Annotated in this window: 45 protein-coding genes, 1 tRNA gene and 1 pseudogene; 29 read left to right on the top strand and 18 right to left on the bottom strand. The window is 67.7% G+C overall.

Features of this window, described 5'->3' with window-relative positions:
* Positions 1–519: phage holin family protein (locus VFW69_RS00840; protein ID WP_526497170.1), on the bottom strand; the 519-nt coding region annotated here is incomplete at its 3' end.
* 64 nt (positions 520–583) lie between these two features.
* Between VFW69_RS00840 and VFW69_RS00835 the strand changes: the two genes are divergently transcribed.
* Positions 584–1282, top strand: a complete 699-nt coding sequence (locus VFW69_RS00835; protein ID WP_526497168.1) for a chymotrypsin family serine protease — start codon at positions 584–586, stop codon at positions 1280–1282.
* 10 nt (positions 1283–1292) lie between these two features.
* On the opposite strand, the gene acs is transcribed toward VFW69_RS00835, so the two are convergent.
* Complete coding sequence (acs, locus tag VFW69_RS00830; RefSeq protein ID WP_526497166.1) at positions 1293–3245, bottom strand: acetate--CoA ligase; 1953 nt, start codon at positions 3243–3245, stop codon at positions 1293–1295.
* Between the two features lie 533 nt (positions 3246–3778).
* Here acs and VFW69_RS00825 point away from each other — a divergent pair.
* The 5 genes from VFW69_RS00825 to VFW69_RS00805 all read left to right on the top strand — a co-directional run bounded on the left by VFW69_RS00825 (position 3779) and on the right by VFW69_RS00805 (position 9655).
* Positions 3779–5416, top strand: coding sequence for a peptide ABC transporter substrate-binding protein (locus tag VFW69_RS00825; protein ID WP_526497164.1), 1638 nt, complete (start codon positions 3779–3781; stop codon positions 5414–5416).
* Between the two features lie 3 nt (positions 5417–5419).
* On the top strand, positions 5420–6346 hold the full coding sequence (locus VFW69_RS00820; RefSeq protein ID WP_526497162.1) for an ABC transporter permease: 927 nt from the start codon (positions 5420–5422) through the stop codon (positions 6344–6346).
* On the top strand, positions 6339–7202 hold the full coding sequence (locus tag VFW69_RS00815) for an ABC transporter permease (protein WP_526497160.1): 864 nt from the start codon (positions 6339–6341) through the stop codon (positions 7200–7202). Before VFW69_RS00820 ends, VFW69_RS00815 begins: the two co-directional genes overlap by 8 nt.
* A gap of 73 nt (positions 7203–7275) precedes the next feature.
* Positions 7276–8892: a dipeptide ABC transporter ATP-binding protein gene (locus tag VFW69_RS00810; RefSeq protein ID WP_526497158.1), complete on the top strand. Its 1617-nt coding sequence runs from the start codon at positions 7276–7278 to the stop codon at positions 8890–8892.
* 4 nt (positions 8893–8896) lie between these two features.
* Positions 8897–9655, top strand: coding sequence for an oxidoreductase (locus VFW69_RS00805; protein ID WP_526497156.1), 759 nt, complete (start codon positions 8897–8899; stop codon positions 9653–9655).
* Between the two features lie 460 nt (positions 9656–10115).
* Here the strand turns inward: VFW69_RS00805 and VFW69_RS00800 are convergent, their stop codons facing one another.
* Positions 10116–10973 (bottom strand): HAD-IB family hydrolase, encoded by an 858-nt coding sequence (locus VFW69_RS00800; protein WP_526497154.1) that lies wholly within the window; start codon positions 10971–10973, stop codon positions 10116–10118.
* A 479-nt stretch (positions 10974–11452) separates the two neighbouring features.
* Between VFW69_RS00800 and ssd the strand changes: the two genes are divergently transcribed.
* The 7 genes from ssd to VFW69_RS00765 are packed head-to-tail and all read left to right on the top strand — an operon-like array spanning position 11453 to position 16000.
* Positions 11453–12526 (top strand): septum site-determining protein Ssd, encoded by a 1074-nt coding sequence (ssd, locus tag VFW69_RS00795; RefSeq protein ID WP_526497180.1) that lies wholly within the window; start codon positions 11453–11455, stop codon positions 12524–12526.
* Positions 12523–13686, top strand: coding sequence for a TadA family conjugal transfer-associated ATPase (locus tag VFW69_RS00790; protein ID WP_526497152.1), 1164 nt, complete (start codon positions 12523–12525; stop codon positions 13684–13686). Before ssd ends, VFW69_RS00790 begins: the two co-directional genes overlap by 4 nt.
* Positions 13683–14480, top strand: a complete 798-nt coding sequence (locus VFW69_RS00785; protein ID WP_526497150.1) for a type II secretion system F family protein — start codon at positions 13683–13685, stop codon at positions 14478–14480. The genes VFW69_RS00790 and VFW69_RS00785 overlap by 4 nt, the downstream gene beginning before the upstream one ends.
* Before the next feature lie 47 nt (positions 14481–14527).
* Positions 14528–15121 carry a type II secretion system F family protein gene (locus VFW69_RS00780; RefSeq protein WP_526497178.1) on the top strand — a complete coding sequence of 198 codons (594 nt, stop codon included), beginning with the start codon at positions 14528–14530 and terminating at the stop codon, positions 15119–15121.
* Between the two features lie 18 nt (positions 15122–15139).
* The gene (locus VFW69_RS00775; RefSeq protein ID WP_526497148.1) at positions 15140–15340 is read left to right on the top strand and encodes a DUF4244 domain-containing protein; all 201 of its coding nucleotides are present in this window, start codon (positions 15140–15142) and stop codon (positions 15338–15340) included.
* Positions 15341–15375: 35 nt separating this feature from the next.
* Positions 15376–15666: a TadE family type IV pilus minor pilin gene (locus tag VFW69_RS00770; RefSeq protein ID WP_526497176.1), complete on the top strand. Its 291-nt coding sequence runs from the start codon at positions 15376–15378 to the stop codon at positions 15664–15666.
* Between the two features lie 31 nt (positions 15667–15697).
* Positions 15698–16000, top strand: a complete 303-nt coding sequence (locus VFW69_RS00765; RefSeq protein WP_526497174.1) for an Rv3654c family TadE-like protein — start codon at positions 15698–15700, stop codon at positions 15998–16000.
* Here VFW69_RS00765 and VFW69_RS00760 read toward each other — a convergent pair.
* On the bottom strand, positions 15997–17031 hold the full coding sequence (locus tag VFW69_RS00760) for a PAS domain-containing protein (RefSeq protein ID WP_526497146.1): 1035 nt from the start codon (positions 17029–17031) through the stop codon (positions 15997–15999). The genes VFW69_RS00765 and VFW69_RS00760 overlap by 4 nt on opposite strands.
* Positions 17032–17276: 245 nt before the next feature.
* Positions 17277–19658, bottom strand: a complete 2382-nt coding sequence (gene sftH, locus VFW69_RS00755; RefSeq protein WP_526497144.1) for a DNA 3'-5' helicase SftH — start codon at positions 19656–19658, stop codon at positions 17277–17279.
* 296 nt (positions 19659–19954) lie between these two features.
* Between sftH and cspA the strand changes: the two genes are divergently transcribed.
* From cspA to topA, 3 genes are all read left to right on the top strand, one after another.
* Complete coding sequence (gene cspA / locus VFW69_RS00750; protein ID WP_007166602.1) at positions 19955–20158, top strand: cold shock protein CspA; 204 nt, start codon at positions 19955–19957, stop codon at positions 20156–20158.
* Positions 20159–20324: 166 nt separating this feature from the next.
* Complete coding sequence (locus VFW69_RS00745; RefSeq protein WP_526497138.1) at positions 20325–20924, top strand: hypothetical protein; 600 nt, start codon at positions 20325–20327, stop codon at positions 20922–20924.
* 212 nt (positions 20925–21136) lie between these two features.
* Positions 21137–23950 (top strand): type I DNA topoisomerase, encoded by a 2814-nt coding sequence (gene topA / locus VFW69_RS00740; protein ID WP_526497136.1) that lies wholly within the window; start codon positions 21137–21139, stop codon positions 23948–23950.
* Positions 23951–23956: 6 nt separating this feature from the next.
* Here the strand turns inward: topA and VFW69_RS00735 are convergent, their stop codons facing one another.
* Positions 23957–25585 (bottom strand): adenylate/guanylate cyclase domain-containing protein, encoded by a 1629-nt coding sequence (locus VFW69_RS00735; RefSeq protein ID WP_526497134.1) that lies wholly within the window; start codon positions 25583–25585, stop codon positions 23957–23959.
* Positions 25586–25738: 153 nt separating this feature from the next.
* Here VFW69_RS00735 and VFW69_RS00730 point away from each other — a divergent pair, with 153 nt between their 5' ends.
* Both VFW69_RS00730 and VFW69_RS00725 read left to right on the top strand, forming a co-directional pair.
* Entirely contained in the window at positions 25739–26962 is a 1224-nt protein-coding gene (locus tag VFW69_RS00730; RefSeq protein WP_526497132.1) for a DNA polymerase III subunit delta', read from the top strand.
* A gap of 54 nt (positions 26963–27016) precedes the next feature.
* Positions 27017–27092, top strand: a tRNA-Thr gene (locus tag VFW69_RS00725).
* 4 nt (positions 27093–27096) lie between these two features.
* On the opposite strand, the gene VFW69_RS00720 is transcribed toward VFW69_RS00725, so the two are convergent.
* Positions 27097–28914, bottom strand: coding sequence for a hypothetical protein (locus VFW69_RS00720; protein WP_526497130.1), 1818 nt, complete (start codon positions 28912–28914; stop codon positions 27097–27099).
* Here VFW69_RS00720 and VFW69_RS00715 point away from each other — a divergent pair.
* On the top strand, positions 28880–29824 hold the full coding sequence (locus tag VFW69_RS00715) for an NAD-dependent epimerase/dehydratase family protein (protein ID WP_526497128.1): 945 nt from the start codon (positions 28880–28882) through the stop codon (positions 29822–29824). The genes VFW69_RS00720 and VFW69_RS00715 overlap by 35 nt on opposite strands.
* Here VFW69_RS00715 and VFW69_RS00710 read toward each other — a convergent pair.
* The 3 genes from VFW69_RS00710 to VFW69_RS00700 are packed head-to-tail and all read right to left on the bottom strand — an operon-like array spanning position 29821 to position 32175.
* Positions 29821–30162, bottom strand: coding sequence for a DUF2304 domain-containing protein (locus VFW69_RS00710; protein WP_526497126.1), 342 nt, complete (start codon positions 30160–30162; stop codon positions 29821–29823). The genes VFW69_RS00715 and VFW69_RS00710 overlap by 4 nt on opposite strands.
* Before the next feature lie 13 nt (positions 30163–30175).
* Positions 30176–30871 (bottom strand): polyprenyl-phospho-N-acetylgalactosaminyl synthase PpgS, encoded by a 696-nt coding sequence (ppgS, locus tag VFW69_RS00705; protein WP_526497124.1) that lies wholly within the window; start codon positions 30869–30871, stop codon positions 30176–30178.
* A gap of 35 nt (positions 30872–30906) precedes the next feature.
* Positions 30907–32175, bottom strand: a complete 1269-nt coding sequence (locus VFW69_RS00700; protein ID WP_526497122.1) for a hypothetical protein — start codon at positions 32173–32175, stop codon at positions 30907–30909.
* A 127-nt stretch (positions 32176–32302) separates the two neighbouring features.
* Here VFW69_RS00700 and VFW69_RS00695 point away from each other — a divergent pair, with 127 nt between their 5' ends.
* Positions 32303–33379: a DUF475 domain-containing protein gene (locus VFW69_RS00695; RefSeq protein ID WP_526497120.1), complete on the top strand. Its 1077-nt coding sequence runs from the start codon at positions 32303–32305 to the stop codon at positions 33377–33379.
* Here the strand turns inward: VFW69_RS00695 and VFW69_RS00690 are convergent.
* Both VFW69_RS00690 and VFW69_RS00685 read right to left on the bottom strand, forming a co-directional pair.
* Positions 33376–34068 carry a hypothetical protein gene (locus VFW69_RS00690; RefSeq protein WP_526497118.1) on the bottom strand — a complete coding sequence of 231 codons (693 nt, stop codon included), beginning with the start codon at positions 34066–34068 and terminating at the stop codon, positions 33376–33378. The two genes, VFW69_RS00695 and VFW69_RS00690, sit on opposite strands and share 4 nt — an antisense overlap.
* 76 nt (positions 34069–34144) lie before the next feature.
* The gene (locus VFW69_RS00685) at positions 34145–34633 is read right to left on the bottom strand and encodes an inorganic diphosphatase (protein WP_526497116.1); all 489 of its coding nucleotides are present in this window, start codon (positions 34631–34633) and stop codon (positions 34145–34147) included.
* A 106-nt stretch (positions 34634–34739) separates the two neighbouring features.
* On the opposite strand from VFW69_RS00685, the gene dacB reads away from it, so the two are divergent.
* From dacB to hpt, 4 genes are read left to right on the top strand one after another with little or no spacing between them, the layout of a single operon-like run.
* Positions 34740–36125, top strand: coding sequence for a D-alanyl-D-alanine carboxypeptidase/D-alanyl-D-alanine endopeptidase (gene dacB, locus VFW69_RS00680; RefSeq protein WP_526497172.1), 1386 nt, complete (start codon positions 34740–34742; stop codon positions 36123–36125).
* Positions 36122–37183 (top strand): Rv3626c family coenzyme F420 biosynthesis-associated protein, encoded by a 1062-nt coding sequence (locus tag VFW69_RS00675; RefSeq protein ID WP_526497114.1) that lies wholly within the window; start codon positions 36122–36124, stop codon positions 37181–37183. Before dacB ends, VFW69_RS00675 begins: the two co-directional genes overlap by 4 nt.
* On the top strand, positions 37162–38154 hold the full coding sequence (tilS, locus tag VFW69_RS00670; protein ID WP_526497112.1) for a tRNA lysidine(34) synthetase TilS: 993 nt from the start codon (positions 37162–37164) through the stop codon (positions 38152–38154). The genes VFW69_RS00675 and tilS overlap by 22 nt, the downstream gene beginning before the upstream one ends.
* Before the next feature lie 44 nt (positions 38155–38198).
* Positions 38199–38810, top strand: a complete 612-nt coding sequence (gene hpt / locus VFW69_RS00665; protein WP_526497110.1) for a hypoxanthine phosphoribosyltransferase — start codon at positions 38199–38201, stop codon at positions 38808–38810.
* Between the two features lie 77 nt (positions 38811–38887).
* Here the strand turns inward: hpt and VFW69_RS00660 are convergent, their stop codons facing one another.
* Together VFW69_RS00660 and VFW69_RS00655 are read right to left on the bottom strand one after the other, a co-directional pair.
* Complete coding sequence (locus VFW69_RS00660; protein ID WP_526497108.1) at positions 38888–39625, bottom strand: SIMPL domain-containing protein; 738 nt, start codon at positions 39623–39625, stop codon at positions 38888–38890.
* Positions 39626–39775: 150 nt separating this feature from the next.
* Complete coding sequence (locus tag VFW69_RS00655) at positions 39776–39937, bottom strand: hypothetical protein (RefSeq protein WP_526497106.1); 162 nt, start codon at positions 39935–39937, stop codon at positions 39776–39778.
* Between the two features lie 371 nt (positions 39938–40308).
* On the opposite strand from VFW69_RS00655, the gene VFW69_RS00650 reads away from it, so the two are divergent.
* Positions 40309–40608, top strand: coding sequence for a PE domain-containing protein (locus VFW69_RS00650; protein ID WP_526497104.1), 300 nt, complete (start codon positions 40309–40311; stop codon positions 40606–40608).
* An 11-nt stretch (positions 40609–40619) separates the two neighbouring features.
* Positions 40620–41861, top strand: coding sequence for a PPE family protein (locus VFW69_RS00645; RefSeq protein ID WP_526497102.1), 1242 nt, complete (start codon positions 40620–40622; stop codon positions 41859–41861).
* A 33-nt stretch (positions 41862–41894) separates the two neighbouring features.
* Here VFW69_RS00645 and VFW69_RS00640 read toward each other — a convergent pair.
* Positions 41895–42314, bottom strand: a pseudogene (locus VFW69_RS00640) (HNH endonuclease signature motif containing protein); the annotation flags it as partial.
* 60 nt (positions 42315–42374) lie between these two features.
* On the opposite strand from VFW69_RS00640, the gene VFW69_RS00635 reads away from it, so the two are divergent.
* Positions 42375–43691 carry an adenylate/guanylate cyclase domain-containing protein gene (locus VFW69_RS00635; RefSeq protein ID WP_526497100.1) on the top strand — a complete coding sequence of 439 codons (1317 nt, stop codon included), beginning with the start codon at positions 42375–42377 and terminating at the stop codon, positions 43689–43691.
* Positions 43692–43910: 219 nt separating this feature from the next.
* Here VFW69_RS00635 and VFW69_RS00630 read toward each other — a convergent pair whose 3' ends face one another.
* From VFW69_RS00630 to VFW69_RS00620, 3 genes are read right to left on the bottom strand one after another with little or no spacing between them, the layout of a single operon-like run.
* The gene (locus VFW69_RS00630; RefSeq protein WP_526497098.1) at positions 43911–44924 is read right to left on the bottom strand and encodes a zinc-binding dehydrogenase; all 1014 of its coding nucleotides are present in this window, start codon (positions 44922–44924) and stop codon (positions 43911–43913) included.
* Positions 44924–46111, bottom strand: coding sequence for an LLM class flavin-dependent oxidoreductase (locus tag VFW69_RS00625; RefSeq protein WP_526497096.1), 1188 nt, complete (start codon positions 46109–46111; stop codon positions 44924–44926). The genes VFW69_RS00630 and VFW69_RS00625 overlap by 1 nt, the downstream gene beginning before the upstream one ends.
* Positions 46108–47073: an alpha/beta fold hydrolase gene (locus VFW69_RS00620; protein WP_526497094.1), complete on the bottom strand. Its 966-nt coding sequence runs from the start codon at positions 47071–47073 to the stop codon at positions 46108–46110. Before VFW69_RS00620 ends, VFW69_RS00625 begins: the two co-directional genes overlap by 4 nt.
* 112 nt (positions 47074–47185) lie before the next feature.
* Here VFW69_RS00620 and VFW69_RS00615 point away from each other — a divergent pair, with 112 nt between their 5' ends.
* Together VFW69_RS00615 and VFW69_RS00610 are read left to right on the top strand one after the other, a co-directional pair.
* The gene (locus VFW69_RS00615) at positions 47186–47599 is read left to right on the top strand and encodes a VOC family protein (RefSeq protein WP_526497092.1); all 414 of its coding nucleotides are present in this window, start codon (positions 47186–47188) and stop codon (positions 47597–47599) included.
* A gap of 150 nt (positions 47600–47749) precedes the next feature.
* A partial coding sequence (locus tag VFW69_RS00610) for an ATP-dependent metallopeptidase FtsH/Yme1/Tma family protein (RefSeq protein ID WP_526497090.1) occupies positions 47750–48558 on the top strand: 809 nt, incomplete at its 3' end.

Genomic DNA, 48558 nt, shown 5'->3' with positions numbered 1-48558 from the left:
GAACACGATCAGATACGCCGCCCAGCGCCACAGCCAGGTGTCGAGTAGCTCTGCGATGAAGAAGAAGAGAAAGAAGGTGGAGTAAAACAGCACCACCAGCGCGGCGATGAAGAAGACGCTTCCCGTGAGACCTTTTTTGACGTCCCTGGTAATTTCGGCGCGCGCCAGTTCGACCTCGGCGCGCACCAGCGTGGACACCTGGGCGGTCGCGTCTTTGATCAGATCACCGATCGACGGCTCGGCCGGTTTGGCATGCGGGTCAGTCAACGGAATCGTGGTCAGGGTGCTGGGCACACCGTTCTTGCCATCGGCTTTGCTCACAGACGGTCCTCTTTCGTCATCGCCCGGCTCGCTGTCGTCGCCGCTTATGTTGCCATGTGGCGCCTGGACAGGAGAAGCCAGACGAGGCCAGCCGAGCACTACACCGCAGGTTTGGGCGCCCGACGGCCAGTTCGCTTCGGCCAGAGGTCGGTCGGCGACGCCGCGGGGCCAACGCGGCTTCTTCAGAGCGAACATCACATCCCGGCCGATTACACTCGGCCAAGCCGGTCGTGATGTTCGGCCTACCGATGGGAGTGGGGCTGTGCGGAGGGCGCACCGATGCTTCTTAGTGGCAATGGTTGTCCTGCTCGTGGCCGCCGCGGGTTCGTTTGCCCGCGCCGCTGCCGCTGACGTCCGCATCCCGATGGGTGGCGGTGCGGGCATCGTCGTCAACGGCGACACCATGTGCACCCTGACGACCATCGGCGGCGATGCCGCCGGTGAGCTGATCGGCTTCACCTCCGCGCACTGTGGCGGCCCGGGAGCCCAGGTCACCGCCGAGGGCGCGGAGAACGCGGGCGTATTGGGCACCATGGTGGCGGGTAACGACAACCTCGACTACGCGGTGATCAAGTTCGACCCGGCCAAAGTGACGCCGGTGGCCAACTTCAACGGCTTCTTGATCAGTGGCATCGGCCCGGACCCCGCCTTCGGCGAGATCGCTTGCAAACAGGGCCGCACGACCGGCAATTCGTGCGGCGTCACCTGGGGCATGGGTCAGGCGCCGGGCACCATCGTCATGCAGGTCTGTGGTCAACCAGGCGACTCCGGCGCGCCGGTCACCGTCAACAATCAGTTGGTCGGGATGATCCACGGAGCGTTCAGCGACAACTTGCCGACCTGCGTCATCAAGTACATTCCGCTGCACACGCCGGCCGTGGTCCAATCGTTCAACGCGATCCTGGGCGACATCAACGCCAAACATCGGCCCGGTGCGGGGTTCAGCCCGCTGCCGGGCTGACCGGCAGCGACTACTTTGCCGCCCTGATCGCGTCGAACACGCCGGGATCCAGCAGCGTGGAGGTGTCGCCCAGTTCGCGGTTTTCGGCGATGTCCCGCAACAGCCTGCGCATGATCTTGCCGCTGCGGGTCTTGGGTAGCTCGGGTACCACGTGAACCTCGCGCGGGCGGGCGATGGGTGAGATCTCCCGGGCCACCTCGACGCGCAACTCGTCGACGATCCCGTCGTGCACCTGGTAATCGCCACGCAGGACGACGAACGCGCAGATGGCCTGGCCGGTCGTCTCATCGGTCGCCCCGACCACCGCGGCCTCGGCCACCGAAGCGTGGCCGACCAGCGCCGACTCCACCTCGGCGGTGGACAGCCGGTGCCCCGACACATTCATCACGTCGTCGATGCGGCCCACCACCCAGATGGCGCCGTCGCGGTCGTAATAGGCGCTGTCGCCGGCGAAGTACCAGCGCTGCTCGGCGAATCGGGACCAGTAGGTCTCGAGGTATCGCTCGGGATCGCCCCAGATGCCGCGCAGCATTGACGGCCACGGCTGATCCAACACCAGGTAGCCGGTGACGTGCTCGCCCTTGTGGATGCCCGGCACCAGTTGATCGCCGTGGTCGTCGACGATCTTCGCCGAGATGCCCGGCAGCGCCCTCATCGCCGAACCCGGTTTGGTCGCAGCGACTCCGGGCAACGGGGAGATCATGGTGGCGCCCGTCTCGGTCTGCCACCAGGTGTCGACGATGGGAAGGCGGTCGGAGCCGATCACCTTGCGGTACCAGCGCCACGCCTCGGGGTTGATCGGCTCGCCGACCGAACCCAGCAGCCTCAGGCTGGACAGGTCGTGCGCGTCGGGGATCTCGCGTCCCCACTTCATGAACGTGCGAATCAATGTTGGTGCGGTGTAATAGATTGTCGCGCCGTACTTTTCGATGATCTCGAAATGCCGGTGCTGGTTGGGTGAGTCGGGCGTGCCCTCGTAGAGGATCTCGGTGACCCCGTTGGCCAGTGGACCGTACACGCCGTAGGTGTGTCCGGTGACCCAGCCGATGTCGGCGGTGCACCAGAAGACGTCGGTTTCGGCCTTGATGTCGAAGACGTAGTACTGCGTGTAGGCGGCGTGGGTCAGATAGCCGCCGCTGGTATGCACGATGCCCTTGGGCTTGCCGGTGGTTCCCGAGGTGTACAGCAGGAACAGCGGCTGCTCGGCATCGAAGGGTTCCGGGGTGTGTTCGGCGGAGGCGGCGTCGACGACATCGTGCCACCACAGGTCACGGTCGTCGTTCCAGGACACGTCAATTCCGCTGCGCCGCACCACAAGTACGTGCTTGACGGGGCTGTCGGCGTCCTCGACGGCCTCGTCGGCCGCGTCCTTCAACGGCGCCGGCTTGCCGCGGCGGAACTGGCCGTCGCTGGTGATCAGCAGCTTGGCCTGCGCGTCGGCGATCCGGGCCGCCAGCGCCTTGGCGGTGAAGCCGGCGAACACCACGCTGTGCATGAGACCCAGCCGCGCGCAGGCCAGCATCGCGATCACCGCTTCGGGGATCAGCGGCAGGTAGATCGCGACCCGGTCACCGGCCACCAGACCGAGATCGGTCAGCGCGTTGGCGGCCTTGCAGACCTCGGAGTGCAGATCGGAGTAGGTCAGGCTGCGCTGATCGCCGACGGGCTCGCCCTCCCAATGGATGGCGACCCGATCCCCATGCCCGGCCTCCACGTGGCGGTCCACGCAGTTGTAGGCGACGTTGAGCTTGCCGTCGGCGAACCACTTGGCGAACGGCGCTTCGGACCAGTCCAGCACCTCGGTGAACGGCGTCGCCCACGACAGCCGATTGGCTTGCTCGGTCCAGAAGGCCAGCCGATCCTGCTCGGCTTCGCGGTACAGTTCCTCGCCCGCATTGGCCTGTTCAGCGAATTGCGCCGGCGGCGGATACGACGACGGGCCTGAGGTATTGGTGGCGGTCACTGGCTTCTCTCCTGTGTCGAGACTGTGCCGTTCGCGGCCTCGCGCTTTGGGCCGACTGCGAGCCTAGCCGGGCGCGGCGTAGCTGTGCGAGTGCTAGCCCTGCGCGCGAATCCAGGGCCAAAGTGTGTCTTGAAGCCGGACAATCACCCAGGTGCCGAGTCATGGGCGGGGCATCCGCCGGCTAATTTCTAGCTTTGCCGCGGCCGCAACGACTTACGCAGCCGCCACCATGCTGGGGTGGCCCGCATCGGCCATGCCTGCTGACAACGCCGACGCGCGGACGCGTTGCTGGTCGGATCAGATAGCGGTAACCGCATCGCGCGCCGAGGGCGCCGCGGGCCACCGCGCGCTGACCCTATACGGACTTGGTCATCAATCCGCCGGACACCGCCAACGTGGTGACCGTGTCGGCCACCATCGAGGCCTGTGCGCTGCAGGTGCACCCGATCACCGCGGCCTGAGCGGCGTCAGTCGGCTTTGAGCAGGGGTAGGTTCCGCAGCCGCCGCGATCGCAGGCCCTAGGGTCGGGTGTCATGCGTCGGATGCGGATCCCGGTGGCCTTGGTGGCTCCGATTGCCGCCGCGATGCTGGCGGCCGCGTCGCTGGCCGGATGCGGTGGCGGCGTCCTTAGTCCGGATCTGGTGGTGGTCAACGGCGGGGAACCGCCGAACCCCCTGATTCCCACCGGCACCAACGACAGCTTGGGCGGGCGGATCCTCGACCGGCTATTCGCCGGGCTGATGTCCTACGACGCCGCCGGCAATCCGTCACCGGAGGTGGCCCAGTCGGTCGATACCACCGACAACGTCAACTACCGGATCATCCTCAAACCCGGTTGGAAGTTCACCGACGGCTCGCCGGTGACGGCCCATTCCTTCGTCGACGCTTGGAACTACGGGGCGCTGAGCTCCAATGCCCAACTGCAGCAGAGCTTTTTTAGCCCTATCGACGGTTTCGACGCCGTCGCCGGGCTAACCGCCGACGGCAAATCAAGGGCCACCACCATGTCCGGCCTACAGGTGATCAACGACCAGGAGTTCACCGTCCGGCTGAAGGCACCCACCATCGACTTCAAGTTGCGGTTGGGGCATAGCGCGTTCTACCCCCTGCCGCAGGCGGCTTTTCGGGACATGAGCTCTTTCGGGCAGCACCCGATCGGTAATGGCCCGTACAAACTCGCCAACGGCCCCGACGGGCCCGCGTGGGAGCACAACGTCCGAATTGACCTGCGGCCCAACCTGAATTATCACGGCAACCGCCAACCCCGCAACAAGGGCCTGAGGTTCGAGTTCTACGCAAACCTGGACACCGCCTACGCCGACCTACTTTCGGGCAATCTCGATGTCCTGGATACGATTCCGTCCAGCGCGTTGACGATCTACCAGCGCGACCTGGGCGGCAACGCCGCCAGCGGACCTGTCGCCGTCAGCCAATCGCTCGACACGCCGCTGCGCCTTCCGCATTTCGGCGGCGAGGAAGGCCGACTGCGCCGGCTGGCGTTGTCCGCGTCGATCAATCGCCCCCAGATATGTCAGCAGATCTTCAACAACACCCGCAGCCCGGCCCGCGACTTCACCGCCAGCTCGTTGCCGGGATTCGACCCGAACATTCCGGGCAGTGAAGCGTTGGACTTCAACCCCGAACGGGCGCGCCAACTCTGGGCCCAAGCCAACGCGATCTCGCCGTGGAGCGGACGGTACGCCATCTCCTATAACGCCGACAGCGGCCATCAGGAGTGGGTGGACGCAGTGGCCAACAGCATCAAAAACGTGCTGGGCATCGACGCCGTCGGCGCGCCGCAGCCCACCTTCGCAGGGTTTCGCACCCAGATCACCAACCGCACGATCGACACCGCGTTCCGGGCCGGCTGGATCGGCGACTACCCGTCGATGATCGAGTTCCTCGCTCCGCTGTACGCCACCGGTGCGGGATCCAATGACGTCGGATACTCCAGCCGCGAATTCGACGCCGGCCTGGCTGCCGCCGAGGCGGCTCCCGACCTACGACAGGCCGACGTGCTCGTCAACGTCGCGCAACGAATCCTGTTGCACGACATGCCTGCCGTGCCGCTGTGGTATTACATCGCCGTGGTCGGGTGGTCGCCGGAAATCAGCGCGGTCAAGGTCACTTGGAACGGGCTGCCCGACTACGAGAATCTCGTCAAGGGTTAAGACATGGGCTGGTATATCGCACGCAGGATCGCCGTCATGGTGCCCGTCTTCCTGGGCGCCACCTTACTGATCTACGGCATGGTGTTCCTGCTGCCCGGCGACCCCCTGGCCGCCATCGCCGGGGACCGGCCGCTGACGCCGGCCGTGGCCGCCGCGCTTCGGGCGCGCTATCACCTCGACGATCCGTTCACCCTGCAATATTTGCGCTACCTGGGTGGCGTCCTGCACGGCGATCTGGGCCGCTCCTATTCCGGGTTGCCGGTCAGCGCCGTTCTGGCACATGCGTTTCCGGTCACGATCCGGCTCGCGTTGATCGCTTTGGCCGTAGAAGCGGTGCTGGGCATCGGGTTCGGCGTGATTTCCGGGCTGCGCCAGGGGGGACTCTTCGATGCCACGGTGCTGATCGCCGGGCTGGTCATCATCGCAATCCCGATCTTCGTGCTGGGCTTTCTGGCCCAGTTCCTGTTCGGGGTCAAGCTGGGCATCGCGCCGGTCACCGTCGGCGAACGGGCGACATTCGCGCGCTTGCTGCTGCCCGGAATCGTCTTGGGGTCAGTCTCATTCGCCTACGTCGTACGGTTGACCCGATCCGCTGTGGCCGCCAACGCGCACACCGACTATGTCCGCACCGCCACCGCCAAGGGGTTGTCGCGGCCGCGGGTTGTGACCGTGCACATTCTGCGCAACTCGCTGATCCCGGTCGTGACATTCCTGGGCGCCGACCTGGGTGCGCTGATGGGCGGAGCCATTGTGACCGAAGGCATTTTCAACATTCATGGTGTCGGCGGCGTGCTCTACCAGGCGGTCACCCGGCAGGAAGCGCCGACCGTGGTGTCGATCGTAACGGTGCTGGTCCTGATCTATCTGGTCACCAACCTGGTGGTGGATCTGCTCTATGCGGCCCTGGACCCGAGGATCCGCTATGGCTGAGCATTCTGGCTTTTGGGGCGAGACCTGGCGGAAGCTGCACCGCCGTCCGAAGTTCGTTGTCGCCGCCGTGCTGATCCTCCTCATCCTCCTTGTCGCGCTGTATCCCTCGCTGTTCGCCCACGCCGACCCCAGCTATGCCGATCCGAGCCAAAGCCTGCGCAGCCCTTCGGCGGCGCACTGGTTCGGCACCGACCTGCAGGGCCACGACATCTACACGCGCACCGTCTATGGGGCGCGAGCGTCGGTGACGGTCGGGTTGGGCGCGACTCTGCTGGTCTTCTTCGTCGGCGGGGCGCTGGGCGCGTTGGCCGGCTTTTACGGAGGCTGGCTCGACGCCGTCGTCTCCCGCGTCACCGACATCTTTTTCGGGCTGCCGCTGCTGCTGGCGGCGATCGTCCTCATGCAGGTTCTGCACCATCGCACGGTATGGACGGTGATCGCCATCCTGGCCTTGTTCGGTTGGCCGCAGATAGCCAGGATCGCTCGCGGCGCGGTGCTGGAGGTGCGCAGCAGCGAATATGTACTCGCGGCCAAAGCGTTGGGGCTGAGCAGGTTTCAAACGCTGCTGCGTCACGCACTGCCCAACGCGGTGGGGCCGGTGATCGCGATGTCCACGATTGCGTTGGGGGCCTTCATTGTCACCGAGGCCACGCTGTCCTACCTCGGGGTCGGGCTGCCCACCTCGGTTGTGTCCTGGGGTGGCGACATCAACCTCGCCCAGACACGGCTGCGGGCCGGTTCGCCCATCTTGTTCTATCCCGCCGGTGCACTGGCGACGACGGTACTGGCGTTCATGATAATGGGCGACGCCCTGCGCGACGCCCTGGATCCGGCCTCGCGTGCGAGGCGGGCATGACCCGCGCCCGCGACGATGCAGAGCGACGTGATGAGGTGGGGGCACCTCCCGCTTGCGGGGGAGAGTGGCGCCCATGACCACCGGTGAGCCACTGTTGACGGTTGAGGGCCTGGAAGTCAGGTTCGGCGACCACACCCCCGCGGTGGCCGGAGTGGATCTGAGCGTCCTGCGCGGCGAGACCGTCGCCGTGGTCGGCGAGTCGGGATCCGGGAAGTCCACCACTGCTGCCGCGATCCTCGGGCTGCTGCCCCCGGGAGGTCGAATCACTGCTGGCCGCATCACTTTTGACGGCCTCGACATCACCTCCGCCGATCGCCGGCTGCTGCGGTCGATCCGAGGGCGTCGCATCGGTTATGTGCCTCAAGACCCGATGACCAACCTCAACCCCGTCTGGAAGGTCGGCTTTCAGATCTCAGAAGCGTTGCGTGCCAACACCGATGGCCGCCGCGACAGGCGCCGGGCGGTGGAGCTGCTCGCCCAGGCCGGCATGCCGGATCCGGTGAAGCAGGCAGTCAAGTATCCGCACCAATTGTCTGGGGGCATGTGCCAGCGCGCGCTGATCGCCATCGGGCTGGCGGGCCGCCCGCAGCTGCTGATCGCCGACGAACCGACGTCGGCCCTCGATGTCACGGTGCAGCGGCAGGTGCTCGACCACCTCTCGCACCTCACCGACGAACTGGGCACCGCGCTGTTGCTGATCACTCACGATCTGGCGCTGGCCGCCGAACGGGCGGAGCGGGTCGTAGTCGTCCACCGCGGCGTCGTGGTGGAATCCGGTGCCGCACCGACCATTCTGCGAGACCCACAGCATGAGTACACCCAGCGGTTGGTGGCCGCGGCTCCGTCACTGGCGCGCAGGAGTCGGCCGGCGGCCACCCGGACCGACGACCTCCTCGTCGCGTCGGATCTCACCAAGGTCTACCGGGATTCGCACGGCGCACCGTGGCGGCGTGGCGAGTTTCGCGCCGTCGACTCGGTGTCGTTCCGGCTGCAGCGGGCCCGCACCCTGGCCATTGTCGGTGAATCCGGCTCCGGAAAGTCGACGGTGGCCCGCATGGCGCTGGGTCTGCTCCAACCCACCTCAGGCACAGTCGTTTTCGATGGCACGCGGATCTCCGACGTGATGGGCCGGGACGCGATGCTGGCTTTTCGCAGGCGCGTACAGCCGGTGTTCCAAAACCCCTACAGCAGCCTGGATCCGATGTACTCGGTGTTTCGCGCCATCGAGGAACCGCTGCGCATTCATCGAGTCGGAGACCGCAGGGACCGCGAAAAAGCCGTGCGCGAGCTCGTCGACCAGGTGGCGCTGCCGTCGTCGGTGCTGAGCAGGTTGCCACGCGAGCTGTCGGGCGGCCAACGCCAGCGGGTCGCGATCGCGCGGGCGCTGGCATTGCGTCCCGAGGTGCTGGTCTGCGACGAGGCGGTGTCGGCGCTCGACGTCTTGGTGCAGGCGCAAATACTCGACCTGCTGGCCGAGCTGCAGGCCGAACTCGGCTTGGCCTACCTGTTCATCAGCCACGACCTGGCGGTGATAGGGCAGATCGCCGACGACGTGCTGGTGATGCGGGCGGGCCGCGTGGTGGAACACGCGCCCACCGAGCGCCTGTTCACCGACCCCGAGCACGAATACACCCGGCAGTTGCTGGACGCCATCCCGCATGCACCGGAACCCGACGGGGATAGGTTGTGAACTTGTGACAGCTGACCCGCTGGCCCCCCTGATGGAACTGCCCGGCGTCGCCGAGGCCAGCGACCGTGCCCGCGACGCGTTGGGGCGTGCCCACCGCCACCGCGCCAACCTGCGAGGGTGGCCGGTGACCGCCGCCGAGGCGGCGCTGCGGGCGGCGCGCGCGTCGTCGGTGCTGGATGGTGGCCCCGTTCGGCTGGAGGATCTCGCCGATGCCGGGCAGATCAGTGATCCGGTGTTCGCGGGCGCGCTTCGGGTGGCCCAGGCGCTCGAGGGCGGTGAGGGCCCCGTCGTGGCCATCTGGCGACGCGCACCGCTGCAGGCGCTGGCCCGTCTGCATGTGCTGGCGGCGGCGGAACAGGTCGACGACGAGCGGTTGGGCCGCCCGCGTGCCGATGCCGGCGTGGGGCCGCGACTGGAGTTGTTGGCGGACTTGGTGAACGGACGCACCCGGGTGCCGGCGCCGGTGCTCGCCGCGGTCACCCACGGCGAACTGCTGACGCTCAAGCCATTCGGCAGCTCTGACGGTGTGGTGGCTCGCGCGGTGGCGAGATTGGTGACCATCGCCAGCGGCCTGGACCCACACGGGCTGGGTGTGCCGGAGGTCAGTTGGATGCGCCAACCCGCCGCGTATCGCGACGCCGCGCAGAAATTCGCCGCAGGCACGCCGGAGGGTGTGGGAGCCTGGCTGGTGCTGTGTTGCCGTGCGATGAAAGCCGGTGCGCAAGAAGCTGTGTCGATCGCCGACTCGATGTCGAGCCGATAGCTGAAGCGGTGGCCGACGCCCGGGAAGACGTCCCCGGAAACACGGCCGCAAAATGCAGAGCGGGCGACGTTCCGAATGATCGGTCCGCCGCCCGCTAGCACGGGACTCGGTTACCAAGCGTGCATCTCGGGGCTGCGTGGGTTGGCCTCGGCGATCTCACGACGCTTATGGTTGCAACCCCACCCAAAGGGCCGTCGACACCTTCCGCATTTCGCAATTTCGCAGGCCCGCAACGCTTCTGCCATTTTCGCGGCTATGACTCCGCGTGGGTGCCGAGCACCGTGCTGGGCGCCCGGGTCGGGAGAACGAACCTTCTCTTCCGGATCGATCTAGGCCTCACCGGGCTTCCGTGGTTCCTTTGTACTACTAGACCTCTAGCACAGCAAGGCCCAATTGCGAATAGCGCCGAATCCGTTTTGGATTGCGCGTTTAACGAGTTTGCTGTTGCGTGCCGCCGGGTTCAGAACGCGTAGCGGCGCAACAACGAATACGTGACCGCACCGGCGGCCAGCGCGCTGATGCCCACCGCGGCCGTCGTGGCGATCGCGGCTCCGGATGGCGCCGGGATGCGGTCGCGCAAGGACACCGGCCGGGAGAACGAAATGACGGGCCACCCGCGTTCCACGGCTTCCCTGCGCAGGCCGCGGTCGGGATTCACGACGCTGGGGTGGCCGACGGACTCGAGCATCGGGAGATCGGTGATCGAGTCCGAGTAGGCGTAGCAGTGTTCCAGCGGGTAGCCCTCGCGCGCGGCCAGCTCGCGGATCGCTTGCACCTTGCCCTCGCCGTAGCAGTAGAACGCGATCTCGCCGGTGTACCGACCGTCCTCGACGACCATCCGGGTTGCCATCGCGTGGGTGGCGCCCAGGGCCCGTGCGATCGGGGCGACGATTTCTTCCCCGGAAGCCGACACCACCACGACGTCACGCCCGCACAACTTGTGGGCCGCGATCAGGTCGGCGGCTTCGGCGAACACCAGCGGAGTCACGATCTCGTGCAGCGTCTCGTTGACGATCGACTTGACCTGTTCGACGTCCCAGCCGGTGCACATGTTGGTCATGTGGGCGCGCATCCGATCCATTTGGTCATGATCGGCACCGGAGAGCAGATAGATGAACTGGGCGTAGCTCGACTTGAGCACGGCGCGGCGGTTGAGCAGGCCCTGGTTGAAAAACGGTTTGCTGAACGCCAGGGTGCTGGACTTGGCGATGATCGTCTTGTCCAGGTCGAAGAAGGCCGCCGTGCAGGCGTGGGGGGCGGGGGTTGCCGTTGATTGCTCCGAGGCCGACTGCTCCGCGGTGGGGTCGAAGACGGTCACCGCCCCAGCATAGGTCGGCCGTCCCGCGAGGCGACGACCCCGCACCCGAAATGGCCGCTCAGGGTTCGGGGGGCCTGCGGAGCAGTGTTTACGCGGCTCAAGCTGTCTTTTCAGTAAATGAGCTCTTGCGTTACTACGGCTTGTCATGTGTATAGTAAGCATTACTCGGCCTGAGCCGAGGGTGTATCAGCCCGACCCCCCGGGGCTGATGCACGACGACCCTCGCCTCCTCCCCCCCTGGCGGGGGTCGTCCCATTTCTACGGTCAGCTGTTCTCGCTGCACGCCCCCAAGCCCGGCGCTCGGTGCGTTGCGGGAAAGTGTGCCCGTCGTCGCTGGCGGCGGCCCCTCGCTACGTGTTTGTGCACACTCGCGTCTCTATCCACAAATCCGCATTTGGGACTGTTGTGCCAAGGCCACGGCACCGCACAGTGGTCGGGTGACTAGCAGCTCCGGAGTCGACGCGGCGGGTTCGGCGGGTGTGTTGGCGGTTTTGGCGGAGCCCGACATGCGCGCCGAGCTGGACCGGGCGGCGGCCGCCGCCGGCGTCCGAGTGGTGCACACCAGTGACGTGTCTCCGGTCAGCCGCAAGAGTTGGGCGGCGGCCGCGGCAGTCGTGCTGGACGCGCGGTCGGCGGCGCGCTGCGGGCGATGGGCACTGCCGCGCCGTGATCAGGTGACCGTCCTGACGGTGGCCGAACCGGAGACGACGACGTGGGCGGCCGCCGTCGGGGTCGGCGCCGAGCACGTGTTGCGGCTGCCCGAGCAAGAAGCGGAGTTGGTCCGCGCGCTCGCCGAAGCCGCCGAATCGTCGCGCGACGACGGGTCGCGCGGCCACGCGGTCGCAGTCATCGGGGGCTGCGGCGGAGCGGGCGCCTCCCTGCTTGCGGTCGCCTTGGCTCAGGCCGCCGCGGACGCGCTGTTGGTGGACCTCGACCCGTGGGGTGGCGGCCTCGACTTGTTGCTGGGCGGCGAAACCGCGCCGGGGTTGCGCTGGCCGGATCTGGCGTTGCAGGGCGGGCGGCTCAACTGGTCGGCCGTCCGCGATGCGCTGCCACGGCACCGCGGAGTCAGCGTGCTGTCCGGCACGCGGCACGGTTACGAGTTGGACGCCGGGCCGGTGCACGCCGTCGTCGACGCCGGCCGGCGCGGCGCGGTCAGCGTCATCTGCGACCTTCCCCGTCGTCTCACCGACGCGACCCAAGCCGCGCTGAACGCGGCCGACCTGGTGGTCGTCGTCAGCCGCTGTGACGTGCGGGCATGCGCGGCGACCGGCGCGCTGGCTCCGGTCCTGGCGTCCATGAATCCCAATGTCGGTCTGGTGGTGCGCGGCCCGTCGCCCGCAGGATTGCGGTCGGCCGAGATCGCCGAGATCGCGGGCCTGCCGTTGCTGGCGGCGGTCAAAGCGCAGCCGCAACTCGCCGGGCAGGTCGACCGCGGCGCCCTGCGGCTAGGGCGACGCTCGGCGCTCGCGGTGGCGGCGCGCCAAGTGCTCGGCGTGCTCCCGCCCGCCGGTGCGCGGCGGCGGGCGGGACAGAACGGCAAGGCGGCGTGAGCGGTTCGCTGATCGAACGTGTCCGCGAGCGACTGGCCGGCGAGGCCGGACCGTTGGGGCCGGCCGTGGTGGCCGCCGCGATCCGCGCCGAGTCCGGTGGGATGCTCGGCGACACCGAGGTGCTGGCCAACCTCCGGGTACTGCAGACCGAGCTCACCGGTGCCGGCATCCTCGATCCGCTGCTCTGCTCGGACGGGACCACCGATGTCCTGGTCACCGCACCCGACGCCGTGTGGGTCGACGACGGCACCGGCCTGCGGCGCACCGAGATTCGTTTTTCGGACGAAGCGGCGGTGCGACGGCTGGCGCAGCGGTTGGCGCTGGCCGCCGGCCGCCGCCTTGACGACGCGCAGCCCTGGGTGGACGGCGAGCTGACCGGCATCGGCGCCGGCGGGTTCGCGGTGCGGCTGCACGCGGTGTTGCCGCCGGTGGCGGCCGCGGGCACCTGCATTTCGCTGCGTGTCCTGCGGCCCGCCAGTCAGGAGTTGGCGGCCCTGATTGCCGCCGGCGCGATCGAGCCCGCGGCCGCCGCATTGGTCACCGACATCATCGACGCGCGGCTGGCGTTCTTGGTCAGCGGAGGCACCGGGGCCGGCAAGACGACACTGCTCGCCGCGATGCTGGGCGCCGTGCCGCCGACGGAACGGATCGTCTGCGTCGAGGATGCCGCGGAGCTGGCGCCGCGGCACCCGCATCTGGTGAAGCTGGTTGCCCGGTGCGCCAACATCGAAGGCGTCGGCGAGGTTCCGGTACGCCAGCTGGTCCGGCAGGCGCTGCGGATGCGGCCCGACCGCATCGTGGTCGGCGAGGTCAGGGGCGCCGAAGTGGTGGACCTGCTGGCTGCGCTGAACACCGGCCACGACGGCGGCGCAGGCACCGTGCACGCCAACAACCCCGGAGAAGTTCCCGCCCGCCTCGAGGCATTGGGTGCGCTCGGCGGCCTCGATCGTGCCGCATTGCACAGCCAACTCGCCGCCGCCGTGCAGGTGCTGCTGCATGTCGAGCGCGACCGCGCCGGCCGGCGGCGCCTCAGCGAAGTCGCTGCGCTGCAACATGATCAAGGCCAGGTACGCGCGGTCACCGTGTGGCATGCGGATCGGGGCATGACGGATGCCGCCCCGTACCTGCAGCGCCTGCTGCGCAGCCGGATACCGGCGTGAACGGCCCACTGGCCGGCGCGCTGCTGGTGTCGCTCGCGCTCATCGTCGTTCGGCCCTCCCCGCGACGACGACTGTCGCCGTCACGACACCGGCGGCTCCCGACGGTCGGGCTTCGTGGGGCGTGCTGCGCCGCCGCGGGTATCGGCTGCACCGCCGTCATCGCGCTACCGCTGACGACCGTCCTGTGCGTCGCGGTCGTGGGCGCGACCGCGGGACTGCGGTATCGGCGACGACGGCGCCTCCGGCGCGCCACGGCTGAGGGTCACGCGCTTCAATCCGCGCTCGAGGTGCTAGTCGGTGAATTACGGGCCGGCTCGCATCCGGTGCGCGCTTTCTGCGTCGCCGCCGACGACACCGCCGGCACGGTTGCGGTATCGCTGCGTTCGGTGGCGGCGCGGGCCCGGCTGGGGGCCGACGTCGCGGCCGGACTGGCCGCCGCGGCCCGCTGCTCGGCGCTGCCCATGCATTGGGAGCGGCTCGCGCTGTGCTGGCGGCTGGCCAGCGACAACGGGCTGGGGATAGCCACCCTGATGCGCGCCGCCCAGCGCGATATCGCTGAGCGGCAACGGTTCTCGGCCCGCGTGTCCTCGAGCATGGCCGGTGCGCGGGCAACCGCGGCGATACTGGCCGCGCTGCCGGTGCTCGGCGTGCTGCTGGGGCAACTGATCGGGGCCCGGCCACTGGGCTTCTTGCTGGGCGGGCACGCGGGCGGGTGGCTGCTGGTCGTCGGGTCGGCGCTGGCCTGTGTCGGTCTGCTGTGGGCGGATCGCATTGCCGATGGGGTGGCGTCGTGAACCGCGCCGGCGACGATGTCGAGCGAAGCGATGAGGAGGAGCGGCGGATGAACCTCGCGGCGGTGCTGCTGGCCGCGGCGCTGTGGATCGGTCCTGGTCCCTCGCTGGTGCGCGGCCGCGCCGCGATACCGGTGCGTGGCGGTCGACCGCTGCGGGGCTCAACACCGGCGCACGGCCCGGATCCGCTGGCGGTCGCCTCCTGTCTGGACGTGCTCGCCGCGTGCCTGGGGGCGGGCATGGCCGTGTCGACGGCCGCGGCGGCCGCCGCCCCGTCCGCGCCGCCGAATCTGGCCAGGGTGCTGCGCCGTGCCGCCGACCTGCTCTCGCTTGGCGCCGATCCCGCTGTCGCATGGTCCATTCCGTCCAGCCAGCAGAACTCGACGGACCCGCAGATCGATGCGCTGCTGCGGTTGGCCCGGCGTTCGGCGTCCTCGGGGGCCGCGCTGGCCGGCGGCGTCACCGAGTTGGCCGAGGAGTCTCGCCACGACGCCGCACACTCGGCGAACGCCGCCGCCGAGCGGGCAGGCGTACTGATCGCCGGACCGTTGGGTCTGTGCTTCCTGCCGGCGTTCGTCTGTGTCGGCATCGTCCCGGTGGTGGCCGGCTTGGCCGGTGAGGTCCTGCAGTCGGGCCTGCTGTGAAACGAAAGGAAGACATTGATGATCAACATGATTCGCGAACTCGCTGCACGTGCCGTCGTCCTGGCGGCCGACGAGTCAGGCATGTCGACGGTCGAGTACGCCATCGGCACCATCGCGGCGGCCGCCTTCGGTGCGGTGCTCTACACGGTCGTCACCGGCGATTCGATCGTCTCGGCGCTGACGAACATCATCGGTCGTGCGCTCAACACCAAGGTGTAGCCGGCAGTGCGGGTGCCAGCACCGTCGAGGCGGCGCTGGGCATCGCCGCGCTCGTGGTGGTGCTGGTGCTGTGCCTGGCCGGTGTCACCGCGGTGTCGATGCAGGTGCGCTGCGTCGACGCGGCACGCGAAGCCGCCCGGCTGGCGGCCCGCGGCGACCAACGCTCAGCCGTGGCCGCCGCGCGCCGGCTCGCGCCCGGTGGTGCTCGAGTCGACCTGCGGCGCGACGGCGATTTTCTGGTGGCCACCGTCGTCGCGCATTCAAAGTTATTGCCCACCATTGACATTGCGGCCAACGCGGTCTCGGCGGCCGAGCCGTCGCGGTGAGCGGGGCTCGGCCACCCTGGTCGCGGCCTGGATGATCGTGGTGCTGCTGACGGCGACCGGCGCCGGCGCGTACCTGGGCTCGGCGGTAGTGGCACGGCACCGCGCCCAGACGGTGGCCGACCTGGCCGCTTTGGCGGCCGCGGCGCGGTTGAGCTCCGGAGCGGATACGGCCTGCGCCCGTGCTGCGCGCCTGGCCCGCCAGATGCGGGTCGACGACATCCGCTGTGCGGTCGACGGTCTCGATGTCGTTGTCACGGCGCAAGTGCCGGTCGCCTTCGGCGGCGCGGCGAGGGCGGCGGCGCGGGCGGGGCCGACGACCGCGGAATCCGACTAGGGGGCGGCGTCGGGGGTAGGCGACAATCCCGCGGTGGCCAGCTCGTCGTCGGTGGGCAGCCGCAGGGACACCAGTCCGGCGTATGCATCGGGTTCCAGTTCCACCCGGTTGACGGTGACGTGCACCGGCACCCAATCACCGTCGTGCCCGGGCAACCGCAACACCCGGCTGGCACCCCCGCTGAATTCCCTTGTCATGCTGGCCATCAAGTCGTGGTCGTCGGGGTGGACCCTGGGCTTGCCCGTCTCACTGCTGCGCCAGTCGTAGAAGGGGCAGGGCTCGTCGAGCCATTTCAGCAAGACCCAGGTGTTGAGGTCGATCAGTGCGCGGTGCACCCCGGCCTGGGCCAGGCCGCTGAGGATTCGTTGCGCGAGAACGTCGGTCGAAACCTCCGGGCCCTTCAGTTCGGACTGCCAGTTCATCGCCCGCGCCACCAAGTGCTCCCGGCCGTCGGGTCCCGGTTCCAAAATCGTGCGTGCGACGAAGCCTATCCGAATCGACTCGCCCCGCCAGTCGGTGAGATCCCAAGTGCTGCACAGTGTTTGGTCGGGTTTGGCCTTGACCGCCATGGCCAGCACCTTGGTTTCGTTCGGATTGAGTTCACGCGACGGAAGGTCCTCGGCGAAAGCCCTGCCGAACGTGACTTCGACCTCGGGATTCTTCCCGCTGTTGACCAGTGATTCGCGGGTGTCGGTGGCCACGCCGAGGGTCAGGTCCCACTTCAGCGGCCCCGGGATCGGCCGTTCGGGCGGCTCGACGTCGGCGGGGCCGGTCCAGACATGCACGCCATGGATGAAGCCGTCGGACATCACCACCGGCTCGGTGCGAATGATGCGGTCCCGCTTGGACGTGATGCTGGTCAGGGCCTGACTGGTCTGCACCGATTCGGCGATCGCCGTGCGAACCGCGGCAAGATAGGGGCTGCGGCGCAGGAATGTGGTGATCGGGACGAGATTTTTGAGTTGGCGGCCCTGCGCCACAACGGTGGGATCACCCCCGAGTGTCTCCACGAGCAACCAGTCGTGGGCCATGCGGGCGATTTTACCGGTGAGCGCACCGGTCTAGAGGAGTGCTGGCGGTTTCGCCGGCGCCGAAGGCCCTAGACGCCGACACTGGTCGGCCGACGTGAGCAGTGCTTGCGATGCCGTCGCGGCCTTGGTAGCTTTTCCTGCTGCGCACGCATCGTCGGGATTGCGGGCGCGCACACCTAATCGTTCTCATCAGTGCGACAGCACGCCGCCATTGAGCAGCAGGAAATGCGTTCTTGGCGTGGGCGTCACAAGACAAATCCAGTGGGTCGACCGTCGAGGGGTCGGTCGTCATCCGCGGGTTTGCTGCCCCGTGGACCCTGCGCTAACTCTGCGAGGACCAGCTTCAGCACCAGCACCGCGCCGGTCTTATCAAGCGGGTCGTTGCCGTTGCCGCACTTGGGTGACTGCACGCACGACGGGCACCCCCGGGGGCACTCGCATGCTTCGATGGCGGCTGCTGTCGCACCCAGCCAGGTGCGGGCCTGGCGAAAGCCGCGTTCGGCGAATCCCGCGCCGCCCGGATAGCCGTCGTAGACGAAGACGCTGGGCAAACCAAGGGGATCGGGCCCGACGGCGGTCGACAGACCGCCGATGTCCCCACGATCGCAACTGGCCACCAGCGGCAGCAGTCCGATTGCCGCATGCTCGGCGGCGTGCAACGCTCCGGGGATCCGCGTCTCCTCAATCCCATTGCGCTGCAGCATATCTCCGGTGATGGTGTACATCACCGCCATGGTGGACAAGGTGTGTTCCGGCATGTCCAATTCGATGAAATCGATCACCTCGCCGGAGAGCCTGCGACGCAGATAACCCACCACCTGATGGGTGACCTTGACGGGCACCAGACCCAGCGTGACCGGCCCGAACGTCAAGCGCTCGCCCGGACCGGTGACGGCTATATCGGTGATCTCGCGCGCGAACGTCGCGTAACCGGGATCCTCGGCGTGCACGAACGCGATGCCTTCCTCGGTGTCCAGGGAGTCCACCACATAGCTGTCACCTTGATGCAGATACACCGCGCCGGGGTGGACGGTGGCCGGCGCCTGCCCGGCGCCGGCGCTGCCCAGCAGCCTTCCGGTATCGGCCTCGACGATGACGATCTGGCCGCCCGCTGAGCCTCGGATGTCCACGGCGGCATGCGGTTCCAGGCCGGGCACCGGAAAATACTTGCCGCTGCGCCGTCGTAGGAGCCCGTCATCGACTAGGCCGTCGGCCACCTCGGTGGCGCCGAAAATGCGTACCTCCGCTTCGTCCAGCGGTAGTTCGGTTGCCGCGCACAGCAGCTGCGGACCCAGGATGTAGGGGTTGGCCGGGTCGATCACCACCCGCTCGACCGGCTTGTCCAGCAGTGCGGCCGGGTTGTGCACCAAATAGGTATCTAGCGGATCGTCCCGGGCGATCAGCACCACCAACGCGCCCTGCCCGCGCCGCCCGGACCGGCCGGCCTGCTGCCAGAACGAGGCGACCGTGCCGGGGAAACCGGCGAGAACCACCGCGTCCAGTCCGGCTATATCCACGCCCAGCTCCAGCGCGTTAGTGGTGGCCAGGCCCCGCAACCGACCCTCGGCCAGCGCGCGCTCCAGCGCGGTGCGGTCCTCGGCGAGGTAACCGGCCCGGTACGACGCCACGGTTGGGGACAGCTCCGGAGCGATGTCATCCAATCTCGCCTGGGCCCCCAGCGCGGTCAATTCCGCGGCGCGGCGCGATCGCACGAACGTGAGCGTCTGAGCGCCCTCGGCGATCAAGTGGGCCATAACCCGCGCGGCCTCGGCACCGGCGGAACGGCGCACCGGTGCGCCGTTCTCACCGGTCAGGTCGGCGCGCAGCGCGGGCTCCCACAACGCCACCGTCCGGGCGCCCTGGGGTGAACCGTCCTCGGTGACTTCCTCGACCGGCAGCCCGATGAGCTCGGCGGCCGTCGCACCCGGTGAATCCGTTGTCGCGCTGGCGAAGATCACTGTCGGCGAGGACGAATAGCGGGCGCACAACCGCAGCAGGCGGCGCAGCACCATCGCCACGTTGGAGCCGAAAACTCCGCGGTAGTAATGGCATTCGTCGACAATCACGAATCGCAGACCGCGCAACAGGATGGCCCAGCGGGCGTGGTTGCGCAAGATCGACAAATGGACCATGTCGGGGTTGGAGAACAACCACCGCGAACGTTCCCGCGCGAAGCGCCGGACGTCGCCTGCGCTGTCGCCGTCGTAGGCGGTGGGCGCGACGTCATGCAGCCGCGGAATGGCCGCGGTGAGCGCGTGCGCGGCCCGCAATTGGTCATGACCCAACGCTTTGGTCGGCGACAGGTAGAGCACCCGGGCGCGCGGATCGGTCGCCAACGCATTGAGGACCGGAAGCTGATAGGCCAGGGACTTGCCCGACGCGGTACCGGTGCTGAGCACCACGTGACGGCCCGCGTACGCCAGGTCCGCGGCCGCGAACTGATGCGACCAGGGTGATGTGATCCCGCGCTCGGCGAACGCGCTGACCACGTCGGACTCGGCCCAGGCCGGCCAATCGTGCGGCAGGCCGCTGCGCGGTGGCAGTTCGGTGACATGGCGCAGCGGATGCTCGTCTGACGCGGTTCCGGCGAGTGCTGCGGCAAGCAGGTCACTGCCGAAACTCGCCATCTCACTCCTTCGGTGAATCCATTGTGAAATCGGCCTTGCAATCAGCCTCGCAATCGGCCTTCGAATCGGCGGGAGACACAAGTCTGTCGCCAACGCGATGAACATGGTTGACTAATTGCGGTCGCAGCTTCTGTGTTCGTGTCAAACTTTCGCAGGATCGACGTTGCGGCCGCGGTTCCTGCGAGGTTAATAGGTCGGGTGAAGTTCCGGCGACTCAGCGAGGTATGGCGGTCGTACCAGGCCCGGGGCATCGAAAGGCGATGCCCCGCACCCAGAAGAAAAGGAAAGATCGAGAGATGCCACAGGGAACTGTGAAGTGGTTCAACGCGGAGAAGGGCTTCGGGTTCATTGCCCCCGAAGACGGTTCCGCTGATGTGTTTGTCCACTACACGGAGATCCAGGGTTCGGGCTTCCGCACCCTCGAAGAAAACCAGAAGGTCGAGTTCGAGATCGGCCACAGCCCTAAGGGCCCCCAGGCCACCGGAGTCCGCTCCGTCTAAGACAGAGCAGACCTGAACGGATACCCCCCGTGCAGACCCGCCCAGCGGGTCCAGCCGGGGGGTTTCCTCTTTTACTGCCGCGACCAGGACCGCATCACTGCTGACCCCCGACGCCGCGCCGGTTGCCTCAAGACGCGGACGGGCCCCCTGGCCTACTGTCGGTGGCGTGAGCCAGCTTTCCTTCTTTACAGCGGAGTCGGTGCCGCCCGCGGTCGCCGATCTTTCCGGGGTGCTGGCGGCGTCCGGACAGATCGTCACCGTGGGTGTCACCGGTGAGAATCCCGTCGCGGGTGCCCGGCTGTCGGTGGTCGTGGATCAGTCCTGGCGGGCCTCGGCGCTGGCCGAGATGATCCGGGAGGCCGGCCTGGTGGCCGAGATCAGCCGAACCGACGAGGACACTCCGTTGGTGCGCACGGCGGTGAACCCCTCATTGAGCACGCTGGCCACCGAATGGACGCGCGGTGCGGTCAAGACGGTGCCGCCGCGCTGGCTGCCCGGGCCGCGCGAGCTGCGGGCGTGGACGCTGGCGGCCGGAAACCCCGAGGGCGAGCATTACCTGCTGGCATTGGATCCCCACGCGCCGGACACGCACTCGCCGCTGGCGTCGGCTTTGATGCGCGTCGGGATCGCGCCCACCCTGATCGGCACCCGCGGCGGTCGGCCGGCGCTGCGGATCAGCGGGCGCCGCAGGCTATCGCGCCTGGTAGAGAATGTGGGGGAGCCGCCCGACGGCGCCGAGGCGTTATCGCGGTGGCCGCGAGTCTAGCCAGGAGATAACGCCCGAAATCGCGTCGGCTTTCCGTCGTTTTCACGAATGTCAGTTTGCGCAGGCCCGCCCAAGGGTGCGAAATTGTCAGATGCCGCAGGGCGAAGGAACGGTCGCGTACCTGAATTTCACCGGAATTTTCGATGCCGACCTGTCATTCTTCCTGCAGTGGTCTCGCGGGGGGACCAATCAGGGATGGAGCGTAAGGGCAGTTGGCTGACCCGAAACTGAAGGACACCGGCAGCGGCCGGCGGCGGCTCGTCATTGTCGAGTCGCCCACCAAGGCGCGCAAATTGGCCAGCTACCTGGGCTCCAGGTACATCGTTGAATCGTCGCGCGGCCACATCCGCGACCTCCCCCGGGCCGCCGCGGACGTGCCGGCGAAATTCAAGTCGGAGCCGTGGGCCCGCCTCGGGGTCAACGTCGACGCGGACTTCGAACCGCTGTACATCATCAGCCCGGAGAAGAAGAGCACGGTCACCGAGCTCAAGGGCCTGCTCAAGGACGTCGACGAGCTCTATCTGGCCACGGATGGTGACCGCGAGGGCGAAGCCATCGCCTGGCACCTGCTGGAAACCCTCAAGCCGAACATTCCGGTGAAGCGGATGGTGTTCCACGAGATCACCGAGCCGGCGATCCTCGAGGCCGCCGAAAATCCGCGAGACCTGGACATCGACCTGGTCGACGCGCAGGAAACCCGGCGCATCCTGGACCGCCTGTACGGCTACGAGGTCAGCCCCGTGCTGTGGAAGAAGGTCGCGCCCAAGCTGTCGGCGGGCCGGGTCCAGTCGGTGGCCACCCGGATCATCGTGCAGCGCGAACGCGACCGCATGGCGTTTCGCAGCGCGTCCTACTGGGACATCGTGGCCCAGCTCGATGCGAGCGTGTCCGACCCGCAGGCGTCGCCGCCCACCTTCACCGCCCGCCTGACCGGTGTCGACGGCCTGCGCGTGGCCGCCGGCCGCGACTTCGACTCGCTGGGGCAGCTGCGCAAGGCCAACGAGGTGACCATTCTCGACGAGGCGAGCGCGACGCAGCTGGCCGCTGGACTGCGCGGCGCGCAGCTCAACGTCGCGTCGGTGGAGGAAAAGCCCTACACCCGGCGCCCCTACGCGCCGTTCATGACCTCGACGCTGCAGCAGGAAGCCGGCCGCAAGTTGCGGTTCTCCTCCGAGCGCACGATGAGCATCGCCCAGCGGCTCTACGAGAACGGCTACATCACCTATATGCGTACCGACTCCACGACGCTGTCGGAGTCGGCGATCAACGCCGCGCGCACCCAGGCCCGCCAGCTCTACGGCGCCGAATACGTGTCCCCGTCGCCGCGCCAGTACACGCGCAAGGTCAAGAACGCCCAGGAGGCCCACGAGGCGATCCGCCCCGCGGGTGAGACGTTCGCGACTCCGGACGCGGTGCGCCGCGAACTCGACGGCGACGAATTCCGCATCTACGAGCTGATCTGGCAACGCACGGTGGCCTCGCAGATGGCCGACGCGCGCGGCACCACACTGAGCCTGCGGATCAACGGCCAATCACGGGGGGCGCAGACCGTAAGAGAGGTGGTGTTCTCGGCCAGCGGTCGCACCATCACCTTCGCGGGCTTTTTGAAGGCTTACGTGGAGACGGTGGACGAATTGGCCGGCGGCGAGGCCGACGACGCCGAGAGCCGGCTGCCGCAGTTGACCCAGGGCCAGCGGCTGGACGCCATCGAACTCACCCCCGACGGCCACGCCACCAACCCCCCGGCGCGCTACACCGAGGCGTCACTGGTCAAGGCTCTCGAGGAGCTGGGCATCGGCCGCCCGTCGACGTACTCGTCGATCATCAAGACCATCCAGGACCGCGGCTACGTGCACAAGAAGGGCAGCGCGCTGGTGCCCTCATGGGTGGCGTTCGCCGTAACCGGTTTGCTGGAACAGCATTTCGGCCGCCTGGTCGACTACGACTTCACCGCCGCGATGGAAGACGAGCTCGACGCGATCGCCTCGGGACAGGAACGACGCACCGACTGGCTCAACAACTTCTACTTCGGCGGCGAGCACGGGGTGGCCGACTCGGTGGCCCGCTCCGGCGGCCTGAAGAAACTCGTCGGCGTCAACCTGGAAGGCATCGACGCTCGAGAAGTCAACTCCATCAGGCTCTTTGACGACGAGCAGGCCCGGCCGGTGTATGTACGGGTGGGCAAGAACGGGCCGTATCTGGAACGCATGGTGACCGGCGACGACGGCGAGCCCAAGCCGCAGCGGGCCAACCTCAACGACTCGCTGACCCCCGATGAGCTGACGCTGGAGGTGGCCGAGCAACTGTTCGCCACGCCGCAAGAGGGTCGCGTGCTCGGGGTCGACCCGGCAACCGGTCACGAGATCGTTGCCAAGGACGGGCGATACGGGCCATACGTTTCCGAGGTCCTGCCCGAGCCGCCGCCCGACGACGACGACGGCAGCGCCGCGCCCGCGAAGAAGGGCAAGAAGCCCACCGGTCCCAAGCCTCGCACCGGTTCGCTGCTGCGCACCATGGACTTGCAGACGGTCACGCTCGAGGATGCGCTGCGGCTTCTTTCGCTGCCCCGGGTGGTCGGCGTCGATCCCGCCTCCGGCGAGGAGATCACCGCGCAGAACGGCCGCTACGGCCCATACTTGAAGCGCGGCACGGATTCTCGCTCGCTGGCGACCGAGGAGCAGATGTTCGACATCACCCTCCAGGAAGCGCTGAAGATCTACGCCGAACCCAAACGCCGTGGTAGGCAAGGCGCCGCCACGCCGCCGTTGCGTGAGCTGGGCGCCGATCCGGCGACGGGCAAGCCGATGGTGATCAAAGACGGCCGGTTCGGGCCGTACGTCACCGACGGTGAGACGAACGCCAGCCTGCGTAAGGGCGACGACGTCGCCTCGATCACCGACGAGCGCGCCGCGGAACTGCTGGCCGATCGCCGGGCGCGTGGTCCGGCGAAGCGTCCCGCCAAGAAGACCAGCCGCAAGGCGCCGGCCAAGAAGGGCGCGGCCAAAAAGGCCGCCAAGCGCAGTTAGTCCGGCTCAGTAGCCCGGGCCGATGGTCTCACCGGACATCTCTTCGGCCCGAACCTGCCTGGGCGCGGAGTCGGCAGTTTCGGCCAAGTGCACGGGGCGCGCCAGCTGGGTGGGGGCCCGGCGGCCGCGCAGCTCGACGACCTCGCCGACATCCCAGCACAGGGCTTCGGCGTCCAGCGCCCCGCTGACCGCGATCGCCGACGCGAGCACGTGCCCGGGCTCCAGCTTGGCCAGCTCGGTCAGCCGGGCGGCCTCGTTGACCGGGTCGCCGATCACCGTGTATTCGAAGCGGGCCTGCGCGCCGATGTGACCGGCGATGGCCCGCCCGGATGACACTCCGATGCCGAATTCCGCCGAACCGATCACCGGCAGCAGGGCGTCGTGCAATTCCCGGGCCGCGGCCAGCGCTCCACCGGGTGAGTCGGGGTGTTCGATCGGAGCGCCGAAGATGGCCAGCGCGGCGTCACCCTGGAACTTGTTGACGAAACCACCATGCTTACCAACGGTTTCCACGACCACCCGGAAGAACTCGTTGAGCAAGTGGACGACCTCGGCGGGCGGGCGCGTCGCTGCCAGCTGGGTGGAGCCGACCAGGTCCACGAACAGCACCGCGACATCGCGCTCCTGGCCGCCCAGCTCGGTGCCGCGCTCCAGCGCCCGCCGGGCCACGTCCTCACCGACGTAGCGGCCGAACAGGTCGCGCAGTCGCTGCCGCTCGGACAGGTCGCGCACCATGTCGTTGAAGCCCGCCTGCAGCAAGCCCAGCTCGCTGGCGTCGTAGATCTGCATGTGCGCGTTGTAGTTTCCGCGCTGCACCTCCGAGAGCGCCCAACGCAGCTGGCGCAGCGGGTCGGCGATCGACATGGCCACCAGCAGCGTGCTGACCAACCCGATGCCCAGCGCAGCTACCGCCAGCAACAGGATCGGGGTGAACAACTTCTCCGGCGTGGCGTGCAGCAGCGAGACCTTATCGGCAACCACCGCCAGCACGATCGCCAGCACCGGCACGGCGGTAGACAGCATCCAGGTCAGGATCTGACGCAGGATGACGCCGGGCGCCTTGACGTTTTCGGGTACCCCGCTGCGCAGGGCGGCCACCGCCACCGGCCGCAGCACCCGCTCGGACTGCAGGTAGCCGATGATCGAGGTGGCCGCGGCGCCGAGCCCGGTGGCCACTGCCACCACGGGCGCGGCGAATCGGGCGACCGACCAGCTGGCGATGATGAACACCACGCTGCCGATGGCCCAGGCCACGATGCTGATAAGGGTGCGGTAGAACGGCATTCGCAGCGCTCGGCTGCGGGCCACTTCGGTGGCGGCGGGGTCCGCCTCGGCCAGCATGTTGTCGCGGCGCTGCCACCGGAATACCGGCATCAGCAGCCGCAGGGTCAGGGCCAAACCGGTGAGGAAGACGACGACCAGCGCGGCGGCGAAAATCGCTACGTTCAAGACCGGGAGATCCTGTAACTGGATGCGATCCTCGGGCGGCAGCGCGTAGCGCAGGAAGCCGAGCACGAACAGGGCGCCGATGATGTCGGCCTGCAGCATGCTGAGCGAGAACAGCGGCCACGGCGTACGCATCACCCAGCGGACGAACGCGCTGATCCGCCCCGGTAGTGCCGCCGCCGTTGTCACCAACCCACCGTATCGGTCACCGGTGACCCTTCGGAAACTTAATTCCGATCTCGGCAGGTCGCCCGGGCGCCGCGTGAAGGCCGAAGATAACGGAATGGTCGCGGTACGGTGGCCGTTCGGTATCTGTCGTCAGCGCCATTACTGTTACCGGTGATGTCCGGGGTGTTCACGCGGCTGGTAGGCCAGGATGCGGTGACGGCCGAGTTGCTGGCCGCCGCCCACGCCGCTCGTGGTGACTCAGCCCACAGCGCGACGGGCGCCGGGACTATGACACATGCGTGGCTGATTACCGGTCCGCCGGGTTCTGGGCGCTCGGTGGCGGCGTTGTGCTTCGCGGCCGCGCTGCAGTGCACCTCCGACGGGGAGCCGGGCTGCGGGCATTGCCACGCGTGCACGACGACCATGGCCGGCACCCACGCCGACGTGCGGCGGGTGATTCCCGAAGGTCTGTCCATCGGGGTCGACGAGATGCGTTCGATCGTGCAGATCGCGTCGCGGCGCCCGGCCACCGGACACTGGCAGATCGTGGTGATCGAGGATGCCGATCGGCTGACCGAAGGCGCCGCCAACGCCCTGCTGAAGGTCGTTGAGGAACCGCCGCCGTCGACGGTGTTCCTGCTCTGCGCGCCGTCGGTGGATCCGGAGGACATCGCCATCACGTTGCGCTCCCGGTGCCGGCATGTGGCGCTGGTGACGCCGTCGACCGAGGCGATCGCGCACGTGCTGGTGGACAGCGACGGCCTGACGCCCGAAACCGCGGACTGGGCGGCGTCGGTCAGCGGCGGCCATGTGGGCCGGGCGCGCCGGCTGGCCACCGACCCCGAGGCCCGGCAGCGCCGGGAGCGGGCGCTGGGACTGGTGCGCGACGCCGCGACCCCGTCGCGGGCCTACGCCGCCGCCGAAGAGCTGGTGGCCGCGGCCGAAGCCGAGGCGGTGGTGCTGACCGCGGACCGCGCCGAGGCCGAGACCGAGGAGCTGCGCACGGCGCTTGGGGCCGGCGGCACCGGCAAGGGCACCGCGGGCGCGATGCGCGGCGCGGCCGGGGCGATGAAGGACCTTGAGCGACGGCAGAAGTCGCGTCAGACTCGGGCCTCGCGCGATGCCCTGGACCGCGCACTGATCGACCTCGCGACCTATTTCCGGGACGCGCTGATGACCTCCGCCAACGCCGGCGCGATGCGGGCCAACCATCCCGATATGGCCGAGCGGGTCGCGGCGCTGGCCGCCCACGCCCCGCCCGCGCGGCTGCTGCGCTGCATCGAAGCGGTGCTCGACTGCCGCGAGGCGCTGGCGATCAACGTGAAGCCCAAGTTCGCCGTCGATGCCATGGTCGCCACCATCGGCCAGGAACTGCGCAGCCAGGAACCGCGCGACTGATTTCGTGGTGTCCGTCCGCCTGCCGTAGACTCGTGCCGCCCGGCGTGCGGGTATGCCGCCTTAGCTCAGTCGGTAGAGCGATTCACTCGTAATGAATAGGTCGGGGGTTCGATTCCCCCAGGCGGCTCCAGGTTTCAAGCGGGCGCGACGAACCCCACCGGACCCGATGCGAGGCACAACGCCAGCGCGGTCGTGTTGGCGCGCACGGTGATCGCATCCCCGGCGCCCGGCAACCGGGCGAAGACCCGGTTGAGTCCGGGATGCACCGGCACCTTGACCTCGGGGCCGTGCGTCATCGACAACGTCATCGAGCCGTCACTGTTGGCCAGGTAGTTCAGTTCGACGGTCCAGTCGGCGGGTAGCAGCGGGCCGTCGAGGACCATGCGCGCCGGTTTGTCCGGTTGGGCGAAGTAGCCGCACTGCGGGATCGGCCCGGGCGCGATGGTCCGAACCCAGGTGACCCGCGCCTTGATCAGCCTGCCCGTGCTGTCGATCATGCGCAATTGAGTTGTCGCAGAAGCGAATTCAGGCCTATCCCGCAGCAGGGCGAAGACGTGGCTGGCCAGATTCTCCGGCGCGGCGACCCGTTGCAGCACCAACGGGTCGACCTCCTGATCGAGCAGCGGCGCGTCCGAGGACGCATGCGCGGCGGCCAGCGAAGCCCGGGCGTTCTGCAGGTAGGGCTGAGCGGGGTTGTCGCGCCAGCTGGTCAAGAACGTCGACGTCGAGTACAGGCTGCTGGCCGCGAACAACACCGTCAAAACCGCGGCCGTCGCGGTGCGTTTCGGCGAAGCGTCGAGCCAGCGCGGTCCGGCCTGCCGGTTGGGGGCGCTCAATGCCACCGCGGCCAACAGTGCCAGCACCACGACCAGATCCGGCAGGTAGCGCAGTGTCTGTGCGAGTTCCAGCGCGGTCTGCTTCGACGACCTCATCAGGTAGATCGGCACCTGGCAGGCCACGGCGTAGCCGACGGCGATCAGCCACACCGGCCCGATGCGTTCCTTGCGAACCAGCGACACCGCCAGGGTTCCGGTCAGCACCAGCCAGCCCAGCGCCATCACCGACGGCGGGGGCGTGGCCCAGGGCGAGGCCGGCGCCCACCGGTCCCAGTGCCACGGCCCGCCGGCCAGTCCCGGCACGATGCCGTGCGTGATCGAGCGCATCAGCAGCTGCCACGTCATCGACAGGTCGGAACTCCACCGCTGCTGATTGACCACGGCCAGATACAGCGCGATCCAGGCTGCGGTGAGGGCCAGGGCGGCGGTCCACAATCGCCGGCCGGCCAGCCATACCGTCGCCAGCGCCGACCTCAGGTTCCGATCACCGGTCACATGGCACAGCAGCACGGCGACCGCGAACGCGACGAACGGGATCACCGCGGCTTTCTCGAAGAACAGCAGCCCGCCGAAGTAGACCAGCACCCCGGTCACGGCGTAACGCTGTTTGCCGGTGCGCACCAGCAGAATGGCATCGGCGCACACCCAGGCCAGCGCGGCCAGCATCGGCAGCGAATTCAGCGCCGCCGCCCACCACGCGAATCCGGGCACGGCCAACGGCGTGAACAACGCGAACGTTAACGGGATCAGCAGCGCCGGCCGCCAGCCCAGGATGACGTGCAGCGCGCGCAACAACACCAGCGACGCCAGCAGTTGCAGCACCAGCAGGCTGACCGCCGGCCAGGTCCAGTTCAGCGGCGCCAGCCGGATGATGGTGCCCGCGACCAGAAATGCCGCGGGCATGACATGCCCGTCGTGGTCGTCGAACAGAAACGACGGCGCGAGCAGGTTGTGGGTGCCGGCCTTGCCGATGAGGATCAGGTCGTCCCAGTAGAAGTAGCCACCGAACGCCAGGACCGCGCGCACCGCCAGCTGCACCGCGATGAGCGCGGCGGCCGAGGCGGCTATGTATGGTGGGCCGGTGCGTGCACTGGTTACCGGGGCAGCCGGATTCATCGGCTCGACGCTAGTCGACCGCCTGTTAGCCGACGGTCACGCGGTAGTGGGGCTGGACAACTTCGCCTCCGGCCGCGCGACCAACCTCGAGCATCTGACCGACAATCCGGCATACGCCTTCGTCGAGGCGGACATCGTGACCGCCGACCTGGAGGCCATCCTCGACGAGCACCGCCCGGAGGTGGTGTTTCACCTGGCAGCCCAGATCGACGTGCGGCACTCGGTGGCCGACCCGCAATTCGACGCTTCGGTCAACGTGATCGGCACGGTGCGCCTGGCCGAGGCCGCGCGCCGGGCGCAGGTACGCAAGATCGTGCACACCTCGTCGGGCGGGTCCATCTACGGAACCCCACCGCGGTACCCCACTGCAGAGACCGTGCCGACCGATCCCGCGTCGCCGTATGCCGCGGGCAAGGTGGCGGGCGAGATCTACCTGAACACCTTCCGCCACCTGTACGGCCTGGACTGCTCGCACATTGCCCCGGCGAATGTCTATGGCCCCCGTCAGGATCCGCACGGTGAGGCCGGCGTGGTGGCGATCTTCGCCCAGGCGCTGCTCTCGGGTAAGCCCACCAAGGTTTTCGGCGACGGCAGCAACACCCGCGACTACGTTTTCGTCGACGACGTCGTGGACGCCTTCGTCAAGGCATCCGGGGACGCCGGCGGCGGGCAGCGCTTCAACGTCGGCACCGGCATCGAAACCTCGGACCGCCAACTGCATTCGGCGGTGGCGGCCGCTGTCGGGGGGGCAGACGATCCGGAGTTCGCGCCGCCGCGGCTTGGCGACCTCAAGCGGTCCTGTCTCGACATCGGTTCGGCCGCAGAGGTATTGGGCTGGAAGCCGAAGGTCGAGCTATCCGACGGGGTGGCCCGCACGGTGGAATTCTTCAGGCGGGCGCAGGCCGGCTAGCCCGCTTCGGGTGCCTGCGCGGAATCCATCGCCACCGCTCGGGCCAGCCGCGCGTAGCGCAGCTCGAGGTCCTTGAACCGCATGTAGGTGCTGAGCGTGGTGAAGCAGAACGCCATGACCAGCGCGTAGAGCATCAGGTCGGTGCCGCGGCGCACGCCGAACCATTGCGCCACCACCGTCGTGTCATCCGGCCGCAGCACCGCATAGATGCCGGCCAGCACGAACACCACGTAGCCCACCTTGACCCAGGCCCGGGAGCGCGCGTTGCGGCGCGAGCGCAGCAGATAGAACAGCAGCGCGACGATCGATCCGATCAGCAGCACCTGAATCCAGTTCATTTAGCAACTCTTTTCATCTCGGAAGCCTGCCTCGCAGGAACCCGTCGAAAATGATGTTGACGCCGTTGAGCAGGGGCTGCCCCTTCGACATCGAGTACGCGGTGTAGAGCACCTCGATCGGTTCTTCGGCGACGCGCCAATGGTTTTCGTCGATGAGCATGATGATTTCGTTGGCGTGGCTCATGCCGCTCATCGTGATGTCCAAGCCGTCGGCGACCTTCTTGTTGAACACCCGAAGCCCATTGTTGGTGTCGGTCAGGCCAAGTCGGCGGCCGCGCCGGCTCAACCGGGCGGCGGTCCGCAACACGATCCGTTTCACGAACGGCGGCCGGGCGCCGTGCTGCGCGCCGAACCGGGTGCCGATGACGACGTCGACGTCGCCGGCGCGCAACCGGTCGACCATCGTCGCCAGGTCCTTGACGCGGTGCTGGCCGTCGGCGTCGAAAGTGGCGAAAATCTGGGCCCCCGGCTGCTTGCGGGCGTACTCGACACCGGTCTGGATGGCGGCGCCCTGCCCGAGGTTGATCGGATGCCGCACCAGATGAGCGCCGGCCCGCCGGGCGATCTCACCGGTGCCGTCGGCGCTGCCGTCGTCCACGCACACGACATGGTCGAACACCGAGCGCACATCGGCTACCACCTCGCCGATGACAGCTGCTTCGTTGAAGGCGGGAATGACGACCCAGACGACATCTGTTTCAGTACCCATTTAAGCCCACAAGGTACACGCTGGTGCAGGTCATATCAGCCGGTAGAGCGCGCGGCGCGCGACAGAGCCACCAAATGAACGCCGATCCCCACCACCGGACCGCACAGCAACCCGACCACGGTTCGGGTCTGCAGGGACAGCGGCAGCAACAGCAGCAATCCCGACGCGACCGTGGCGCTCACCCAACCCAGCGAGTAGGCCCGGTGCAGCGCGGCGGCCACCGCCGCCGCTCCGGTCAGAGTGAGCATGGCGATCGCCACCGCGGCCGCGGTCAGCCACGCCAGCAGCGCACTGCTGGCGTGGTACTGCGGCCCGAAGGCGACCCGCAACAGCCACGGACCCACCACGCCCGCGGCCAGCACCCCGACCGCACCGATCGCCCCGACGATCGCCGCCGGCGCGAGCAGGGCACGAATCCGGTCGCTGCGCTCGTCGACGAAATGAGCAATCAGGTTGCCCTGCATGGCCGTTAGCGGCACCAGCAGTGGCGCCCGGGTGAGTGTGACGGCCAGGATGATCACCCCGCCCTGCGCGCCGAGCTCCGCGCTGGTCAGCTTCAGCAGCACCGGAAACCCCATCACCAGGATGGCGCTGGCGCCGGCCGCCGTGATCGAATGCGCCGCGCCCCTGAGAAAGGTCGCGGTGCCGCCGGGGGTCAACAGGCGGGCGGTGGCCCTGGTCGCAGGCGAAGCGATCAGCAGGATCAGCCAGGCGACCGCCCCCGCCACCGTCGCCCACAAGAAACCGACCAGACGCCACCCGAGCGCCACGGTTGCCGCGGCGACCATCACGCGGATGATGGCGTCGGTCACCATCAGCGCGCCGTAGCGGGTCCACTGGTTGGTGCCGGCCAGCATGCCCAGCAAGGTGGCGTGCACACAGAACCCGGCCAGCCCGACGGACAGCAGTGCCACCGACAGCAGCCGCGCCTCGACGAACACCCGTCCGCTCCACAGCGGCGAGCTGCCGGCGATCAGGACGGCCGCGGCCATCCCGACCAGCATGGCGACCCGCATCGGGTGGGTCCGGGGCTCGCCGGGCACCCGGATGGCGGCCAGGTCGCTGACATAGGGCGTCGAGCGGACTTCCCGGGTGGTTTCCTGCAGCAGGCCGTTGGCCGCACCCGTAACCAGTCCGAAGGCGCCCCAGAACACCCCGAAAATCGAAAAGCCGCTCGGCGCGAGGTCACGGGCGGCCAGGTAGATGACCGCGTAACCGCACAGGGCCGTCACGGCGGTGGCCGTACCGACCCGGGCCATGCTGCCGCGCGCCACCGGCCCCTGTGAGGCGCTGATTTCGGTCATCGGGGCGGCGGCGCTTTCGGCTGACTGCCCCGATGGTTCGCCACAGTTTGAAAATTCTATGCGGCCCGCAGCGATCGCCCATCGCGCGATCCGTTTCGCTAATGTGGGCGGCTGTCGGAAAGGATCCATGTCCGCTTTGCGCACCTTCGGGATCTCGCTGGTGGTTACCGCGGTGGCCCTGGGCCTCGGATATGCCTACGGCGGCTTCAAGGGTCTCTATCTGCTGGTGGTGCTGGCCGTCCTCGAGGTGTCGTTGTCGTTCGACAACGCCATCATCAACGCCTCGATCCTGAAACGGATGAGCCGCTTCTGGCAGCGGATGTTCCTGACGATCGGGATCCTCGTGGCCGTGTTCGGCATGCGACTGCTGTTCCCGCTGCTCATCGTGTGGGCGACAGCGGGCCTCGGCCCGGTGCGCGCGATGGAGCTGGCCCTGCATCCGCCGCCGCACGGCGGGCTGGAGTTTCCGGACGGCTCACCCAGCTACGAAAAGCTCGTCATCGCGGCCCACCCACAGATCGCCGCGTTCGGTGGAATCTTCCTTTTGATGCTGTTCCTCGATTTCATTTTCTACGACCGAGAAATCAAGTGGCTCAAGTGGATTGAGATCCCGTTCGCGCGCCTCGGCCGGCTGGGACGGGTGTCGTTGGTGGTCACCGGTCTGGTGTTGGTGCTGGTCGGCACGCAGTTGACGCACTCGAGTGACGAGGCGGCGACGGTGCTGACCGCCGGGCTGCTGGGCATGGTGACCTATCTCGTGGTCAATGGATTGGGCCGGGCGTTTCGGCCATCCGACACCGAAGCCGGTGCGGCCGACGCGGCGACGGGCTGGGCAGGCCTGACCCTGTTCCTCTACCTCGAAGTGCTCGATGCCGCATTTTCATTCGACGGCGTCACCGGCGCGTTCGCCATCACCTCGGACCCCATCGTCATCGCGCTGGGGCTGGGACTGGTGGGCTCGATGTTCGTCCGGTCGATCACCATCTACCTGGTCCGCCAGGAGGCGTTGGGCCGGTACGCGTACCTGGAACATGGCGCGCACTGGGCCATAGGTGCGCTGGCGATCATCATGCTGGGCTCCATCGAGCCCTGGTTCGAGGTCCCCGAGGCGTTCACGGCCTCGGTCGGCGTGGTCTTCATCGCGGCGGCGCTGGGCTGGAGCATCCTGCGCAATCGCCGCGAGCGCCAGGGTGTGACGGTCTAGGCCTCGATCTGCCCGGCGATGCGCTGTTCGATGGCGGCCCTGGCGGTGGCGGGGAGCGCGATCAGACCGTCGAGCTCCCTGGTCGCCCGCGCGTAGGCGTTCTGGCGTTCCTCGCGCGTCGCCGCATCGTCGTTTGCCAGATGCAGCAGGTTCTGGGCGCGCGCCAGCCGCTGCTGGTCGTCGGCCGAGAAGTCACTGCGCCGCCGCCGGATCGCCTCGGCCTCGGCGATCTCGAACGCGCTGAGGTACTCGTGGACGGCATCGCGGTAGTCCAGCAGCGCATCCCGGTCACCCACCAGGGCGTCGGGCGGTTCCGGCCGCAGCAGGTCGGCGCGCCGCTTCGCCTTATGGAACGCGATGGTGAGCGGGTCGCGCATGTTGGTCATCAGCGGGAAGTCCAACAACTTCGCGATGTCGAGCTCATAATCGAACCACCGGGCCTCGGTACGGTCATGCGCGGCAACGAGCTTGGCGACTTCCCGGCGGTCGGCTTCCTCGTGGGCCCGCCCTCGCCCGGATGCCTCCGCCACCGCGATCTTGGCCTGCTGCTTCAACCGGTAGCGCTCCATGCGGCGCTCAGCTCGGCGCTCGTTGGCCGCGCCGATGGCCCGAAGCCCGCCGCCGATCACGCCGCCCAGCGGGAAAACCAGCCACCAGAAATTCGCGGCGAAATGCAGCACCGGAGTCACATCGCCAGGATGCCACCGAGAATCCCGCAGCGGCGCGGGCGCGATTACGCCGAAAGCATCAACGCCCCGGTGTGGTTCAGTGCCCTTCGGTCTTGAACCGCTCGATCGAGCGCTGGATCTCCGCCTCGGCTTCTTCGCGGCCAACCCAGTCCGCGGCCTTGACGAACTTGCCCGGTTCCAGGTCCTTGTAGTGCACGAAGAAGTGCTTGATCACGTCCAGCTCGAACTCCGGAACGTCCCCGATGTCCTGGACGTGGTCCCAGCGGTGGTCGCCGGCAGGCACGCACAGGACCTTGTCGTCGCCGCCCTTCTCGTCGGTCATCCGGAACATGCCGACCGGACGGGCCTCGACGAGCACGCCGGGAAACACCGACTGCGGCAACAGCACCATCGCGTCCAGGGGGTCGCCGTCCTCGCCGAGGGTGTCCTCGATGAAGCCGTAGTCGGTCGGGTAGGCCATCGCGGTGTACAGGTAGCGGTCCAGACGTAGCCGTCCAGTCTCGTGGTCGACCTCGTACTTGTTCCGCTGGCCCTTTTGGATCTCGATGGTCACGTCGAATTCCACCGCGTCGGCTCCTTGTCTGGTAGGCAGACCAATTTTGCTCTGTCACACCCTAGTCGAGCGCATCGGCGCCGATTCGGCAGAATGGGTCTAGACAGTCAGGAGAGTGATGGCCCGTACTCGCTGGCAAAAATCCACCCCAGTGCTCATCGGGTTGGCCGTGCTGGCGTTTGTCGCCGCGGTAGTGGTGGCGGCAACGTTTTTCACCACGGCCGGACACGGCGCCAACAGCGCGCATGCCCCGATACCGCCCCCGCACGCGCCGGCGGTAAAGCCGGGCATGACCCCGGTGAGCGACACCGCCGAACTACCCAGCGGGCCCGGCGTCGGCGCGATGCTGGCGCCGGTGGCGAGCGACCCCAACCTGGGCCGGTTAGGCGGACGAATCACCGACGCCATCACCGGAAAGGAGTTGTGGCAGGTGGCGGGCGACATGCCGTTGGTGCCGGCGTCGACCAACAAGGTGCTCACCGCGGCCGCGGCCTTGCTGACGCTGGACCATCAGGCCCGGATCAGCACCCGCGTGGTGGCCGGCAGCCAAAACGCCCAGGGACCCGTCGCGCTGGTGGGTGCGGGCGATCCGGCGCTGTCGGCGGCGCCGCCCGGCGTGGACACGTGGTACCGGGGGTCGGCCCGGATCAGTGACCTCGTCGAACAGATCCGCCGCAGCGGCGTTACGCCGACCGCGGTGCAGGTGGACACCTCGGCGTTCAGCGGGCCGACGATGGCGCAGGGCTGGGACCTGGCTGACGTCGACAACGGCGACATCGCGCCGATCGAGTCGGTAATGATCGATGCCGGCCGCATCCAGCCTTCGACGGTTAACTCGCGGCGTTCCCGGACCCCGGCCCTGGATGCCGGCCGGGAGCTGGCCAAGGCGCTGGGCCTGGACCCGAACGCGGTCACGATCGCGACCGCGCCGTCGGGAGCGCGGCAGCTGGCGGTCGTGCAGTCGGCGCCGCTGGTCCAGCGGCTGTCCGAGATGATGGACCACTCCGACAACGTGCTGGCCGAAAGCATCGCTCGCGAGGTGGCGGCCGCGATCAACCGACCGCGTAGCTTCGCCGGCGCCGTCGACGCTGTGACGAACAGGCTGACCACCGCTCACGTCGACACCGTGGGTGTGACGCTGCTGGATTCGAGTGGACTGTCGGTCGACGACCGGCTGACGGCCAAGACGCTCGACGGCGTGCTGCAGGCCGCGGCGGGGCCCGACCAGCCGTCGCTGCGTGCGCTGCTGGATCTGCTCCCGATCGCCGCCGGCAGCGGGACGCTGGCCGATCGCTTCACCGACGCCTCCACCGCCCAGGGCCCCGCGGGCTGGCTGCGGGCCAAAACCGGCTCGCTGACCAGCGTCAACGCGCTGGCCGGAGTGCTCACCGACCGCAGCGGCCGGGTGCTCACCTTCGCGTTCATCTCCAACGATGCCGGTCCGAACGGCCGAAACGTGATGGACGCGCTGGCGACCCGGCTCTGGTCCTGCGGGTGCTCATGACGCCGGCGCCGGACCTGACCCTGGGCACCGCCGTCGACTGGCAGTTCGCGGCCGCGGTCGGTCGGCGGCTGGTGCGGCCGGGTCCGCCATCCAGCGACTACACCCGCCGCCAAGTGATCGATGAACTCGCCGCCGCGTCCACCCAAGCCGAACCGTTGGTGCGGGACGTCACCGGCCTGGTCACCAACGGCGCGGTGCCGGCGGCCCGCATCGTCGACCGTCCGGATTGGATCGCCGCGGCCACCGAGTCGATGCGGGTGATGATGCACGGCGCCGAGAAGCCGCGCGGGTTTCTCACCGGCCGCGTCACCGGCGCGCAGACCGGCGCCGTCCTGGCGTACGTGTCCTCGGGGATCCTCGGCCAATACGACCCGTTCGCTACCGATAACGGGGCGAAAACGGGCTGCCTGCTGCTGGTGTATCCCAACGTCATAGCCGTCGAGCGGCAGCTCCGAATCGACCCCTCCGATTTCCGGCTATGGGTGTGCCTGCACGAGGTCACCCATCGAGTGCAGTTCACCGCCAACCCCTGGCTGCCCGACTACATGTCGGAAGCGCTGGGCCTGCTGACGCGCGATGCCGGTGAGGACATCGGGCAGGTGATCGGCCGGCTCGCCGAGTACGCCCGCAATCGCGGCGATAAAACGTCGGAGCCCGACGCCAACTCGGCGGGGATTCTCGGGCTGGTGCGCGCGGTGCAGTCCGAACCGCAGCGGCAGGCGCTGGATCAGTTGCTGGTGCTGGGCACCCTGCTGGAGGGCCACGCCGACCACGTCATGGATGCCGTCGGGCCGATGGCGGTGCCGTCGGTGGCAACCATCCGCCGCCGGTTTGACGAGCGTCGCCACCGCAAGCAGCCGCCGCTGCAGCGGTTGTTGCGCGCACTGCTGGGGCTCGACGCGAAGCTCAGCCAGTACACCCGCGGCAAGGCGTTCGTCGATCACGTGGTCGGCCAGGTGGGAATGGCGCGGTTCAACGCCATCTGGACGGGTCCCGAAACGCTGCCGTTGCCCACCGAGATCGAAGAGCCCCAGCGATGGATCGACCGGGTGCTGTAGGACAGCTGCGCGCGGCTGTCGAGGCGTTCATCAAGACCCACCTCGCCACCGTCGAACAATGGTGCGTGGCGCTGTCCGGCGGTCCGGATTCGCTGGCACTCACCGCGGTCGCGGCCCAGCTGCGACCCACCACCGCGGTGGTCGTCGACCACGGCCTGCAATCCGACTCGGTCGCCGTCGCCGAGACCGCACGCGCGCAGGCTATCTCATTGGGATGCGTTGGGGCCCAAGTGGTCCGGGTGCGGGTGGGCGATCCGTCTGGTCGGGGGGGCGGTCCCGAGGCGGCGGCCCGCGCGGCCCGCTACGCCGCGTTGAGCGCCTACCACACCGGTCCGGTGCTGCTGGGCCACACGCTGGACGACCAGGCCGAGACGGTCCTGCTGGGACTGGGCCGGGGATCCGGGGTGCGCTCGATCGCCGGAATGCGTCCGTACGATCCGCCGTGGTGCCGCCCGTTGCTAAAGGTGCGCCGGGCCGTCACGCACGGCGCGTGCCAGGAGCTGGGGTTGACCCCGTGGCAGGATCCGCACAACGCCGACCGCCGCTTCACCCGGGCCCGGCTGCGCAGCGAGGTGCTGCCGCTGCTGGAAGACGTGCTCGGCGGTGGCGTGGCCGAGGCGCTGGCCCGCACCGCCACCTCGCTGCGGGAGGACTCTGAGTTGATCGACACGCTGGCGGCCCGGGCGCTGCCCGAGGCCGAGGCGGACGCCGGTCTGCTAGTGCAGGCGTTGGCGACGCTGGACGCCCCGGTGCGGCGGCGGGTGATCCGGACGTGGCTGCTGGTCGGCGGCGCAACGAACCTGACCGACAAGCAGATTCGTGGGGTGGACGCCTTAGTCACCGGCTGGCATGGGCAGGGTGGGGTGGCGGTGGGGTCGTCGCTGCCCGATGAGCGATTGTTCGCGGGGCGCCGCGACGGCGTGCTGACGTTGTGGCGCGAGCCGGTCGGCAGACCAATCCAGGGACCGTAATATCGGCGCTGCCGTTGGTTATTCGCCCGCCGGCGTGGCACTCTGTGGGCGTGGCCCAGATCTCCTCGGCGATCACCCCCGCTCAACCCGCGGAGCTGTACCCCGGGGATATCAAGTCTGTGCTGCTGACGTCGGCGCAAATTCAGGCGCGAATCGCCGAACTCGGCCGCGAAATCGGGGAGAACTACCGGGACGCCGCGATCGAGACCGGACAGGACCTGCTGCTGATCACCGTCCTCAAGGGCGCTGTGATCTTTGTCACTGATCTGGCCCGCGCGATCCCGCTTCCCACGCAGTTCGAGTTCATGGCCGTCAGCTCCTACGGGTCATCGACGTCCTCCTCGGGCGTGGTGCGGATTCTCAAGGATCTGGACCGCGATATCGAGCGTCGTGACGTGCTGATCGTTGAGGACGTCGTCGACTCGGGCCTCACCCTGTCCTGGCTGCTGCGCAACCTCAAGACGCGCCACCCGCGCTCGCTGCGGGTGTGCACCTTGCTGCGCAAGCCCGACGCGCAGGGCGCCCATGTCGACATCGCCTACGTGGGCTTCGACATCCCCAACGACTTCGTCGTCGGCTATGGCCTCGATTACGACGAGCGCTACCGCGACCTGTCCTACATCGGAACCCTGGACCCCAGGGTCTACCAGCAGTAGAGCCCGCCTCGATTCGCCGGGCTCAGTCCAATGGCGGCGACCCGCGGCGCCCGGCTACGCCGCGCTTGCGATCGCCGCTAGTCCAATTCCCACTGCGCGGTCACCGAGAAGTTCACGGTCTGCTGGCCTGGTTCCAGCGGAACCATCGACGGCATGGCCCGCGGAGCCCCGACCGGCGGCGGGGTGGCGCCGGTGGCCTCCGAAATGGACAGCACCCGGCCCAGCCGGAGCCCGGACAGCTGGGCATACTGCTCGGCGCGGCTCTTGGCGTCGTTGAACGCCCGCGACCGGGCGTCCTTCACCAGCTGCGAATCGTCGGCGATGGAATAGCGGACGGACGTGATCCGAGTGGCGTCACCGCCCGTGCCGACGATGAGGGCCAGCAAGCGCGATGCGGCATCCGTTGGGTGGATTTTGACTGCGATGGCGTTGGTCGCGCGGTACGCGGTGATGGCGGCGGTACCGCTGGGCCCGGGGTTGTTGTATTCGGGCGACAGCGTGACCTCGGTGGTGCTGATGTCCTTACGTTCGATGCCGGCGCCGGTCAGTGCGTTGATGACCGCCTGTTGACGATCGTTGGTTTGGTTCATCGCCGTGGTGACGTCGGGCGCGGTAAATTCGATGCCCACGTCGGCGGTCAGGGTGTCCGGGACACCTTGCACCTGACCGGTGCCCACAACTGTGACCTGACGGGGATTGGCCCCCGGCTGCGGCGGGTTGTGCTTGTCGCACGCCGAGGTCGCTGCGATTGCCAGCCCGGCCGTGGCCACGGCGATCGATCGGCGGACATAACTTCCAGTGCTGGGTTTCGGCATGACTGGACCCTAGCGTCTAGGGTGCTTCGAGACGATGCTCTCTGCGGGAGTGCATGATTGGCGCGCCTTACCACGCGACGGCCCGCACCACAGCAGCGGCAGCAGCCTTCCGCCCCGGACCCTCGTCGTGTGGTCCGATCAGTTCGGACTTCAGTCCGGCGCCGCAACGTCGTCGGTAACGCGGCCCGCGCCGCCGACTTCGGTCAGGTCGAAGACGCGAATGATGAGGTGCGACAGTCCGTTTAGCGCGATCACCATGACGATTATCACCACCAGTGCAGTCCAGGGGGCATCGGCGTTCCGTCCCGTCAAGCTGCGGATACCTGCTTCCCGCGGCGTAGTCCCACTCCGTTCGCGGATGGTTCCGAGCTCGTCGCGAACTCGCCTATCAGAGGGGGCTGGGCACCCGTCCAATGCATCGCCGGCAAAGGCTAGTGGCTACCGCGGTAGGCTCATATAAGTTCATATATAGCTCCAATCATATTTGTTTGCAGCATTTTTCATGCGAACCTCAAATGATGCAGCGTCTCGGATCAGCTAAGTGAACAGTTCCCGTCCTGGCCATGAATTAGCGACTCTCGGGCTGTCATCTCTGGACATGACTGGCCTAACGTGTCCAGGCGTCTGACTCGGCACTTCCATCGATGCCGAGAGCTATTGATTTGAAAGGATTTTGAGAAGACATGTCGTTCTTGATGGCGCAACCGGAAATACTGGACGCCGCTTCCCACGAGCTGCATAAGATCAATGCGTCCGTGCGGGAGGGAAGTTCGGCGTTGGCCTTCCCCACGACCAGGGTGGTCCCCGCCGCAGCTGACGCGGTATCGATATTGACCGCGCAACAGTTCTCCCGGCACGGCCAGCTCTTCCAGGAGATCAGTGCGCAGGCTGCGCTGGTTCGTGAGCAGTTGGCGACGATGCTTGGCATCAGCGCCGGTTCGTACGCCGCCACGGAGATCTCCAACACTGCCGCGGTCGGTTAGGCGAGCACACCATGCTCGACTTCGCGCAGCTGCCGCCGGAGATCAACTCCGCGCTGATGTACTCAGGACCCGGCTCGGGGCCGCTGCTGGCCGCCGCGGCGGCCTGGGACGGTCTGGCCACCGAGTTGCATTCCGCGGCGTCCGCCTATGGGTCGGTGATCGCGGGCCTTGCCGACGGGCCATGGCAGGGGTCGGCCGCCTCGGCCATGCTCACTGCGGTTGTTCCGCAAGTGGCGTGGTTACTCGGCACGGGCGGAAAGGCCGAACACGTCGCCGCTCAAGCAGTAACCGCGGCGGGTGCCTATGAGTTGGCGTTCTCTGAAACGGTGCCGCCGCCGGTGATTGCGGCGAACCGGGCGTTGCTGATGGAGTTGCTGGCGACGAACTTCCTCGGCCAGAACATCCCGGCCATTGCGGCTACCGAGGCCCAATATGGCGAGATGTGGGCTCAAGACGCCGGCGCGATGTACGGATACGCCGGTGGGTCGGCCGCAGCGTCGATGTTGCCGCCATTCGAGCCGGCCGAATCCGCTACCAACCCGGCCGGCGCGGCTCGTCAGGCCGCTGCGGTGGCCCAAGCGGCCGGCGCCAGCGGAAGCGAGAGCGCGCAGGTGCTCGACGTGCCCCAAACGCTGTCCGCCCTGGCCGGGTCGACAAACAATCCCGCGTCGCCTGGCAATCCCACGCTTTCTCTGGGAGGAATCAGCCTGAACCCCGAAGGCGATGGACTGGTTGTGGGGGGCCCATTGGGTGATCTGTTAGAGGGCCTGACCGGGTCGCAAACATTGGATGCCAGCACGCCTTTCGACGCGTTCATCCGATTGATTTCTCCGACACGGCTCTTCACCACTTCGTTCAAAGACATCCAAAGCATCGCTCAGGGCATGTTGCCGGCCGCGAAGTCGGCCACCGAGGGCGTCGCCAAGGCCGCAGCGGCCTCGCTCCCGGCCGTCGTTTCGGGCGCGGGCCTGGGCTCGGTGGGCGCGATTGGCGGAGCGGTCGGCAAGGCGGCATCTGTCGGTGGATTGTCGGTACCGGCGGCCTGGGCCAGCGCGGCCCCGACGGCACCTTCGGTGGCCGTGGCTCTCAACGGCGCCACCGCTGCGGGCGCGGTTGACCGCGCCACGAATGCGGTGGGTGGGGTGCCGATGATGCCCACCGGCGGGGCGGCGCGCAGCGCCGGCGCCCACTTTGTGCCGCCGCGATACGGTTTCAAGCCCACCGTCATCGCGCAACCTCCTGCGGGAGGCTGATTCGAAGACCGAACCGGCAATTGTTGGGACGATTTAGAAGGGTGGATCGTCCGGCAAGGGCTGCAGGACCGGCTCGTCGGGCATCCAATCCCTCGGCAATTCCTCCGGTTCTCTGGGGTCGTTCACCCAGGTGCAATACGGACTGGTGCTGGGCGCGCCCTTGAACAGGAAAAGCGTGTCCCGCATGTGGTTTCGGAACTTGCGTGACGCGATCTCGTCTTCGCGGGCCCGTTCTAGCCGCGACCGGGCTTCATTGATCGGCCGCTGGTCGCGATTATGCTTGCGAGCGTAGGCAACTCGTGCGATTCGCTGCTGTGACCTGCTTCGCCGCCTGGGAGCGGGCGCTGCGCATGCTGGACCACTCGGCTGTGGGAACAGGTCGGCACCGGCGGGCGAGGTCCGATAGGTCCGTCCGCTCGGCGACGTCCACACGACCGCGCCGTCGACTCGTTGGAGATCAGCCAAGCGGCCTGACTCCGGTAATCGACTCGTTCCTCGGCTTAGACTTCCGCAATGTTCTCGGAGACGCGCTATGCGATGAACGGGGACTTGCGCGTGGCGTATCGGGCGTCAGCTAAAGGTGCTCGCGACATTGTGTTCGTGCCGAATTGGTTCACATGCTGCGAAGTCCTTCCGGAGCTTCCGTCCATTCAAGGGTGGGTCGAGGCGATGACCTCGCTCGGTCGGCTTATCTTCTTTGACCAGCCAGGCACGGGAGCGTCAGATCCGGTGGCGCCCGGCGCGATGCCCACGCTGGAGCAGTGGTCCGACAGCATCACCGCGGTGCTCGATGACCTCGGGAGCCGCCAAGCGGTCCTACTTGGAATGGTTGGCTCGCTAGCGACGGCGGCATTGTTCGCGGCCACGCACCCGTCTCGCACGACCGCCTTGGTGATACTTGAAGGAACAGCCGATACATCCGATGAAGCCTTGGCTTCTACGAGGGCTGCTACGACCGCCATGTGGGGGACCGGCGAGTTACAACTTCTGCTCAACCCGGATATGCCGTGGAACGAGGAAATCCGAGCTAGCTGGGCTCGGATGGAACGCATGGCGGCAAGCCCGCGGACGGTCGCGCTCATGTCAGAACTTGTGAGCGACTTAAATATGCAGGCAGTCCTTCCGACAGTTCGCGTACCAACTCTTGTCGTCCACCACGCCGACGACCCCGTGATCCCGCCCGCGGAGGGCAGGCACGTCGCTGATCACATACCGGGCGCGAAATACGTTGAGCTCCCGGGCCGCAACATTTACCACGTCGTCGAGCCCGAGTGGCGGGCATCCTTCCAGGAGGTCGCCGAGTTCCTCACCGGCCAGCAGCTCGACGTGGCCGACGACCGGGTGCTTGCCACGGTGTTGTTCACCGACATCGTGGAGTCGACGCAGCACGCCGCCAAGATGGGCGACCGGGACTGGCATGCGTTGCTTGATGCTCACGACGCCGTTGTGCGGTCGCAGCTTGCCCGCTTTCGGGGCCGCGAGGTGAACACATCGGGTGACGGATTCCTGGCGGCGTTCGACGGCCCGCAGCGGGCGATCCGCTGCGCCATGGCGATTCGGGACGCAGTGCAGGTGCTTGGCATCGAGGTGCGCGCTGGGATGCACACCGGCGAGTGCGAGGTTCGTGGCGATGACATCGGCGGGATCGCGGTGCACATCGGCGCACGAGTGAGCGCCCTGGCAGGCCCGAACGACGTGCTCGTGTCCAGCACACTGCGCGACCTCGTGATCGGCTCAGGCATCGAGTTCGAGGACCGCGGCACTCGCCAACTCAAAGGCGTACCTGGCGAGTGGCGCATCTTCGCCGTCGCCTCTGCACGAACGACATAGACGCACCGGATGTTTCCACGACGCGGAATCGAACAGAGGTTATGCGCTCTTTAGACCCCGGTCGCATCTAGCCGGTCGTCAGCCGTGTCGTGCCGGTCAGAGCATTCTGCAGGGGTCTCCTGCACGATTTACCGCGCCGTCGGCAAGTTGTGTGTCGCGCCAGTCGCCGAAAGTCTTGAGGCGATGAACGTTCGATTGTAAGTGGCCGACCGACAACCTTCAGGGCGTGACGAGGATCTTGCAGTGCCGCTCGGGGTCGGCAAGATCGTCGAACGCCGTACCGACCGCGTCGAGGCCGACCTCGCCGGTGATCAGCGGGCTGACGTCGACGTCGCCCTCGGCCAGGGCGCGCAGCGAGTCGCCGAACTCCTCGGGCGTGTAGGCGAGTACGAATTGCACGTTGATCTCTTTGGCGATCGCGAAGAACGGATGCACCGTGTCGGGTTGCATGCACACACCGGCGACCACAAGGCGGGTGCCGGGCCGCGCCCGAAGCAGCACGTCGTCGATGATGCCGGGCACGCCGACCGCCTCGAACACCACCGCGGGCTTGACGGTGTCGAAGGGCGAGCCCTGCGCCGGGTCCAGCGTCTGGTGGGCTCCCATCGCGGTGGCCAGCTCGCGGCGTCTAGGCGAAAAGTCGGACGCCACAATGGTTTCAACACCCTTTGCCCGCAGGGCGGCGATGATGGCGATGCCGATCGGGCCGCAGCCGAGCACCAGGGCCGTCTCGCCGGGGGCGATGTTGGACTTGTTGACGGCGTGCAGCCCCACCGCCATCGGCTCGGTCAGGGAGGCGTGTTTGAAATCCAGGCCGTTGGGGATGGTCAGCAGCAGCGGCGCCGAAAGCAGCATCCGTTCGGCGTAGCCGCCGATGGTGTTGTTGCTGTAGACGATCGGCTCGACGCCCTTGGCGGACAACAGCACCGGCAACGACGTGACCAGGGTGCCCGGTGAATGGGTATCGGTATCTGGCCCGGCTTCGAGGATCTCGGCGCTGAATTCGTGACCCATGAAAATGTCGTAGTTCAGGTCGACGTGCATGGCGCCCGAGCCGCCGGCCACCCGGTCGCTCATTTCCAGCACCTGCGCGCCGTGGGCGGCGAAGTGCAAGTCGGAGCCGCAGATGCCGCACGCCCGCACGCCCACCAGCACCTGGCCGGCTTCGGGTATCGGATCGGGTACGTCGTCCCGGTACACCATGCGGCCGTCCCGCAACACTGCCGCGCGCATCAGTGCACCGCGTCTTTCTGCTCGTCGACGTGCTCAGTGATGGCCTTCACGACCGCCTCGCCGGCCCGGCCGATCAACTGGTCGCGCTTGCCCTTCGCCCAGTCATGCGACGAGCGGGACGCTTCGAGCTGTCGTTTGAAGTGCGGAATCACCTTGCGCGCCATCAGGTGATAGCTGTGGTACGTCGCTTGCGGGGAGGCCCAGTCGTGGCCGAGCATCAGCAGGGTGCCGAAGCCGCCAGAGCGGTCGAGCAGGTCTTCGATGTGGGCGATAGCGTCCTCGGGAGTGCCGATGCAGCAGTTTCCCTTGGCGGCATAGTCTGCGACGAACTCGTGTGGCGTCTGGGTGCCTTCCACGCTGTTGGCCAGGGGCACAAATCCGGCGGCGCCAAAGTAATTCGCGAAATCCTGCAGCCCGTAGGTGCAGTCGTCGATGGCCTGCTCACGGCTGTCGGCGATGTGCATGATGCTCAGGACGCGCCAGCCGGCCCGGTCCGGCTCATCCCGTCCGACCTTCGCCGCCTGTTCGCGAACCACGTCCCAGGTGGTCTCCAGCGCCGCGTAGCCGCCCGGTACAGACATCGACAACGACAGCAGCGAGGTGCCGAGCGCGCCGGCCAGCCGGGGGCCCGACGGCGAAATCATCGCCGCGGTGGAGATTTCGGGGTATGGCCAGGTGTAGGGCCGGATGTGCAACTGCGCGTCTCGCAGGGTGAACCAGTCGGAGTGACGGTCTATGCGTTCCGTGGGTGCGGCACGGAACAGCGCGAGGATCGCCTCGAGAGACTCCTGCATCATCCGGCGCTGCTCGATCGGGTCGATGCCCATCATGTAGGCGTCCGAGGGCAGCGCACCGGGGCCGGTGCCGAACATCACCCGCCCACGGGTCAAGTGGTCGAGCAGCACCCAGCGGTCGGCCACCATGAGCGGATGGTGATAGGGCAGCGACACCACCCCGGTGCCCAGCCGGATGTGTTTGGTCCGCTCGGCCGCCGCGGCGATGAAGACCTCCGGGCAGGCGATCAGCTCGTAGCCACCGGAGTGGTGCTCGCCGAACCACGCCTCGTCGAATCCCAGCCGATCCAGGGCGACGACGCGTTCCATGTCGTATTCCAGTGCCACGGTTGGGGATTGGCCGATGGGATGAAACGGTGTGATAAATACACCGAAACGCAGGGGCGCGCTCATTGCAGCTCCAATCCGTCGAGGAATTCCAATAAGGCCGCATTCACCTCGGCGGGGCGCTCCTGCTGCAGCCAATGCCCGGCGCCGTCGATCATCACCTGTTGGTACGGGCCCGAGATCGCATCCGCGGCGCGATCGGTGCGGGTGAAAGACAGGACGGGATCGGCCGTCCCGCCGATGAACAAACACGGGACCGAAATCTTCGCGCCGTCGAGTTCGGCGGTGGTCTCCCAGTTGCGGTCGAAGTTGCGATACCAGTTCAGGCCGCCGGTGAAACCGGTGCGGGTGAACTCGGCGATGTAGTGGTCGAGCTCGCCCTGGCTTATCCAGTCCGGCAGCCCGTCGGGTTCGGGCAGCCGGTCGATGAAACCTTCCGGACCGGGGGCCACCATCCGTAGCGCCGCGGCCTTGTCACCGGATGTCCGCAGGCTGCCCATCATGCGTCGCATCACCCGAGCGGGATCGACGTTCAATTCGGCGTCGGCGACGCCGGGCTCCTGGAAATAAAGGATGTAGAAGAAGTTCTCGCCGAACGTCTTGCGCCACGCCGTCGTCGGCGCCACCTTTGGGCGCGGCGTCACCGGCACGCTCATCGCGGCGACGGCCGCGACCCGATCCGGGTGCAGCAGCGGGGCGTTCCACACCACGGCGGCACCCCAGTCGTGTCCGACCCACACGGCGCGCTGCGCGCCGACGTCGTCGAGCAGACCGGCCAGGTCGGCGGTCAGCTGATGAATGTCGTAGGCGTCGACGGCGTCCGGACGATCAGAACCGCCGTAGCCGCGTTGATCGGGCGCCAGCACGTGGTAGCCGGCGTCGGCGAGGACGGGTATCTGGTGACGCCAGGAGTAGGCGAGTTCGGGGAAGCCATGAGCCAGGAGCACCACGGGTGCGCCTCGGTCGCCCGCTTCGGTCACTCGCAGCCGCACACCGTTGGTATCTACTAACCGTTCGGTTGGGGGCACCGTCCCACCAAAGCACAACGGTTGCTGGCTGAGAAGGGCCCGAGCGGTCTTGGCTTATCCGAATTGCGCTCGGTTGGCGACCAAGAGGCAGCAGGCGGGAATACTCGATTCGATGCGACTGGACCATGTGGTGCTTTGGACGAAAAATCCGCGGGTGTCGATGGACTTCTACACCCGCGTCGTCGGGCTGGAACCGGTCCGGTTCGCCGAATTCGAAGCCGGAGATGCGCCGTTTCCCAGCGTGCGGGTTTGTGCGGACTCCATCATCGACTTGATGCCCGCCGAAGGCATTTCGGCGACCGAAACGTTGACCCGCATCGAGGGCAGCGCCGGCCATCCGGTCAATCACGTCTGCCTGGCGCTGTCGAAGGCCGAATACGATGCGCTGGACCGGCGGCTGCAGGCCGACGGCGTGGACACCAGCGCGCGGCTGAACCGGAGCTTCGGCGCGCGGGGGTGGGCGCCGCAGGGGTACTACTTCGCCGATCCGGACGGCAACGTTGTCGAGGCCCGGTATTACGAGTAGCCGGGAACTGCCCCTCGTTAACTGAGAAAGGACGGTGGCGACCCGCTGCGCCCCGGCTCTGCCGGAGCTCTCGATCGCCACTAGCGGTAGCCTGGACTTTTCCAGCTGCGTGTATATCGGGGAAGGACCTGGCCGGCAGGCCGATGATTGATGAACCGGAAAAACGTGATTCGCACCATCACGGCGATCGCTGTCGTGGTACTGCTCGGTTGGTCGTTCTTCTATTTCAGCGACGACACCCGCGGCTATAAGCCCGTCGACACGTCGGTGGCGATGTCCCAGATCAACGGCGACAACGTCAAAAGCGCACAAATCGACGACCGCGAACAGCAGCTGCGATTGACCCTGAAGAAGGGCAATGGTGACACGGACAATTCCGACAAGGTCATCACCAAGTTCCCCAGCGGCTACGCGGTGGACCTGTTCAATGCGCTGAGCGCTAAGAACGCAAAGGTCAGCACGGTCGTCAACCAGGGCAGCATCCTGGGTGAGCTGCTGGTCTACGTCCTACCGCTGCTGCTACTGGTCGGGCTGTTCGTGATGTTCTCCCGCATGCAGGGCGGCGCCCGGATGGGCTTCGGCTTCGGCAAGTCGCGCGCCAAACAGCTCTCCAAGGACATGCCCAAGACCACGTTCGCCGACGTCGCCGGCGTCGACGAGGCGGTCGAGGAACTCTACGAGATCAAGGACTTCCTGCAGAACCCGGGCCGCTACCAGGCGCTGGGCGCCAAGATCCCCAAAGGCGTGCTGCTGTACGGGCCCCCGGGCACCGGTAAGACGCTGCTGGCCCGCGCGGTCGCCGGGGAAGCCGGGGTGCCGTTCTTCACGATTTCGGGTTCGGACTTCGTCGAGATGTTCGTCGGTGTCGGCGCCTCCCGCGTGCGCGACCTGTTCGAGCAGGCCAAGCAGAACAGCCCGTGCATCATCTTCGTCGACGAGATCGACGCGGTGGGCCGCCA

The organism is Mycobacterium sp. (assembly GCF_036273375.1).
Classification (GTDB): Bacteria; Actinomycetota; Actinomycetes; order Mycobacteriales; family Mycobacteriaceae; genus Mycobacterium.
Note: the sequence above shows the minus strand (reverse complement) of the source record. Positions and strands in the feature narration are given on the sequence as shown.

Bases quoted from the DNA above. Each gene is read 5' to 3' on its own strand.
- VFW69_RS00825 (WP_526497164.1), top strand. From the start codon at position 3,779: ATGCGTCGGATGCGGATCCCGGTGGCCTTGGTGGCTCCGATTGCCGCC.
- VFW69_RS00820 (WP_526497162.1), top strand. From the start codon at position 5,420: ATGGGCTGGTATATCGCACGCAGGATCGCCGTCATGGTGCCCGTCTTC.
- VFW69_RS00815 (WP_526497160.1), top strand. From the start codon at position 6,339: ATGGCTGAGCATTCTGGCTTTTGGGGCGAGACCTGGCGGAAGCTGCAC.
- VFW69_RS00810 (WP_526497158.1), top strand. From the start codon at position 7,276: ATGACCACCGGTGAGCCACTGTTGACGGTTGAGGGCCTGGAAGTCAGG.
- VFW69_RS00780 (WP_526497178.1), top strand. From the start codon at position 14,528: ATGAACCTCGCGGCGGTGCTGCTGGCCGCGGCGCTGTGGATCGGTCCT.
- VFW69_RS00775 (WP_526497148.1), top strand. From the start codon at position 15,140: ATGATCAACATGATTCGCGAACTCGCTGCACGTGCCGTCGTCCTGGCG.
- VFW69_RS00765 (WP_526497174.1), top strand. From the start codon at position 15,698: ATGATCGTGGTGCTGCTGACGGCGACCGGCGCCGGCGCGTACCTGGGC.
- VFW69_RS00760 (WP_526497146.1), bottom strand. From the start codon at position 17,031: ATGGCCCACGACTGGTTGCTCGTGGAGACACTCGGGGGTGATCCCACC.
- sftH (WP_526497144.1), bottom strand. From the start codon at position 19,658: ATGGCGAGTTTCGGCAGTGACCTGCTTGCCGCAGCACTCGCCGGAACC.
- cspA (WP_007166602.1), top strand. From the start codon at position 19,955: ATGCCACAGGGAACTGTGAAGTGGTTCAACGCGGAGAAGGGCTTCGGG.
- VFW69_RS00730 (WP_526497132.1), top strand. From the start codon at position 25,739: ATGTCCGGGGTGTTCACGCGGCTGGTAGGCCAGGATGCGGTGACGGCC.
- VFW69_RS00720 (WP_526497130.1), bottom strand. From the start codon at position 28,914: ATGAATCCGGCTGCCCCGGTAACCAGTGCACGCACCGGCCCACCATAC.
- VFW69_RS00710 (WP_526497126.1), bottom strand. From the start codon at position 30,162: ATGAACTGGATTCAGGTGCTGCTGATCGGATCGATCGTCGCGCTGCTG.
- ppgS (WP_526497124.1), bottom strand. From the start codon at position 30,871: ATGGGTACTGAAACAGATGTCGTCTGGGTCGTCATTCCCGCCTTCAAC.
- VFW69_RS00700 (WP_526497122.1), bottom strand. From the start codon at position 32,175: ATGACCGAAATCAGCGCCTCACAGGGGCCGGTGGCGCGCGGCAGCATG.
- VFW69_RS00695 (WP_526497120.1), top strand. From the start codon at position 32,303: ATGTCCGCTTTGCGCACCTTCGGGATCTCGCTGGTGGTTACCGCGGTG.
- dacB (WP_526497172.1), top strand. From the start codon at position 34,740: ATGGCCCGTACTCGCTGGCAAAAATCCACCCCAGTGCTCATCGGGTTG.
- VFW69_RS00675 (WP_526497114.1), top strand. From the start codon at position 36,122: ATGACGCCGGCGCCGGACCTGACCCTGGGCACCGCCGTCGACTGGCAG.
- tilS (WP_526497112.1), top strand. From the start codon at position 37,162: ATGGATCGACCGGGTGCTGTAGGACAGCTGCGCGCGGCTGTCGAGGCG.
- VFW69_RS00660 (WP_526497108.1), bottom strand. From the start codon at position 39,625: ATGCCGAAACCCAGCACTGGAAGTTATGTCCGCCGATCGATCGCCGTG.
- VFW69_RS00650 (WP_526497104.1), top strand. From the start codon at position 40,309: ATGTCGTTCTTGATGGCGCAACCGGAAATACTGGACGCCGCTTCCCAC.
- VFW69_RS00645 (WP_526497102.1), top strand. From the start codon at position 40,620: ATGCTCGACTTCGCGCAGCTGCCGCCGGAGATCAACTCCGCGCTGATG.
- VFW69_RS00635 (WP_526497100.1), top strand. From the start codon at position 42,375: ATGTTCTCGGAGACGCGCTATGCGATGAACGGGGACTTGCGCGTGGCG.
- VFW69_RS00630 (WP_526497098.1), bottom strand. From the start codon at position 44,924: ATGCGCGCGGCAGTGTTGCGGGACGGCCGCATGGTGTACCGGGACGAC.
- VFW69_RS00625 (WP_526497096.1), bottom strand. From the start codon at position 46,111: ATGAGCGCGCCCCTGCGTTTCGGTGTATTTATCACACCGTTTCATCCC.
- VFW69_RS00615 (WP_526497092.1), top strand. From the start codon at position 47,186: ATGCGACTGGACCATGTGGTGCTTTGGACGAAAAATCCGCGGGTGTCG.